The sequence below is a fragment of the Comamonas sp. CAH-2 genome, from assembly GCF_009668305.1.
Lineage (GTDB): Bacteria > Pseudomonadota > Gammaproteobacteria > Burkholderiales > Burkholderiaceae_C > Comamonas > Comamonas aquatica.
Map to the genome: position 1 here is coordinate 1 of NZ_VSWF01000009.1, position 57,671 is coordinate 57,671.

The window sequence follows — 57,671 nt, forward strand, 5'->3', positions numbered from 1 at the left end:
GGAATCGGCCGCCCCGGCCCCTGCGGCCCAGGCCACCAGCGCCGGCTTTCAGGACTGCCGACAGTTCTTTGCCGCCGGCCAGCCACCGGCCGTCGCGGCCCAGCCCAAGCTGCGCGACCTGTGCTACGACGCGTTTGCCATCCTGCACAACGGCAACACCCGCACCCCGATGTTCGTGGCCCAGCGCATGAACCGCTCCCTGGTGGACGATGCCGACGAAAAGCGCACCAACAAGTTCTTTGCCGACGCCCGCCTGCCCCGGGCCGAGCGCGCCGAGCTGAACGACTACAAGGGTTCCGGCTACTCGCGTGGCCACATGGCCCCGGCGGCCGACATGCCCACGGCCCAGGCCATGGCGCAAAGCTTTTCGCTGGCCAACATGGTGCCCCAGTCCGTCAAGCAAAACAGCGGCCCCTGGGCCCGGATTGAAAAGGACACGCGCCAGTACGCCAGCCGCGCCCAGGGCGATGTCTTCATCATCACCGGCCCGGTCTACGAGGGACAGCCCGACACCGTGGGCGACAACCACGTGGCCGTGCCCAGCTACCTGTACAAGCTGGTCTACGACGCCAGCACCAACCGCGCCTGGGCCCACTGGCAGGCCAACCGCGACGATGCCCGCGTGAGCAAGCCCATCAGCTACGCCGAGCTGGTGCAGCGCACGGGTATCGACTTCCTGCCCGGCGTGCACCCCCAGTGAACCGGGGCCGACCCCGCCGGCTTCAACTGTGCTTGGGAGTCAAAACCACCTCCAGCGCTGATGAAGCCTGCGCTGGCAGCTCTGCTTTTCGAGAACCTAAGGCCGTCAGCTCTGCCGAGGTCCCCAGAGGTTGGAAATCAAAACCAGCTCTAGCGCGCATGCAGCAAGCGCTGGTAGCTCTGCTTTTTTAAAAACCCATTAAGGCAACTGGTGCAGGCACCCACAGCACAACGGGTGCGGTCAGGTGCGGCACCGCCATGCTGGCGCAGCAGCTGGCGGGCAACGCCAGCCAGCCAGCGGGCGGCGGCCTGCAAAAAGGGCAGGCTGCCCATGGTCATCCGCCGGCCCTGCTGGTGCTTGCATGGATTGAGGGTGAAAACCACCTCCAGCCATGATGGATTCAGCGCTGCCAGCTCTGTTTTTTAAGAACCAGGAAGACAGCCGGCCCCAGCAGCTACAGCACGGCGGGTGCGGCCAAATCCGGCACCGCCACGCTGGTACAACAGCTAGCGGCAGCGCCAGCCAGCGCGTGCAGCGGTCTGCACAACGGGCAGACTGCCCGAGGTCATCAGCCGGCCCTGCTGGCGCCCGCATGGATTGAGGGTAAAAACCTTCGCCAGCGCTGATAGAGCCAGCGCTTGCAGCTCTGCTTTTTGAGAACCCAGGAAGACAGCCGAAGCAGGCGCGCCTACAGCGCCACAGGCGCGGTCAAATCCGGCACCGCCACGCTGGCGCAGCAGCTGGCGGGCAGCGCCAGCCAACGTGCGGCGGCGGCCTGCAAGGCGGGCAGGCTGCCCGTGGTCATCAACTGGATCTGTTCGGCCCCCGCCAGGGCTGCGGCCTCGCCAGGCTCGGCACGCAGGTGGCCGGCCTGGGCCAGCAGGCGGCGGGTCTGCCGCGCCACGGGGGCGCCGGTGTCGATCAACTGCACATCAGGGCCCAGCAGGGCGCGCAGCTCGTCCTTGATGAAGATGTAGTGGGTGCAACCCAGCACCAGGGTGTCCATCTCACCCGTTTTCAGGCCGAAATGCCCCAAAGCCTTGGTGTAGCGGGCGCACAGTGCTTCAATTTCGGAAGTCTCGCCATCCGCCGCAGCGGGGGCTTGCAGCGCGCTTTGCTCGATCGCACGCGCCAGCCCATCGCAGGCCTGCACCTGGAACTGCACCCCCTGGCCGTGCTCCTGCAGCAGCTTGTGAAAGCGCCGGCTTTCCACAGTGCCGCGCGTGGCCATCACCCCCACCTGGTGGGTCTGGCTGGACAGCGCCGCCGGCTTGATCGCCGGCTCCACGCCGATCAACGGCAGGTCCGGCATGGCCATGCGCAGCGACTCGACCGCCGCCGCCGTGGCGGTGTTGCAGGCAATCACCAGGGCCTTGATGCCATGGCGCTCGCGCAGGTACTGCGCGATGGCGTGCGTGCGCGCCTGCACAAAGGCATCGCCCCGCTCGCCGTAGGGGGCGTTGCCGCTGTCGGCCAGGTAGACAAAATGCTCGTGCGGCAACTCGTGGCGCAGCGCTTGCAGCACGCTGAGACCCCCGATCCCGCTGTCAAAAACGCCAATTGGCGCAGCAGCCACAGTCATGGAAAGTTCGGACACAAATCAGATGGGTGCCCAGTATGCACCCGCTGTGCCCGGCCGCGCCGCAGCGCGGGGCCACAAGCCCCTGCGGCCAGGCGGGCAGGGCCTGCACGCAGGCCCGTGGCTAGGGCATGGTCGCCAGGTAGGACGCCACGGCCCGGATGTCCTGGTCGCTCATGCCCTTGGTCACGAAGGCCATGTTCGGGTCCGAACGCACGCGGCTGCCTTCGCGGTAACGCGTCAGCGTCATCTGCACATAGCCGGTGTGCTGGCCGGCGATGCGCGGCAGGCGCTCGTTGCCACGCCCGTCGGTGCCATGGCAGTTGACGCAGATGCGTTCGAAGTAGGCCTTGCCCTGGGCCACCAGGGCCGCGTCCTTGGGTGGCCGCGCCGGCAGGGGCTCTTTTTCGTAGAACAGCACCATGCCCACCATCTCGTCGCGGCTCATGGCTTTCAGGATGCCTTCCATGAAGGTGTTCTTGCGCAGCCCCTGGGAGAACTGGCGGATCTGCTCGACCAGGTAGGCGGGGTTCTGCCCATCCAGATAAGGCACTTCCAGAATCGCCTTGCCGTTCTGGTCGGCGTGGCAATTCGCACACACCGCCGCCACCTTGCGGCCCAGCGTGTAGAGCTTGTGCCCCAGTTCCGGCTGGGCCTTGGCCTCCTGCAAACGGGCCTGCAACTCGTCCTGGGTGATGGACTTCGCGGGCTGCGCCTGCACCGCCGTTGCAACCACGGCACAGAGGCAGACGGCACGCAGGACAAGCTTGAGACAGACGTGCAGTGGGGCGAGAAAGCGCAAATGCATGGGTGGATCCACAGCGGGCATCGGGATGGGATGCGGCCCATTATCTGCACATCCCCGGGCGAAAACCGTCTGCGCCACAAGCTGCGCAAAGCTTGATTTCGGGGCTTGCCAACCCCCGCCCCAGGCGTTCTCGCCACCCAACCGGCGGTGCCAGCAATGCGCGTATGTCCCAATACGAAAGCATTCACATCTGGTTTCAACTAGCGTTTCGAACGGTCGTGCTTTTTAACCACTGCAGCCGCCCAGCACCCCTGGCGCAGCCTGCCGGTGCCACAGCCCACCCGCGCCGTGCGCACGGCACGACCTCCCCCCGCAACGCCAACCATCACGTGGCCCCGCCCTGCGACGGCCACCCCACGACCAGACCCAAGGGGCTGCAATGAAGCACATCGGTGTGACTCAGAAGCTATGGCTCGGTGTTGCCAGCATCGTGCTGGGCGCCATCCTCATCGTCGGCCATGCCGGCTACAACTCGGCCGCCCACCAGCGCCGCTTCAACCAGCAGGACAGCCTGCTGTCACAGCGCCTGGACCAGGCCTCGCAATGGAGCGCACTCTCCCAGGTCAACATCGTGCGCACCCAGGCGGCGCTGCTCAGCAGCGAGGCCCAGGATGCGGCCGACCTGGGCGCGCACATCGCCGCCACCCACCAGGCCATCGACGGCCTGCAGCAGGCCCTGCAGGCCAGCAGCCTGGACCGCCAGGACCAGAGCGCCTTGCAGCAGCTGGCCCAGTTGCGCCAGGCACTGCAGGCTGCGGGCGACCAGGCGCGGCAGCTGCAGGCCAGCGGCCAGCTGGACGCCGCACGCCAGGCCACGCGCAGCAGCTACCGCCAAGCGGCCGATGCCTACGCCCAGGCGCTGGCGGCCTATGTGCACCAACAGGCCCAGCGCCTGGCCGAGATGCGCGCCGACATGGGTGCCGCCCGCCAGGGCGTAGTCAAGGCGGCCGCGCTGAACATGGTGTTCCTGCTGCTGGGCGTGGCCGTGGGCGCCTACCTGCTGATTGGCAGCATCCGCCGCGCCCTGCGCGCCGCCAACCAGGTGGCCGAGCAGATTGCCGCCGGCGACCTGCGCACCCGCTTCGACCAGCCGCGCCACGATGAATTCGGGCAGCTGCTGCAATCGCTGGAGCGCATGAGCCACAGCCTCTCGGCGATGATCGACGACGTGCGCGACAGCGGCGATGCCATCACGGTGGCCAGCGGCGAAATCGCCTCGGGCAACCAGGACCTGTCGCAGCGCACCGAGGTCACGGCCAGCCACCTGCAGCAGGCCGCTGCCGCCATGATGCAGCTCACCCAGACCCTGCAGGCCACGGCCGCCAGCGCGCAGCAGGCTGCCGGACTGGCCCACCAGGCTTCGGGCGTGGCGCAGCGCGGCGGGGCCGTGGTCAGCGAGGTGGTGACCACCATGACCGACATCCACAGCCGCAGCCAGCAGATTGCCGACATCATCGGCGTGATCGATGGCATTGCCTTTCAGACCAACATCCTGGCGCTGAATGCGGCGGTGGAGGCCGCGCGCGCCGGCGAGCAGGGCCGCGGCTTTGCCGTGGTGGCCAGCGAAGTCCGCACCCTGGCCCAGCGCAGCGCGCACGCCGCCAAGGAAATCAAGCTGCTGATCCAGGACTCCGTCAGCCGCATGGCCGACGGCGCGCGCCTGGTGCAGGACGCGGGCAGCACCATGGACGAGGTGGTGCAATCCATCCAGCGCGTCACCCAGGTCATGCAGACCATCAACACCAACGCGGCCGAGCAGCGCGATGGCGTGGCCCAGGTGAACGAGGCCGTCGGCGCCCTGGACCAGATGACCCAGCAGAACGCCGCCCTGGTCGAAGAAAGTGCCGCCGCCGCGCACAGCCTGCGCGAGCAGTCCGAGCAGTTGCGCACCCTGGTGCAGCGTTTCAAGGTGCATCCGCACACGGCCGGTCAGGCCGTGCCGCAAACGCCGGCGGCGACACCGGCTGCACCAGCCGCACGGCCCCCGCAGACCGCCACGGGGCCGCACAGCCTGGGCCTGCACGCCGCCCCCCTGCCCCGGGTGGTGGCGCTAGCGGCCGCCCCGGCACAGCGGCACGCCGCCAGCGCGCTGCAGGACTAGGGCATGCCAGCGCCGAATCAGACGCCGCCGCCGCGCACCATGGACAGGATCTTGGCCGTGTTCAGCCCGCGTGCGGTGTCCTGCATCTGCGGCAGGTAGCGGGCCTGCAGCTGGCGGCCATCCTGCATCACGTGCTGGTAGGCGTCCTTGAGCATGTCGGTCGACAGCTGGCGCCCGCCCGCGTAGTACTGGTTGGCCACATGCCCCAGGGCATAGGTGCTGGCAAAGCTCATGCCGCTGCTGACCGCCTGCTTGCCCAGGCCCCCGAAGATGCCCTTGCCCGCCTTGCCCAGCAGGCCCCCCAGCAGCTTGCGCCCTGCCTCCTCCAGGTACTGCGAGGTCAGGCCCACGCCCAGCGCGGCCAGCAGGTCCTTGATGTGACCACGGTCCAGCTCGTAGCCATAGCTCTGGCCGATCTGGTAGACCAGACGCATCTGCAGCGGAATGATGGCCAGGGTGGACAGGTTCTCGGGCAGCAGCTCGATGGCGCCGTTCAGGATGGCGGCCTTGAGGATCTTGCTGTCCATCTCGGCGGCCGGCAGCGCGCCGGGGCGGCGTTGTGCCGCCGTGCTGGGCAGGGCGTCAACCGCCGCCGGATGCGGCACGCTGGCCCCGGCGGGCAGCTGGATGCCGGCCTCGGGGGCGGCGGCCTGCAACGGGGCATCGGCCACGGCACGGGCCTGGGCATCAAAGCCGGCACCAACGCCCGCCACAGCTGCGCCAGCAGCTACGGTTGCAGGAGCGATGGATACCGCCTGGGTCGCAGCGCCAGCGCCGGCCAGGCCCAAGGCCTGGCGCAGCTGGGCCAGAAATGCATCTTCCTTGGGGCTGGTGTGGCCGTCGGCGTCGCACACGCACACCGCCATTTCATAGGCCAGTTGCCGGGCCTCGCGGCTGGTCAGGCGCGCCGCGGCCGAGGCCAGGTCCACGCGGCGCAGCAGCACCTCCTGGTACAGGCCGGGCAGGTTGACGCCCTGTGCGCCCGCCAGGCCTTCGGCCACCTGGCGGATCTGCTCGCGCTCGCGCTCGTGTTTTTCGCCATCGGCAAATGAGGCCAGCAGGCACAAGGTCAAGGTGGCGCGGATTTCGTCGTGTGTCATGGTGCTCCCTGCAAGGATGGTGTCGGCAAAGGGGGTTGGAGTGCTGCCGCGGCCTGCGGGTTCCCCGGCTCGGGGTCATCAGTGGATGGGGGCGCCGGCCGCACCAGGCGCAGGCCCAGCACTTCCATGCCCAGGGCAGAACGCCGCAGCAGCACGGTGGCCGGCAGGGGCTGGGCGGGCCACTGCGCCAACTGCTCGGCGTCGATGCAGAACTCGAACAGCGGAAACCGGATGCCCTCGATCTTCAGCTGGTGGCGGCAGCTGTGCTTGGCGCTGCTGCGGTGGGGCTGCACCTGCGTGGCCTGCTGGCTGGGCATGCCCCACCACCGCGTGTACAGACTGGGCAGGGTGATGGCCAGGTCGATCCACAAGATGGCGGCACAGAACACCAGCACCAGCACGCCCATGGCCCAGCGCTTGACCGGTCCATAGGTCAGCCAGGGGCCAGACGGCGCCCAGGCGCCGCGTGCCCGCAGGCGCCGCAGCCACAGGCCATGCACCGGCAGCAGGGCCAGCGACAGATACAGTGCCCCGCGCATGGCATCGGCACTGGGCACAAAGCTGCGCCACAGCAGCAAAGGCACCAGCGCCCCCAGCATGACCAACAGCACCCAGCTGATCCAGATTTTTTTGGCCAACACCGTCCCGGGCGGCCACAACCACCGCTGCCAGCGGCCCGATGTCGACACCAACAGCCCTTACCTGGACGGCTGCGCCGGCGGGCTGAGCGGCAGCTTGTCCTGCATGCCGGTGATCGCGTCCTGGAAGCTCTTGAAATACTTGGCCCGCGTTCTTTCGGCAATTGCTGCCCACTCCGAGGGGGGCTGGCTCAGCGATGCCGCGGTGCGTGCCCCGGCCGACTGCGGATCGCGCGCGGCCTGCACGGCCTGCATGCCATGCAGGTTGATCCAGTGCGGATCGTAGTCGTAGGGGGTCTTGCGGTCCCAGGCCACAACGTTCGCGATCAGGTCCAAGGCCCGGTCCAGGTCCTGGAACAGATAGCGGTTGATCGGTGCGCCGTAGGTCTGGTTCAAGGCATCGACCGCCTGCCGGGTCGTGGGGTCGGTACTACGGTTGACATCGAAGCGTGCACGCAGCTGGCCGGCATAGAACCAGAACGCGGCCTCGTGGTAGAGCTTGGCCTTGAACAAGACCTGCGACATCGCGTACAGCACCGGGGGCTGGAAACGCTCGGGCGCGGCACGCACGCGCTCCAGCGCCGCCTGCTGCTGCTCCGCGCTGCCCTGGGTCAGGGTCTGCAGCATTTCCTGGGTCTGCCGCGTATCGATGTGGGCATACACCCCTTGCGGTACCAGCACCTGCCCGGCGGAAACGCCGGCGGGCAAAGGCTCCAGCGTGTGGGCCTGCGCCAGCACCGCCGCGCCCAACAAAAGCCCCACCCCGACCCTGATTGTGGTTGTCACTCCCATCCCCGTCTCCTTGTGCCATCCCTGCACAGGCCGGCTGGGCGCTGTCAGACAACGTCCCGACCCCTGTAGGCTCGCATCTTAGGGGCAGGCCTGCGCCAACGCACGGTATTTACCACTGATCACAATTGCCAGGCCCCTCGGCCCTGCCAGCGCTGCTGGATTCAGAGCATCTGGCGCAGACTGGACAAGGGCTCAATACCTATCAAGCGTGCTTCTCAAACACCAAGGTGCGGTTGTTGGCCGGCATGGCGTGGTCATCGCGCAACAGCAACCCCTGCTGCTGTGCCTGCGCTACCACGGCCTCCTGGTCACGCAGGCCGCTGGCCGCATCGCGTGCGCGCAGGCTGGCATCGAAGGCACGGTTGCTGTCGCTGGTGTAACGCCCGCCATAGTTGAACGGCCCGTACACCGCCAGCACCCCGCCGGGTGGCAGTTGCAGCCCCACCAGCGCCAGCAGCTGCTGCACCTGCGGCCAGCCCATGATGTGCAAGGTGTTGCTGGTGAAGACGGCGTCGAAGGGGCCGTCATCCGTCTGTGGCCAAGCGGTGGCACCGCCGATCTCCAGCACCAGCGGTGCGCGCAGGTTGGGTGCGGGCTCTGCGGCATGCCAGGCCTGGATGCTGGCGTGGTGCTGGGGCAGATCGCTGGTCTGCCACACCAGGTGCGGCAGGCGCGGCGCAAAGTACACGCTGTGCTGGCCGGTACCGCTGCCGATTTCCAGCACGTGGGTGCGGTCGGCCAAGGCGTGCTGCAGCACGGCCAGGATCGGCGCCTGGTTGTTGGCGCAGGAGGGTGCGAAGACTTGGCTCATACCGCGCATCTTGGCACGAAGCCCTCGGCATTGAGCGCTTCAGGTGTTTTCAGCCTCTGGCGCTGACTGGACAAGCGCTGACAGCTCTTGTTTTTAAAGCCGTGACAGCACCCGGCAGGGCCCGGGGCCAGCGCCCTGCGACCGGGCTGCCGGCCACGCCGGGGCCTGCCCAGTGCGCACTTCACTGCGCATAGTGCGCCAGCCGCTGGGCCAGGGAGCCGGCATGCAGCTCGAACAGGTGGTTGTCGTAGTCATGGAAGTACAGCGACAGGCCCTCGCCGTCGACACGCGGGCGTGCCGGGGGGATCTCGGTCCCCAGGGCCTGCAAGGCGGCGGCATAGGTGGGCACATCGGCCTCGGCCACCTCGAACGCCACATGGCGGTAGGAACGCGCCGTCGGCTCGCCCTCCATGAAGGCCAGCCACACGCCGCCCAGCAGCAGGAACTTTTCGCGCGACAGCGAGAAGTTGCGCCCCTGGCTGTCGTAGACCTCGGTCGCCCCCAGTCCCTCGACAAACAGGCGCGCCGTGCGCTCCACATCGCGCACGATGAACGTCAGGTGGCTGATGCCCAGAACCGCCATGCGCGCCTCACTGCCCGGAGCCCTGGCGCGACTGCGCCAGGGCAATCGCCGCCTGGATCGCCGCCCGTGCCTGGGGGCTGTTCTTCCAGCAGCTCGACCCCACGATCTCCGAAGCCTTGGCCGTGATGTCCAAGGCATTCGCCCTGCTCAGATGGGCCAGGGTCTGAAAACCCATCTGCTCCAGCCGTGCCACCACCGTGGGCCCTACGCCCTTGACGGCCAGCAAGGCCCGGCGTTCTTCCAGCGAAAAAGGCATTCCTCTCCCTCTCAAAAAAAGTCACGGGGCCGGCCGCCCTTGCCGTGGCGGTGCCCCTGGCGCACGGCGGTCCCCATCCCGTCGACATATCCCGCCATCTCCGGCCTGTGTTGACCTCCCTCAGGCGCGGCGTCCGAAGGCGGCCGCCTTGTCCAGCCACCGGGCTGTCCAGCTGGCTGGGGCATTGTGCACACGGCCAATGCAGGTGATGCGTACGGGCCGGATACCGCAAAACTCCAGGATGGTGCGCCGTATCTGGTTGTTGCCGGGGTTGCGGTAGAAGAGCCGAAAGTACCATGGCGGGGTGTCCATGGTGGTCAGGACATGGGCCGACTTGCCCGTCAGGTACTTGTCCCACCACACGGAATTGGCCCGGTATTTGAACGCGAAACCCGGCAGCAGCACCCGGTCAAAAAAGCCTTTCAGCAAGGCCGGCATACCGCCCCACCAGGTCGGATAGATGAACACCAGATGGTCGGCCTCCTTCAGCGCCTGCTGGGCCGCCAGCAAATCGGGCTCCAGCGCCTGGATCTGCCGGTAGCCCTCATGCAAGATGGGGTCGAACACCAGATCGCGCACATCGATGCGTTGGACGGCATGCCCGGCGTCGGTGGCGCCCTGGACATAGGCATCCGCCAGGCTGGCGCAAAAGCTCTGCGTGCCGGGGTGCCCCATGATGACAAGAATGCGTTTTTTCATGGACAGGTTAAGAGGACCAGGGACAGCCCCTGTGCGTGGCACACCGCGCCACCCAGGAGTGCTGGCGGATGCGGATTTCAGCGCAGGAACGAGGGTTTGGCGCAAGCGCGCCGGCACCGGACTATGGACCCGCCACGGCAAACCCCTCACAACAGGGCACCGGGCCGCAGTGCGGCCCTGGCCGGCTGGCCACGGTGCATGGCGACCCGTGCGGCCTGCATCATCGGCAAAACGCCCGTACAGCACAAGGCCCGCCCGCATGGCAACGCCAGGCACTGGCGCAGACACAGCGCCCTGCCCCATAAGCGCCTGTGGTGGCTGTCAACGGCTCACACGGTCCGCGTCAGTGCTCGCTTTCGCCACGCAGGAGCGACCCCACTGTCTCTGCCGATGGTGATCGGCAGACGCTGCGGCGACCCGGTGACCGCCTGGCACAGACCTGCACCGCCGCCACATGCTCGACCCACACAGCCCCAGCACCCGCCCATGAAAAAACCGCCCGAAGGCGGTTCGTAGGGAGCAAGCCAGACAGGCTTACTTGGCCGCGGCCACTTCGATACCCTTGAATTCGCCGGTCGCGATCTTTTCCTTCCAGATCGCGGGGCCGGTGATGTGGGCGCTGGTGCCGCCGGCATCCACGGCCACGGTCACGGGCATGTCGACCACGTCGAATTCATAGATGGCTTCCATGCCCAGGTCTTCAAAGCCGACCACCTTGGCCTGCTTGATGGCCTTGGACACCAGGTAGGCGGCGCCGCCCACAGCCATCAGGTAAGCGCTCTTGTGCTTCTTGATGGCCTCGATGGCGACGGGGCCACGCTCGGACTTGCCGATCATCGAGATCAGGCCGGTCTGCGACAGCATCATCTCGGTGAACTTGTCCATGCGGGTGGCCGTGGTGGGGCCGGCAGGGCCGACCACTTCGTCGCGCACGGGGTCCACGGGGCCAACGTAGTAGATCACGCGGTTGGTGAAGTCCACGGGCAGTTGCTCGCCCTTGGCCAGCATGTCCTGGATGCGCTTGTGGGCGGCATCACGGCCGGTCAGCATCTTGCCGTTGAGCAGCAGGGTGTCACCGGGCTTCCAGCTGGCGACCTCTTCCTTGGTCAGGGTGTTCAGGTCCACGCGCTTGGACTTGTTGTAGTCCGGCGCCCAGTCGATCTTGGGCCAGCTGTCCAGCGAAGGCGCGTCCAGGTACACGGGGCCGGAGCCGTCCATCACGAAGTGGGCGTGGCGGGTGGCGGCGCAGTTGGGGATCATGGCCACGGGCTTGGAAGCCGCGTGCGTGGGGTACATGTTGATCTTGACGTCCAGCACCGTGGTCAGGCCGCCCAGGCCTTGGGCACCAATGCCCAGGGCGTTGATCTTCTCGAACAGCTCCAGACGCAGCTTTTCCAAGTCATCCAGCTCTGCACCGCTGGCAGCCTTTTGCTGCAGCTCGTACATGTTCAAGTCTTCCATCAGGCTTTCCTTGGCCAGCAAGACAGCCTTTTCCGCCGTGCCGCCAATGCCGATGCCCAGCATGCCAGGGGGACACCAGCCTGCGCCCATTTCAGGAACCGTCTTCAACACCCAGTCCACGATGGAATCGCTGGGGTTCATCATGATCATCTTGGACTTGTTCTCGGAGCCGCCGCCCTTGGCCGCCACGGTCACGTCCACCTTGTCGCCGGGCACGATCTGCACATTGATCACGGCGGGGGTGTTGTCCTTGGTGTTCTTGCGCTTGAAATGCGGGTCGGCCACCACGGACGCGCGCAGCGTGTTGTCGGGGTGGTTGTAGCCACGGCGCACGCCTTCGTTGATGGCGTCTTCCAGGCCCATGGTGAAGCCTTCCCACTTGACGTCCATGCCCACCTTCAGGAACACGTTGACGATGCCGGTGTCCTGGCAGATGGGGCGCTGGCCGGTGGCACTCATCTTGGAGTTGGTCAGAATTTGCGCCATCGCATCCTTGGCCGCAGGGCTTTGCTCGCGCTCATAGGCGCGGGCCAGATGCTGGATGAAATCCGGTGTGTGGTAGTAGCTGATGTACTGCAGGGCACCTGCGATCGAGTCGATCAGGTCCTGCTGGCGGATGGAGGTCGTCATCGTGAAGCTTCTCTGTTGTGGGTGCGCAGGGGCTGCGCGCGGAAAACCTGCTGATTATCCCCGCTAAGCCCGCAGCCGGTGGGCCAAAGCCGACAAGTCTTATAGAGGACTTGGGGGGCGCCGCAGCTTACTGCAAGCCGCTGTCCAGGCGCTGACCACGGGGTTCTGCAGATTCTCAAAAACCATAGCTTCCTGCGCGCTTACAGATTGCGCCAAATGCCAATTTGGCTCTGCATTCACAGCCCGACACCCACCACTGTGGCCGCGCGGCATCCCGCAGCAAAGCACGCCAATGAGAATGGCTTTCATTGACTGGGTTAGCATGGTGGCCTGCTTTGAGGCTGGCTGCGCGCGCATGCCAGCGTGTTGTGCGGCCCCCGTAGCCAGATCGCCTCCAGCCAGCTGCGCCGCCTTGTTGATCTTCAAGGAGTCCCCCCATGACCAGCCCTTCGCACCCCAGCCCGGCCACCCGCCTGGAAAAAGACACCTTCGGCCCGATTGCCGTGCCGGCCGACAAGCTCTGGGGCGCACAGACCCAGCGTTCGCTGCAGAACTTCGACATCAGCGGCGAACAGCAGCCGCGCGAAATCATTGCCGCCCTGGTGCAGGTGAAAAAGGCATCGGCCACGGTGAACTGCACCCTGGGCCTGCTGGATGCCAAGAAATCCCAGGCCATCAACGCCGCGGCCGATGAGGTGCTGGCCGGCCAGCACCCGGGCGAATTCCCGCTGGTGGTGTGGCAGACCGGTTCGGGCACGCAGACCAATATGAACGTCAACGAGGTGCTGGCCAACCGCGCCAGCGAGCTGCTGGGCGGCGAGCGCGGCGAGTCGCGCCTGGTGCACCCGAACGACGACGTGAACAAAAGCCAGTCCAGCAACGACGTCTACCCCACGGCCATGCATGTGGCGGCGGTCACGGCCATCGAGCAGAAGCTGCTGCCGGCCATTGCCAAGCTGCGTGCCACGCTGCAGGCCAAGAGCGAGGCCTTGGCCGACATCGTCAAGATCGGCCGCACCCACCTGCAGGACGCCACGCCGCTGACGCTGGGCCAGGAGATCTCCGGCTGGGTGGCCCAGCTAGCCCACGGCGAAAAGCATGTGCGCGCCGCCCTGCCCCATCTGTATGAGCTGGCCCTGGGCGGCACCGCCGTGGGCACCGGCCTGAATGCGCCCAAGGGCTATGCCGAAGGCGTGGCGACCGAGCTGGCCCGGCTGACCGGCTACCCGTTCGTCACCTCGCCCAACAAGTTCGAATCGCTGGCATCGTGCGACGGCCTGGTGCACGCCCATGGCGCGCTCAAGACCCTGGCCGCCAGCCTGATGAAGATTGCCAACGATGTGCGCTGGCTAGCCAGCGGCCCACGCAGCGGCCTGGGCGAGCTGTCGATCCCCGAGAACGAGCCCGGCTCGTCCATCATGCCGGGCAAGGTCAACCCCACCCAGTCCGAAGCCATGACCATGCTGTGCGCTCAGGTGTTTGGCAACGACGTGGCCATCAACTTTGGCGGCGCCAGCGGCAACTTCGAGCTGAACGTGTTCCGCCCGCTGGTGGCGCACAACTTCCTGCAGAGCGTGCGCCTGCTGGCCGATGGCATGGTCAGCTTCAACGACCACTGCGCCGTGGGGATCGAGCCCAACCGCGCACGCATTGCCGAGCTGGTCGGCCGATCGCTGATGCTGGTGACTGCGCTCAACACCCACATCGGCTATGACAAGGCCGCCTACATCGCCAAGAAAGCGCACAAAGAGGGCACCAGCCTGCGCGATGCCGCGATTGCCAGCGGCCATGTGACGGCCGCGCAGTTCGACCAGTGGGTGGTGCCGGAGCACATGGTCGGCAACCTCTGAGCCCCGGTCCAACGCGGTCACGAAAAAGGCAGCCTGCGGGCTGCCTTTTCGATGGCCGGATCGCGGTGGCTCTGGCTCACTCGGGCAGGTTGCCCAAAGGCCGGCCCAGGTACTTTTGCGAGATGGCGTTCAGGCTGCCATCGGCCTTGGCGGTGCGCAGGATGACGTTCACTTGGTCCAGCAACTCCTTGTTGCCCTTGGCCACGCCGATGAAGCACGGCACATCGGTCAGCAGCAGCTTGTATTCGGTATCCAGCTTGGGGTTGCGCTGCATGGTCAGCCCGGCCACGGCGGCGCTGTGGGCCAGCACCTGGCTTTGCCCGGTGACGAAGGACGCAATCGTGGCCGTATCGTCCTCGAAACGCTTGACCTGCGTGCCGGCCGGCGCCAGCTTGGTCAGCGCATCGTCCTGCAGCGAGCCACGTGTCACGGCCACGCTCTTGCCGGCCAGATCGCTGAACTGGTGGATGGTCAGCCCCTTGGCGGCATAGATGCCGGAGAAGAACGGCGCATAGGAGATGCTGAAGTCCACGACCTTCTCGCGCTCGGGGTTCTTGCCCATGGAGGAGATGATCAGGTCCACCTTGCCGGCCTGCAGCGCCGGGATGCGGGCCGGCGATGTCACCGTGACGATGTTGAGCTTGACGCCCATCTGCTTAGCGATCAGCTCGGCCGTGGCCACGTCCGAGCCCTGGGGCTTGAGGCTGGCATCAATGAAGCCGTAGGGCGGGTAGTCGGTCTGGATGCCGACGTTGAGGGTCTTGCGCGCCTGGATCTCGGACAGCGGGGCCGCATGCGCGGCCGTGGCGAGGGCGCCCAAGCCCCAGGCGGCCATGGTGATCAAGGTGGTGCGGCGAGACGGGGAAAAATGCATGACAGGCTCCGGAGGTGAAAAGCGGCCCGGCGCTGCACGCTGGTGCAGCCGCACGGGACAGGGCGCCTCCATGCACAGACCATGCCTGAGCGCGCCACCGCCCTCCCTGCCACCAGCGAGGCATTAAAAAACCGCTGCGGCTTGCGCCCAGCGGTTTTGGGCATGGCGCGACAGCGCCGATCAGGCCGCCTTCAAGGCATCGCCCAGCTGCGCCACCACGCGTGTCCAATGGTTGATTTCTTGGTCGATGAATTGCGCATACGCCTTTTGGCTGTGGCTGCTGGCGATATCCACAACCAAGCCCTGCAGCTGCTTGACCACCTGCGGCTGCTGCAACGCCGTGTGCAGGTGCGCGTGCCAGGCGCTGGCAATCGGCTGCGCAACATTGGCGGACGCAAACAACCCAAACCAGCCTTCGTTGCTGACCTGCTGCAGCCCCACCTCGCGCAGCGTGGGCAGCTGCGGGTAATAGCTGCTGCGTGCCGCAGAGGCGACGGCCAGTGGCACCAGCTTCTTGGCTTCAATGAACGAACCAATCGCTCCGGCCGTCACAAACATGGCATCCACGCGGCCACCAGCCAAATCCTGCAAGGCAAACGGACTGCCGCGGTAAGGCACGTGCAAACCCTTCACCTGCACCGCGTCTGCCAGCAAATGGCCCAACAGGTGGGCGCCGGAGCCAAGGCCTGTGGAGGCATAGCTGAATGTGCCCTTGCGTTTCCACTGCTCCAGCGCTGCTTGCAAACTGGTGGGACCACCCGCAGGCACCAGGAGGACCGAGGCCGTATTGCCGATTTGCCCAATCGGCGTAAAGCCCTTGCGAGGGTCATAGGGCTGGGGCGTTTGCATCAGCGGTGACAGCACATTCGTCCCGATGTGGCCCAGCAGCAGCGTGTGGCCATCGTTCTTGGCCACGGACACGAACTTGGAGCCAATGGTGCCACCCGCGCCAGGCTTGTTTTCCACGATCACCTCCCGGTCCAGTTGCGCGCTGAATGCCTGTGCCAGCACACGCGCCACGCCATCGGTGGCCCCACCTGCAGGCCCGCCCACCACGATGGTGACATGCTTGCCATCCACCAGAAAGTCTTTGGCGGGTACGGGGGGAGCATTCTGCGCCCCGAGCCAGGGAGCCGCCGTACCGGCCGTGAGGGCAGCCGACCATTGCAGCCATTGGCGGCGATTGAACGTGGAAATTTCGGAATGCGACATGGGAAATGGACTTTCAAAGGTGGTGCCTGCACCAGGGCGCAGGCAGCCAGCGCCGGCCGCTGCGGCCCGCGTTGCTGCATCAAGGATGGGGATGGAATGAACAGCGCGCGGGCTTATTCGCTGACCTGGGTGCGCTGCATGTAGCGCCGCGCACTGGGGTCAAAGGCATCGCGGCGGTGCAAGGTCACCCGGTTGTCCCAGGCCACCAGGTCACCGACCTGCCACTGCTGTGCCCATGCAAACTGCGGCTGTGTGGCGTGTGCCCACAGCGCGTTGAGCAGGGCTTCACTTTCTGACAGAGCAAGCCCGCGGACATAAGCACCACGGCGACGCCCCAAATACAGGCTGTACTTGCCGGTGTCGGGGTTCAGGCGCGCCAGCGGGTGCACGGCGCCCACGGTCTCACGCGGGTCGGTGCTGTCCTTGAAACCCAGGCGCAACTGGCCAGCGCTGTTGCGGCTGGCATCGTGCACGCATGCATGCTGCACAGCCTGCGCCTTGAGGTCGGGGGGCAGCGTGTCAAACGCCGCATACATGTTGGCGAAATAGGTGTTACCGCCTTCTGCCGGAATTTCACGCGCCAGCAACAACGCGGCCTTGGGAGGCACGGGCTGGTAGGTCATGTCCGCGTGCCAGACCGACTCGCCATCGCCCAGGCCGCCCAAGGCCTTGCCGTCTTGCACGACGTTGGAGATCACCACGATCTCGCGCGGCAGTGCCTCGGTGCTGCCATGCAGGGGCTGCGCACCGATGGGGCGCTGGTCCAGCTGGCCAAAGTAGGCAGAAAAACGGATGTGATCCTGCACCGTCAGCTGCTGCTGCCCGCGAAAGCGGAGCACCAGATGCCGGTTCCACGCCTGCTGCAGGGCGTGGACGGTAGCGGGGTGCAGAGGCTGGCGCAGATCCAGCCCCACGATGTCGGCACCCAAAGCGGCGCCCGTCGGTTTCACTTCAAAGGCTTGGGGTTCGGCCGCGATCGGGGTGGGGGCCACCGCAGTGGCAAGGGATGAGGCAGTCATGGCAAACAGCTGGTGGATCAGTGAATGCCGTCATGCTAGAAATTTGCGCGCCCTCGGGGAACGAAGTTTTCTGCGCATCGATATGCGTTTTTTGAAGCAAGCCCATGACATGGACTGCCACGGTAGGCTCAAAAAACCGCTGCGGCTTGCGCCCAGCGGTGGGTAGGAGGTCGAGGCGGTGGTCCAGAGATTGGTCGCCCAGTGACCCGGCAGGCTCAGGCCTGCTTGCGGTAGCGGTACAGGCAGCGCCAGGCCAGCCAGGCACAGCCGCCATGCAGCAGCAGCAAGCCCAGCATCTGGAGCCGCGGCAGCCATGCGTGTCCACGTGCCAGCCACTGCGGCAGGATGCCGTAGTGCAGCAACACCGCCGTCACCAGGCCGCCGAGCACATAAATCAGCAGAGCGCCTTGCGCCCATGCTTCCTCGGTTTCCGCATGTTTTCGCCTGGAAAGTGCCAGCAGGCCTACGCAAGCCGCTATGGAAATCCAGGTCTGCACCAGGCTGAGCGACTGCAGCTGCGCGGTGATGCGGTGCCAGTTCGGCTCGGTGGCGAAGAGCCCGATCACCGCCAGCAGGCTGCCCGCGACCGTGCCCAGCCACAGGCAGGCCAGCCACCAGGGCCTGCGCGCTGCCGCTGCGGGGCTGTGGCCGCTGCCGCCCATCACCCGCTCAGATGTACTTGACCGCGACGATCTCGTAGCGGCGCTCGCCGCCCGGGGCCTGCACCACGGCCGTGTCGCCCTCTTCCTTACCGATCAGCGCGCGCGCGATGGGGCTGGAGATGTTGATCAGGCCCAGCTTGATGTCGGCCTCGTCCTCACCCACGATCTGGTAAGTCACGGCGGCGCCGCTGTCTTCGTCCTCCAGCTCCACCGTGGTGCCGAACACCACGCGGCCGCCGGCGTCCAGCGACGAGGGGTCGATGACCTGGGCCGCGGACAGCTTGCCCTCGACTTCCATGATGCGGCCTTCGATGAAGCCCTGGCGGTCCTTGGCGGACTCGTACTCGGCGTTTTCGCTCAGGTCACCCTGGGCGCGCGCTTCGGCGATCGCCTGGATGATGTTGGGACGCTCGACGGTCTTGAGACGGTGCAGCTCTTCCTTGAGCTTTTCTGCACCACGCTTGGTAATTGGAATGGTTGCCATGTCTAGTTTCTCCACATACGGCTGGGCGTACACGCGCACATCGGCACAGTCGCGCCACAGGGGCATGTCCAGAGTGCCACATCGACGTGGCTGTATGGATAGGACGCCCCAAAAGCAAACCGCCGCGCAGTGTGCCGCGCGGCGGTGTTCCTAGGTCAGGGGCTCATTATGCCGCGTTTGCAGCGGCATGCCCTCAGTAAAACCCGACGTGTTGTGACTTAGTGCGTCAGCAGGGCGTGCAGCTCTTGCACGGAATGCACGTCCAGGTTGCCGCGCATGGCCTTCATGCCTTCCACGGCCGCTTCCGCGCCGAAGATGGTGGTGAAGGTGGTCACACGGGCCAGCAGCGCGCTGGTACGGATCTGGCGCGAGTCGGCGATGGCGTTGCGACGCTCCTCCACCGTGTTGATGACCAGGGCGATTTCGCCGTTCTTGATCATGTCCACGATGTGGGGGCGACCTTCGGCCACCTTGTTGACGGTCTGCACCTCCACGCCGGCTTCGGCAATCGCCGCCGCGGTACCGCGGGTGGCGCACAGGGTGTAGCCCATGGCTGCCAGTTCCTTGGCCACGGCCACGGCACGCGCCTTGTCGTTGTTCTTCACCGACAGGAAGACCTTGCCTTCGGCAGGCAGGTGCACGCCGGCACCCATCTGGCTCTTCACAAAGGCTTCGCCAAAGGTCTTGCCCACGCCCATGACTTCACCGGTGGACTTCATCTCGGGGCCGAGGATGGTGTCCACACCGGGGAACTTCACGAACGGGAACACGGCTTCCTTGACGCTGAAGTAAGGCGGCGTGATTTCCTTGGTCACGCCCTGGCTGGCCAGGGTCTGGCCGGCCATGCAGCGCGCTGCCACCTTGGCCAGCTGCACGCCGGTGGCCTTGGAGACGAAGGGCACGGTGCGCGAGGCGCGGGGGTTCACTTCCAGCACGTAGATCACGTCCTGGCCGTCCTGCTCCTTGATGGCGAACTGCACGTTCATCAGGCCGACCACGTTCAGGCCCTGGGCCATGGCGGCGGTCTGGCGCTTGATTTCGGCGATGGTGTCGGCCTTGAGGTAGTAAGGCGGCAGCGAGCAGGCGGAGTCACCAGAGTGGACGCCGGCTTGCTCGATGTGCTCCATCACGCCGCCGATGTACACGGCGCCGGTGGCGTCGCGCACACAGTCCACGTCACACTCGATGGCGTTGGACAGGAAGTGGTCCAGCAGCACGGGCGAGTCGTTGGAGACCTTGACGGCTTCGCGCATGTAGCGCTCCAGGTCGCGCTGCTCGTGCACGATTTCCATGGCACGGCCCCCCAGCACATAGGAAGGACGCACCACCAGGGGGTAGCCCAGGCCAGCGGCCTTTTCCAGCGCTTCAGCTTCGGTACGCGCCGTGGCGTTCGGTGGCTGGCGCAGGCCCAGGTCGTTGAGCAGCTTCTGGAAGCGCTCGCGGTCCTCGGCGGCGTCGATCATGTCGGGTGTGGTGCCGATGATCTTCACGCCTTCGGCTTCCAGGCCCAGGGCCAGCTTCAGCGGCGTCTGTCCGCCGTACTGCACGATCACGCCGTCGGGCTGTTCGACATCGACGATTTCCAGCACGTCTTCCAGCGTCAGGGGCTCGAAGTACAGGCGGTCGGACGTGTCGTAGTCGGTGGACACGGTCTCGGGGTTGCAGTTGACCATGATGGTTTCGTAACCATCTTCGCGCATGGCCATGGCGGCGTGCACGCAGCAGTAGTCGAACTCAATGCCCTGGCCGATGCGGTTCGGGCCACCGCCCAGCACCATGATCTTCTTCTTGTCCGTGGGTGCGGCTTCGCACTCCTCGTCGTACGTGGAGTACATGTACGCCGTGTTGGAGGCGAATTCGGCCGCGCAGGTGTCCACGCGCTTGAACACGGGGCGCACCTTCAACGCCTTGCGCGCTTCGCGCACGGCCTTGTCGGTGGTGTGCAGCAGCTTGGCCAGGCGGCGGTCGGAGAAGCCCTTTTGCTTCAGCGTGCGCAGCGTGGCGGCGTCCAGCAGGGACAGGGCCTTGTCGCCATGGGCTTCGAAGTGCTGGTCCAGGTCCAGCTCGATCTTGACGATCTCTTCGATCTGCACCAGGAACCACTTGTCGATCTTGGTGATGGCGTGCACTTCGTCCAGCGACCAACCGGCCGCGAACGCGTCACCCACATACCAGATGCGGTCAGGACCGGGCTCGCCCAGTTCCTTTTCCAGGATTTCGCGGTCCTGGGTCTTTTCGTTCATGCCGTCCACGCCCACTTCCAGACCGCGCAGGGCCTTCTGGAAGGATTCCTGGAAGGTGCGGCCGATGGCCATCACTTCGCCCACGGACTTCATCTGCGTAGTCAGGCGGTTGTCGGCCGTGGGGAACTTCTCGAACGCGAAACGTGGGATCTTGGTGACCACGTAGTCGATGGTGGGCTCGAACGACGCGGGGGTGGCACCGCCCGTGATTTCGTTCTTCAGCTCGTCCAGCGTGAAGCCAACGGCCAGCTTGGCCGCGATCTTGGCAATCGGGAAGCCCGTGGCCTTGGAGGCCAGCGCCGAGGAACGCGAGACGCGGGGGTTCATCTCGATGACGATCATGCGACCGTCCTTGGGATTCACCGAGAACTGCACGTTGGAACCGCCCGTGTCCACACCGATCTCACGCAGCACCGCCAGCGAGGCGTTGCGCATGATCTGGTATTCCTTGTCAGTCAGCGTCTGGGCGGGTGCTACGGTGATGGAGTCACCGGTGTGTACGCCCATGGGGTCCAGATTCTCGATGGAGCAGACGATGATGCAGTTGTCCGCGGTGTCGCGCACCACTTCCATCTCGTACTCTTTCCAGCCCAGCAGCGATTCTTCGATCAGCAGCTCGTTGGTGGGCGAAGCCTCCAGACCACGCTTGCAGATGGTCTCGAATTCTTCGGCGTTGTAGGCAATGCCACCGCCCGTGCCACCCAGCGTGAAGCTGGGGCGGATCACGGTGGGGAAGCCGACGCGCTTTTGCACTTCCCAGGCCTCGTCCATGGAGTGGGCGATGCCGGAGCGCGCGGAGCCCAGACCGATCTTGGTCATGGCGTCCTTGAACTTCAGGCGGTCTTCGGCCTTGTCGATGGCTTCGGGCTTGGCGCCGATCAGCTCCACCTGGTACTTGTCCAGCACGCCGTGCTTCCACAGGTCCAGGGCGCAGTTCAGCGCTGTCTGGCCGCCCATGGTGGGCAGGATGGCGTCGGGGCGTTCCTTGGCGATGATCTTCTCGACCGTCTGCCAGGTGATGGGCTCGATGTAGGTGACGTCCGCCGTGGCAGGGTCGGTCATGATCGTGGCGGGGTTGCTGTTGATCAGGATGACCTTGTACCCCTCTTCGCGCAGCGCCTTGCAGGCCTGCACGCCGGAGTAGTCGAATTCACAGGCCTGGCCGATCACGATGGGACCGGCGCCGATGATCAGAATGCTTTTGAGGTCGGTGCGCTTAGGCATTGTTGTGGCTCTCCATCAGCGCGGTGAAGCGGTCGAACAGGTAGGCGATATCGTGGGGACCGGGCGAAGCCTCGGGGTGGCCCTGGAAACAGAAGGCGGGCACATCGGTGCGCTCCAGGCCCTGCAGCGTGCCGTCAAACAGGCTGACGTGCGTGGCGCGCAGGTTGGCCGGCAGCGTTTCCAGTTCCACCGCAAAGCCGTGGTTCTGGCTGGTGATGCTGACGCGGCCCGTATCCAGGTCCTTCACGGGGTGGTTGGCACCGTGGTGGCTGTTTTGCATCTTGAAGGTCTTGGCGCCGGAGGCCAGGGCCATGATCTGGTGACCCAGGCAGATGCCGAACAAAGGCTTCTTGGCGGCCATGATCTCTTGCGCCGCGGCGATGGCGTAGTCGCATGGCGCTGGGTCGCCAGGGCCGTTGGACAGGAACACGCCATCGGGGTTCAGCGCCAGCACGTCCTTGGCGGGCGTCTGGGCCGGCACCACGGTCAGCTTGCAGCCACGCTCGGCCAGCATGCGCAGGATGTTCTTCTTGACGCCAAAGTCGTAGGCCACGACGTGGAACTTGGGGTTCTCGAGCTGGCCATAGCCTTCGCCCAGCTTCCACTCGGTTTCCGACCAGTCGTAGCCGGCTGCCGTCGTCACCTCCTTGGCCAGATCCAGGCCCTTCATCGCGGGAGCGGCCTTGGCGGCGGCCAGGGCTTCGTCGATGCGCGCCTGGGTGACCGCTTCGCCTGCGGCCAGGCCCAGGATGGCACCATTTTGTGCGCCCTTGTCACGCAGCAGGCGGGTCAGCTTGCGGGTGTCGATGTTGGCAATCGCCACGGTCTGGTTGCGCACCAGGTACTGCGACAGGGTCTCGCCCATGCGGAAGTTGCTGGCCAGCAGGGGCAGGTTCTTGATGATCAAGCCTGCGGCATGGACTTGGTCGGCTTCGATGTCCTCGACATTGACGCCGTAGTTGCCAATGTGGGGATAGGTGAGCGTGACGATCTGTTGGCAGTAGCTGGGGTCGGTGAGGATTTCTTGGTAGCCCGTGATGGCGGTGTTGAACACCACCTCACCCACTGTGGTGCCTTGCGCACCAATCGAATTGCCAACAAAGACCGTGCCGTCTGCGAGCGCCAGGATGGCGGATGGGAAGCTTCCCTGAAGAGACAAAAGCACTGGATTCTCCGGTTCTAAGTACGGTTACGCCCAGCGCGCGCCACCCGACCTAGCGTCGTGCGGCATGTTGCTTATCTACAGTGATGACGAGGAAAGCGTCGCTAGGCGTATGGAAAGAATGCTGAAAAGCCTCTCATTATAGCCACTTCCTTTCGCAGCATTCTGACCACGCCAGGGATTCCCCTCTCCCAGCCCCTACAAGACCTGGCTTACCGCGCTGGCATGCAGGCAGATCGCGGCGGCCGCACCGACGTTCAGCGACTCCTCGCCCCCGGGCTGTGCAATCCGCACCGACTGGGCCGCGAGCGCCTCGACCGCAGGCCCCACGCCCTGGCCTTCATGCCCCATGGCCCAGGCGCAGGGCCAGGGCAGGTGCGCACGGTGGATCAGATCGCCGCGGTGGGAGCTGGTGACCAGCAGAGGCACCTGCAGTTGCGCCAGCGCATCGGCTTCCACCCCTTCCACCAGATGCAGCGCAAAGTGCGCGCCCATGCCGGCCCGCAGCACCTTCTGGCTCCAGAGCGCGGCCGTGCCCTTGAGCGCAATCACCTGCCGGAACCCGAAGGCCGAGGCACTGCGCAGGATGGAGCCGACATTGCCGGCATCCTGCACCCGATCCAACACCACGCTGGGCACACCGGATTGCACGGTCACACTGGGCGACCAAGGCAGGAGGTAGCCCATGCGGGCCGGTGACTCCAGACCGCTGATGTCCGCAAACAGGGTATCCGCGAGGACTACAACTTTGGAAGCGCATTGCGCCCATTCAACGGGCACCTGCGGCCAAAAAGACTCCGCAAACACCGCCACACTGGGTTTCAGGCCACGCGCCAGGGCCGCGCGACAGAGGTGGTCGCCCTCCAGCCACACCTGCCCTTGCCTGCGGTACACACCGCTTTCGCGCGACAGGCGGCGCAGGTCTTTGACGAAGGTGTTGTCACGCGAATGGATTTCTGTAAATTTCATGCCGTGGTGGCTGCGGTTTCACGCGCAGCGAATGTATGGATCACCTGCGCCACCGGGGCAAAGCTGCGCCGGTGGGCGGGTGTGGCGCCCAGGCCGCGCAGCGCCTGCAAATGCGCGGCAGTGCCATAGCCTTTGTGCGCGGCAAAACCGTAGCCAGGATACTCACGGTCAAAACCCTCGCACCAGCGGTCACGGTGGACCTTGGCCAGGATCGAGGCGGCCGAAATGGCCTGCACCAGGGCATCGCCCTTGACAATCGCCTCGGCCTGCACCTCCAGCACCGGCAGCCGGTTGCCATCGACTTGGACCAGTGCCGGCTTCAGGCGCAGGCCATGCACCGCCCGCTGCATCGCCAGCAAGGTGGCCTGCAGGATGTTGAGCCGGTCGATCTCTTCCACCGACGCTTCGGCAATGCAAAAGCACAAGGCCTTGGCGCGGATCTCGTCGAACAGCTTTTCGCGGCGCAAAGCCGTGAGCTTCTTCGAATCGGCCAGCCCGGCAATCGGGTGCAGGTCGTCCAGAATGACGGCCGCGGCCACCACCGGCCCCGCCAGGGGACCGCGCCCGGCTTCATCCACCCCCGCCACTAGGCCTGGCGCATGCCAGGGCAAGGAACCTTGCTCAGGCAGTGAGAACTTTTTGGATGGCATGGGCGGATAAGGTCGTCGTATCTTTGTGCAGGCTGCGGTGCAAGGCCGCAAACCGCTGCTCCACCACCTGCACCTTGGCGCGCGCATGTGCGCTGTCATCCAGCCACTGCGCCACGGCATGTGCCAAGGCCTGCGGCGAAGCCTGGTCCTGCAGCAGTTCGGGCACCACAAAGTCGGAGCACAGGATGTTGGGCAAGCCCACCCACGGCTGCAATTGCTTGCGCTGCATGAGACGGTAGCTGCACGGGTGCATGTTGTAGGAGATCACCATGGGCCGCTTGAACAACGCGGCCTCCAAGGTGGCCGTGCCACTGGCAATCAAGGTGCAGTCACAGGCCGCCAGCACATCGTGCGACTGGCCACGCACGATCTTGAGCCACGCAGCGACCCCCAGCTCCTGGCTCAGAGCCACCAGCCGGTCGTGCAGGGCCGGCACGGCCGGCAGCACCACCTGCAAATCAGGCCATTGCTGTCGCAGCAGGGCCGCTGCCTGCATGAAGGGCTTGGCGATGTATTGCACCTCGGCACGGCGGCTGCCCGGCAGCAACGCCAGGACCGGATGCTCCTGCACCAGCCCAAGGCGCGCACGCGCAGCGGCACGGTCGGGCTCCATCGGAATGACCTGTGCCAAGGGATGCCCGACGTAGGTGGCCGCAATCCCATGCTGCGCCAGCAAATCCGGCTCAAACGGAAACAGGCACAGCACATGGTCGGCCGCAGCCCGGATCTTGTGGACGCGCTCCGCACGCCAGGCCCAGATGGAAGGGCAGACAAAGTGCACCGTCTTGATGCCCGCCGCACGCAGGTCCTGCTCCAACCCCAGGTTGAAATCCGGCGCATCAATCCCCACAAACACGTCCGGGCGGTCCTGCAGCAAACGCGCACGCAGCTGCCGGCGGATGGACAGGATGTCCCACAGACGCATCAGCACCTCAAAGCTGTAGCCATGCACGGCCAGCCGCTCACTGGGCCACAACTCCTCAAAACCGCGCTGCTGCATGTGGGGCCCGCCAATGCCCAGGGCCTGCACCTGCGGCCACTGGCGCTGCAGACCATCCAAAAGCAAACCGGCGAGCAAGTCTCCTGACGTCTCGCCGGCCACCATGGCAACACGGGGTTGCTGTGTATCTTTGACAGACATGGCCTTAACGCGCAATTCCTCGTGTCGAAGCAGTCAAGAAAGACTGCATGAGCGCAATATCCTGGGCCGCCTCAGGCATCTCGATCACCAGTGCTGCAATCGCCTGGACCGCGTCTTCCAGGGTCAGGCCCTGGCGATACAACAGGCGGTGCATTTGCTTGACCGCCTTCAGCCGTTCGGGCGTAAAGCCACGGCGACGCAAACCTTCGATGTTGAAGCCGCGCACCGCCAGGGGGTTGCCTTCGATCATCATGAAGGGCGGGACATCCTGGGCCACACGGCTGGCAAAGCCCGCCATGGCGTGGGCGCCGATCTTCACGAACTGGTGCACACCGGTCAGCCCCCCCAGAATCACCCAGTCACCCACATGCACATGACCCGCCAAGGTGGCGTTGTTGGCCAGGATGGTGTGACTGCCCACCGCGCAATCGTGCGCGATATGGACATAGGCCATGATCCAGTTGTCGTTCCCCACGCGGGTGACGCCTGCATCCTGGCTGGTGCCGGTGTTGAAGGTACAGAACTCGCGGATGGTGTTGCGATCGCCAATCACCAGCTCGGTCGGCTCGCCCGCGTACTTCTTGTCCTGCGGCTGCGCGCCCAACGATGCGAACTGGAAAATCTGGTTATCTTCACCGATGGTGGTGTGCCCCTCGATCACGCAATGCGGGCCAATGCGCGTACCGGCCCCCACCTTCACATGGGCGCCGATGACGCTGTAGGCCCCCACAGTCACAGAAGGGTGCAGCAAAGCGCCCTCATGCACGATCGCGGTGGGATGGATGTTCTCGCTCATCAGGCCTGCTTTTCAGGGCCCACGTAACGCATGGTGCACATCAGCTCTGCCTCGCAGGCGACTTCTTCGCCCACGCGCGCCACACCCTTGAACTTCCAGATGCCACCACGGACACGGTCGATGGAAGCTTCCAGGATCAGTTGATCCCCGGGCTCCACGGGACGCTTGAAACGGGCCGAATCAATCCCCACGAAGTAGTAGATATTGTTTTCGTCGGGCACCTGGCCCATGGCATCAAACGCCAACAAGCCTGCGGCCTGGGCCAGCGCTTCCAGCATCAGCACACCCGGCATCACGGGACGGCCTGGGAAGTGCCCCATGAAATAAGGCTCGTTGAAAGTAACGTTTTTGATCGCGCGGATGCGCTTGTTACTCTCAAGTTCAACCACCCGATCCACCAGCAAGAAAGGGTAGCGGTGGGGGAGTTGCTTGAGAATTGCGTGAATATCCATTATGAATTTCCGTTATTGCTGTTTGGCGCCTTCAAGCGCGCTCTCCAGCTTTTTGATGCGCTCTCTCAGCACATGCAGTTGCTTTAAAGACGCAGCGTTCTTTTCCCACTGCTCGTTTGTCTGCAATGGAAAGATTCCAGTGTACAAGCCTGGTTGGCGAATGGAGCGGGTCACCATGGACGTGGGCGAAATACTGGTTCCGTCCGCAATCGTCAAATGCCCCAAGATGTTGGCCGCGCCACCGATCGAACATCCCTGCCCGATGCGTGCACTTCCAGCCACTCCGGCATTGCCGGCGATCACCGAGTGCGCACCCACGTGCACGTTGTGGGCGATCTGGACCAGATTATCGAGCTTGACGCCATCTTCGATGACCGTATCGTCCAAAGCGCCCCGATCAATACAGGTATTGGCGCCGATTTCAACATCGTTACCGATGCGCACCTTGCCCAGTTGCTCGATCTTGATCCACTGCCCGGCCTCATTGGCAAAACCGAAACCATCGGCACCGATGACCACACCGGGGTGCAACAAGCAACGTTCACCAATCTCACAGCCATCACTCACGGTGATGCGCGAACGCAGCACCGTCGCGGCACCGATACGCACACCTGCCCCGACCACACACAGCGCCCCGATATAGGCATCTGGGGCGATTTCTGCGGTCGGATCAACCACCGCCGAAGGATGCACACCCACCGGCCGCACGCCCTGCTGCTGCATCTTCCAGAACTGGGTCAGCTTGGCAAAGTACACATACGGATTGGCCGCCACGATACACGCACCACGCTTTGCTGCAAGCTCACGCATGGCAGGCGCCACAACGACACAGGCCGCCCTGGAGGCGGCCATTTGCGTTGCATACCGAGGATTGCTGAGGAAGCTGATGGAATCTGCTTGCGCTGTTTCCAGGGGTGAAATCCGGGAAATCACGATGTCCCGACCTCCTCCCACCAACTCCCCCCCCAAGGCATCAACGATCTGTCCCAGCTGAACCATCACCTTGATGTCCAAGAAGATTACTTGCCGGAATTGTTCAAGGCCTTGATCACCTTGTCTGTGATGTCGTGCTTAGGGTTCACGTACACGGCTTCTTGCAGGATCACATCGTACTTTTCAGCCTCAGCAACCTGCTGCACCACGCGATTGGCCTGCTCCAGCACGCGCGCCAACTCTTCGTTCTTGCGGGCGTTCAGATCTTCTTGAAACTCGCGGTTCTTGCGCTGGAAGTCACGATCGCGTTCCACCAGCTCACGCTGCTTGGAAACACGCTGGCTTTCCGACAACGTGGGAGCATCGCGCTCAAACGCTTCCGATGCTGTCTTCAAGGCCTTGCCAGTGGCAACGAGTTCACGCTCCCGTTTGGAGAATTCCTGCTCCAGCTTGCCCTGCGCAGCCTTGGCAGAATTGGCCTCGCGGAAGATGCGATCCGTATTCACAAAACCTGCCTTGAAGTCTTGTGCGTAAGCAGTCAGTGCCAGGCTACCCAGCAAGGCAGAAACTGCCAGTGTGCGATACATGTTTTTCATCAGAAAGACGTTCCAATTTGAAATTGAAGCTTTTGCAACTCATCACCCGGTTGCTTGCGGATAGGGTTGGCCCACGCCAGTCGCAATGGACCCAATGGTGAAATCCAGCTCAAACCGATACCCACAGAAGCGCGCATGTCGCTGAATCGAATGGGGTCATTTTCACCGTAAACATTACCCACATCAACAAAGGTGAACCAACGCAGGGTCTTGTCATTGCCCGCGCCTGGGAATGGTGCGATCAACTCGAAGTTCATCACAGCTTTTTTGGCCCCGCCCAGGTAAGAGTAGTTACCAGACGCATAGGCGGTAGGGGTGCCATCAGGCCCCACAAAGGTGCTTGAACGGGGACCGAGGCTGCCCTGCTCAAAGCCACGCACAGAGCCCAAGCCGCCTGCGTAGAAGTTCTTGAAGATGGGGAAATCTTTGCCGCCCAGCCCCTTACCCCAGCCCAACTCAGCATTCGCTGCGAAAGTGATAGCCTTGGTCACCGGGATGTATTGCTGGAACTGGTAATTGGCCTTGACGTAATTCAGATCACCAGCCGCCGACCACTCGGCGTTGAAGCGCTGATAGCGACCGGAATTCGGTGCCAAAGCGCTGTCACGCGAGTCACGCCCCCAACCCAAAGTCAGCGGAATGGCCGTATTGCTCTTGCCCGTATAGGGCTCGTACTGCGATGGCATGTAAACACCACGCTTGATCGAGGTCTGCTCGAAGCCAAGACCAAAGTAGACCGTATCCTGCTCGCTGAAAGGCACGCCAAAACGCACAGACGCGCCCTTGGACACGATCTTGTACATATCGTCGGTATTCACCTCGCGCCCATCGTAAACATACGAATAGGGACGGGAAGTACGGTAGTAGGCATCAACGGTGCGCGAAATACCGTCCTGAGTGAAATATGGATCGGTCGTGCTCACCACCAGCGTACGGTTGTACTTGCTGGTATTCACATCCAAGCCCAGATAGTTGCCCGAGCCAAACGCATTTTCTTGCTTGATACCGAAGGTCAGAGAGACTTTTTCCGCGCTCGAGAAACCCGCACCCAGCGTGACCGCCCCGGTCGGCTTCTCTTTCACGCTGACGACCAGATCCACCTGGTCAGGGGCTCCTGGCACTTCCTGGGTATCCACCCCGACTTCCGTGAAAAAGCCCAAACGGTCTACGCGATCACGCGAAAGCTTGATCTTGTCGCCGTCGTACCACGAGGACTCAAACTGGCGGAATTCGCGGCGAATCACTTCGTCGCGGGTGCGATCGTTGCCAGACACCTGAATGCGTCGCACATACGCACGGCGCGACGGTTCTGCACGCAGCACAAAAGCGACACGATTGTGTTCACGATCGATTTCAGGCACTGCTTCGACACGCGCAAACGCGAAGCCAAACTTGCTGAAGTGGTCCGAGAAAGCCTTGGTGGTTTCTGTTACCAAATCGGCATTGTAAGGCTGACCCGGGCGAATTTTCACCAAGGCCTTGAACTCGTCCTCGCGCTCAAGGTAGTTGCCTTCCAGTTGCACGCCAGAGACCACGAATTTTTCACCTTCGTGGATGTTGACCACCAAGGAGATTTTTTGCTTGTCGGGCGAAATCGCCACCTGCGTAGACTCAATCCGGAAATCGAGGTAACCGCGCTGCAGGTAATAGGAACGCAAGGTTTCCAGGTCCGCATTTAGCTTGCTGCGCGCATAGCGGTCAGACTTGGTATACCAGCTCAGCCAGCCGCCCGTGTCCTGGTCGAACTGCTTCTTGAGGGTGGATTCGCTGAACGCTTGGTTGCCGACGATGCGAATGTCGTTGATCTTCGCGGCCTCGCCTTCGGTCACCGAGAACGTCAGGTTGACCCGGTTGCGCTCAATCGGTGTGACGGTGGTCACGACCTCCGCACCATACAGGCTGCGGTTGATGTACTGGCGCTTGAGCTCCTGCTCGGCGCGATCGGCCAGGGCCTTATCGAAAGGACGACCTTCTGCCAGGCCCACATCCCGCATCGCCTTCTGCAACGCTTCCTTGTCGAACTCTTTGGTACCGACAAAGTCCACGCCGGCAATCGTGGGGCGCTCTTCCACCACCACCACCAAGACGTTGCCATTGGCTTCCAAGCGGACGTCTTTAAAAAGCCCCAAGGCAAACAGCGAGCGAATCGCAGCGGCCCCCTTGTCGTCGTTGTATTCATCGCCAACACGCAAAGGCATGGAGGCGAACACGGTACCTGCTTCGACACGCTGCAGGCCTTCGACGCGGATGTCCTGGACCTTGAACGGCTCGAGAGCCCAAGCCCCTTGGGCCAAACAGAGCAGCGCAGCAACCGCCGTGGCAGTGCGCGCGCCAAATCGATTAAACGGGAGTTTCATGTGAGAAGCAGGCGCCAGCATTGAAAAGGAGCGGTGATTTAGCCCCAAATGCGGCTGATATCGTTAAATAAAGCAATGGACATCATCACAAGCAACAGGCTAATGCCCACCCGCTGAAGACGCTCCATCCATACATCGTTGACGGGATGCCCTGTGACACCTTCCCAAAGATAATACATCAGGTGCCCGCCATCCAGAACAGGAAGCGGCAACAGATTCAGCACACCCAGGCTCACGCTGATGAGCGCAAGGAACAAGACATACTGAATCCAGCCCAGGCTGGCCGATTTGCCGGCGTAATCGGCAATGGTCAGAGGCCCGCTGAGATTTTTCAACGATGCCTCGCCCACCAGCATCTTGCCCATCATTTGCAAGCTGAGGACCGAGACATCCCAAGTCCTTACCACGCCAGCAACCACACCATCTAAGGCGCCTTTGCGCACCGTCACCATTGCGGGCATGCCACCGATATAGGCACCAATGCGACCAATCTGACCTTGCTCGGTCGTTGCCAGCTCGGGCACGACCTCCAGCGTCTGTAAACGGGACTGACGCTCCACCACCCAGGCCTGCGCCACAGGCGGGTTCTGCGCGGCGTTGCGAATCAGGCTGCGCAACTGTGCCCCATCCACCACAGGCTGGCCATTGACCGTCTGCACCACGTCGCCCGCCTGCAGACCCGCCCGGGCGGCCGGCATATTGGCCATGACCGCCCCGACCACCGGCGGCGTCCAGGGCGCAGTAATCCCGATCGCTGTCAGCATGCTTTGATCCAGCGCTGCACTGCCCAGATCGGCCAGCTTGAGTACACCCTCACCCTGCCGGCCGCTGCGCGTATCGCGCCAGAAAAGCCGAATGTCCTGGGCATTCAAGGCCGCCTGTGTCAATTGCCAGCGCAAATCCTCGAACGATTCCACCGCCTGTGCAGGAGCCTGACCCAGTTGCACCGACTGGATCCACTCCCCTCCCTGCAGACCCGCGGCACGCGCCAGTGACCCGGCCTCCGGCGCGGAGACGATCGCCTTGGGCTGCTCCACACCGACCCAGTTCACCACGCTGTAGAGCGCCACAGCCAACAACAGGTTGGCCAGCGGCCCTGCGGCCACAATCGCCGCCCTCTTGCGCAAAGGCTGGCGATTGAACGCCTGGTGCAACTGCTCAGCGGGGACCGCACCCTCACGCTCGTCCAACATGCGCACATAACCGCCCAGCGGCAGGACGGCGATCACAAACTCGGTGTCCGAGCCAGGGCGCTTCCACCGCAGGAGCGGTTTGCCCATGCCGATGGAAAAGCGCAGCACCTTGACGCCACAGGCCACGGCCACACGGTAGTGGCCGTACTCATGGATGGCGATCAGCAGCCCCAGAGCAACGATGAAGGCAACCAAGGTCAGCATGCAGTCTTTATCCTCCGTAGCAGTCGCACACGATCACGCCGCAAAACGCTCCAGCACGCCTGCAGCCACGCTGCGCGCCTCATCATTCAATGCCAGCAGATCCCCCACGTTTCGGGGCTGCGAGGGCGTCAAAGTTCCCAAGGTTTCCAGGTTCACGGCATGAATACGATCAAAACGCAGCTGCCCGGCCAGGAAAGCCGCCACGGCCACCTCGTTGGCTGCATTGAGCACGGCCGTGGTGCCCTCCGGCGCGTTGAGCGCCTGCCACGACAAATGCAGGCCGGGAAAACGGTGCGCATCCGCCTCCTCAAAGGTCAAGCCTGCCAATGCCGTGAAGTCCAGGGGCGCCACGCCACTTTCGATGCGCTCCGGCCAGGCCAGACCACAGGCAATCGGCACCCGCATGTCCGGCGTGCCCAGTTGCGCCAGGATAGATGCATCCTTGAACTGCACCATGGAGTGGATGATCTGCTGCGGGTGAATGACCACCTTGATCTTTTCGGGGACCACATCAAACAGCCAGCGGGCTTCAATCACCTCCAGGGCCTTATTCATCATGGTGGCCGAGTCCACCGAGATCTTGCGCCCCATGGAGAAATTGGGATGGTTGCAAGCCTGTGCTGGCGTGATCTCGGCCAGTGTGGCGGGATCGCGCTGGCGGAAGGGCCCACCGGATGCGGTGAGCAACAGGCTGTCAATGCGTGTGGACCAGGTGCTGCGATCTTCGGGCAGGCACTGGAAGATCGCCGAGTGCTCACTGTCGATCGGCAGCAGCGTGCATGCGTTCTGCTGCACGGTGTCCATGAACAGGGCGCCCCCGACCACCAGCGCTTCCTTGTTCGCCAGCAGCAGGCGCTTGCCCGATTGAGCGGCCGCCAGGCAGGGCGACAGACCCGCAGCCCCCACGATCGCCCCCATGACCACATCGACTTCGGGGTGAGATGCTATCTGTTCCAGAGCATCCTGCTCTTGCAGCACCTGCGTTGAAAGGCCATTGGACTTCAAATCCTGCGCCAGCTGCCCCGCATGCGGGGCACTGGCCATCACGGCATAGCGCGGCCGGAATTCGGCGCACTGGGCCAGCATCAGCTCCACCTGCGTCGAGGCACTGAGCGCAAACACTTCGTACTGCTGCGGGTGGCGGCGCACCACATCCAGCGTATTCGTACCAATCGAGCCCGTGGAGCCCAGCACCGTCAAACGTTGTTTCATCACTGCACCAAAGAAGTCAGCATCATGGCCAGAGGCAGGGTCGGCAGCAGCGCATCAATGCGGTCCAGCACCCCACCATGCCCTGGCAGCAGTTGGCTGCTATCTTTGACCCCAGCGCTGCGCTTGATCAAAGACTCCACCAGATCCCCCACCACACTCATGGCCGCCATGAACAGGGCCGCTAGCAACAGCAGCCACCAGCCGCGGTCAAACACGCGGCTGTAAAAACTCAGCGCCTGCACCTGGTTGGCACGGTCCAGCACCACCCAGACAAAGGCCAGCGCCACCACGCCCAGAGCACCGCCCCAGGCGCCCTCCCAGCTCTTGCCGGGACTGATGGCAGGCGCCAGCTTCACCTTCGTGAAGCGCAGCCCCAGCGCCCGGCCGGCAAAATAGGCAAACACATCCGCCACCCAGACCAGCACCAGGATGGAAAGCAGAAAATTCACACCCATCTGGCGCGCCTGCACCATGGCCAGTCCCGCCACCCACAGGGCCAGAACGCCGGCACACCAGCGCACGATCAAAGGAATCTTCGCCCAGCCCGGCACGCCAGCCTTCACCAGGCAGGCGCTGCCCAGCACCCAGGCCGTGCCGGCCAGCAGCCACAGCACAGGGTGCGGCTGCGCCAACCACCCCATCTGCCAGGTCGCCACGCACAGCAACGCCGCCACCACGGCCGTCGCCACCGCCCCCAGCGGCTGCAAGCCATTCAGGCGCCCCCACTCCCAGCCCCCAGTCGTTACGAGCACCAGCACCAGCAGGTTGAACGGCCACACATTCGGGTGAAACAGGGCCGGCAACAAAATGGCCAGCAAGAGGATGGCAGTGATGACTCGCTGCTTGAGCATGGGACGGTCTCCCTTCAGACAGTCAATCGCTGCTCGGATGACTGATTTATTTGTTCAGAAGTTTGGCCGAAGCGACGCTCCCGGCGTGCATATTCGGCGATCGCGGCATCCAGTTCCGCCGCGTCAAAATCGGGCCACAGGGCAGGGCTGAAATACAGCTCCGAGTATGCGGCCTGCCACAGCAGGAAATTGCTGATGCGGTATTCGCCCCCGGTGCGGATCAGCAAGTCCGGGTCTGGCATATGGGCCATGGCCAGGGCAGCACCCAGACTGCTTTCGGTGATGGCGATGCCTTGCGCAGCCAAGCCGGCGGCGGCCTGGGCGATGTCCCAGCGCCCGCCATAGTTGAAGCAGACATTCAGCACCAGACGGTCATTGCTGGCCGTCAAGGCTTCTGCCTGCAGGAAGCCCGCCACCACCTTGTCCGACAAGCTGCTGCGCTCGCCGACAAAATGCAGCTGCACCCCTTCCTGGTGCAGGCTGGGCACCTCGCGCGCCAGGGCCCCGGCCAGGAGGTTCATCAGGCCCGAAACCTCCTCCGCAGGACGGTTCCAGTTCTCGGAAGAAAAGGCAAACACCGTCAGCACCCGCACGCCACGCTCAATGCAGTGGCGCACGCAGCGGCGCAGCGACTCCAGCCCCTGCTTGTGCCCGGCCAGACGCGGCAAAAACCGTTTCTTGGCCCAACGGCCATTGCCGTCCATCACGACCGCCACATGGCGCGGCACTGCAGAAGAAAAGGTCATGGGCAGTCCTGGCTGTGTCCGGTTCTCACACCGCCAGGATGTCTTGTTCCTTGGCCGCGACCAGGGCATCGACCTCGGCAATGTGCTTGTCGGTCATCTTCTGGATGTCGGCTTCCGAGCGCTTCTGATCGTCTTCGGAAGCCTCCTTGTCCTTGACCAGACGCTTGACCGCTTCGTTCGCATCGCGACGCAGGTTGCGCACCGCCACCTTCGAGGCTTCGCCTTCGTTGCGCGCCAGCTTGGTCATTTCCTTGCGGCGCTCTTCGCTCATCGGAGGCATGGGCACGCGGATCAGGTCGCCCATCGATGCGGGATTCAGGCCCAGGTCGCTTTCACGGATGGCCTTTTCCACCTTGGCCGCCATGTTCTTTTCCCAGGGCTGCACACTCAGGGTGCGCGCATCCAGCAGGGACACGTTGGCCACCTGCGACAGCGGCACCATGGAGCCGTAGTACTCCACCTGGATCACATCCAGCAGCTGCGGGCTGGGACGCCCGGTACGGATACGCCCCAAGTTGTTCTTCAAAGCCTCGAGGGACTGGCCCATCTTGGTTTCGGCGTTCTTCTTGATTTCAGCAATCGTCATATTCATCACCTCTGAAAGCAAATGGCCTTCCATTGTTTACACAAGGAAGGCCTCTACTCGCTGTTAATGGATCAAGCGTGTACCAATGTGCCCTCATCCTCGCCCATGACCACGCGCAGCAAGGCGCCCGGCTTGACGATGGAGAATACGCGGATGGGCAGCTTCTGGTCACGACACAGCGCAAAAGCCGTGGCATCCATGATGCCAAGGTTACGGCCAATCGCCTCGTCGAATGCCAGCTTGGTGTAGCGGGTGGCCGTGGGATCCTTCATCGGATCTGCGGTGTAGACACCATCCACCTTGGTGGCCTTGAGCACCACTTCCGCACCGATTTCCGCGCCACGCAGGGCGGCAGCCGTATCGGTCGTGAAGAAAGGATTGCCCGTCCCTGCGGCAAACACCACCACCTTGCCTTCTTCCAGGTACTGCAGCGCCTTGGGGCGCACATAAGGCTCCACCACCTGCTCGATGCCGATGGCCGACATCACGCGCGCGGTCAAGCCCTGCTTGTCCATGGCATCGGCCAGCGCCAGTGCATTCATCACTGTGGCCAGCATGCCCATGTAATCCGCCGTGGCGCGGTCCATACCCACTGACCCGCCCGCCACGCCGCGGAAAATATTGCCCCCGCCGATCACCACCGCCACCTGCACACCCACCTTGGTCACTTCGACAATCTCGGCCACCATGCGTTCGATGGTGGCGCGGTTGATGCCGAACTGGTCGTCCCCCATGAGTGCTTCGCCAGACAACTTCAGCAGGATGCGTTTGTGGGCTGGTTGGACTTGTGTCATGGGTAACTCCGGTGTTGTAAATGGTTATGGGTTGGAAATCGGTCGAGAGCAGTCAGCGCCAGAGGGGGATCAGGCGCCCTTGGCAGCAGCCATCTGGGCAGCCACTTCAGCAGCGAAGTCGTCAGCCTTCTTCTCGATGCCTTCGCCCACCACGTACAGGGTGAAGCCCTTCACAGTAGTGTTCGCAGCCTTCAGCATCTGTGCCACGGTCTGCTTGCCGTCGGCAGCCTTCACGAACACCTGGTCGGCCAGCGACACTTCCTTCAGGTACTTCTGCACCGAGCCTTCGACCATCTTGGCGACGATCTCGGCAGGCTTGCCAGATTCGGCAGCCTTGCCTTCGGCCACAGCGCGTTCCTTCTCGATCAGCTCGGCAGGCACGTCGGCGGAGGTCAGTGCCACAGGCTTCATGGCGGCCACATGCATCGCCACATCCTTGGCAGCAGCAGCATCGCCTTCGAATTCCACGATCACGCCGATGCGCGAGCCGTGCACGTACGAAGCCAGGTTGCCTTCGAAACGCTTGAAGCGGCGGAAGGACATGTTTTCACCGATCTTGCCGATCAGGCCCTTGCGCACGTCTTCCAGAGTGGGGCCGAAGCCGTCTTGCTCATAAGCCACGGCGCCCAGGGCTTCCACGTTGGCGGGATTGTGCTTGGCCACCAGTTGGGCCGCCGCCGCAGCCATCGCCAGGAAGCTGTCGTTCTTGGACACGAAGTCGGTTTCGCTGTTCACTTCGATCAGGGCACCCACGTTGCCGTCGATGAAGGAGGTCACCACGCCTTCAGCCGTCACGCGCGAAGCGGCCTTGCCAGCCTTGGTGCCCAGCTTCACGCGCAGCAACTCTTCGGCCTTGGCCATGTCGCCATCGGCTTCGGTCAGGGCCTTCTTGCATTCCATCATGGGCGCGTCGGTCTTCGCGCGCAGTTCAGCCACCATGCTTGCGGTAATTGCAGCCATCTTGTTTCTCCGTATTCAGTTCAAATCGTTACAGGATTTCAGCTTAAAAAAAGGGGGCTACCGTGAGCCCCGCTTTCTTATCGCGACGAGTCGCGCAGCCAGCTCTTAGGCAGCGGATTCGTCCACTTCCACGAACTCGTCAGAGCCTTCGCCGGCAGCAACCTTGGCCACGTCGTTCAGACGGGCTTCGCGGCCTTCCAGGATGGCGTCAGCGATAGCGCGGGCGTACAGAGCCACAGCCTTGGCCGAGTCATCGTTACCGGGGATCACGTAGTCCACGCCTTCGGGATTGTGGTTGGAGTCCACCACACCGATCAATGGAATACCCAGCTTCTTGGCTTCGGAAATAGCGATCTTGTGGAAGCCCACGTCGATCACGAAGATGGCGTCAGGCAGGGTGTTCATGTCTTGAATACCGCCGATGTCCTTCTCCAGCTTTTCCAGTTCGCGAGCGAACATCAGCTGCTCTTTCTTGGACAGGGACTCCAGACCCGCTTCTTGCTGAGCCTTCATGTCCTTCAGACGCTTGATCGACGTCTTCACGGTCTTGAAGTTGGTCAGCATACCGCCCAACCAACGCTGATCCACGTAAGGCACGCCTGCGCGCTGGGCTTGCTCAGCCACCAGCTCACGGGCTTGGCGCTTGGTACCGACCATCAGGATGGTGCCGCCATTGGATGCCAGTTGCTTGGCAAACTTCTGGGCGTCCTGCAGCATGGGCAGGGACTTTTCCAGGTTGATGATGTGGATCTTGTTGCGGTGACCGAAGATGAACGGAGCCATCTTAGGGTTCCAGAAACGAGTCTGGTGACCGAAGTGGACACCAGCTTCCAGCATTTCGCGCATGGTAACGGACATGTTTTTTCTCCAAAAGGTTGGGTCTTAAATGCAGCTCGATTTTGCAAACCTCCAGGTTTGGCAACACCTTAAGAGAGCTGATTTGCGATTCACTTTGACAGCCCCGCCCAGCGTTTTACCGGACAGTCAACTGCAAAGCCGAAAAATTTTAGCACAAGCCAGACCGCCCTCCAGCGCTGCGCTGTGGATTCACCCTTTTGCACCCCATCCGCCACCCACATATTTCACCCAACCACCCCGCCCGCAGCCCCACTGACCCACACTTGATATTTCTTTGCGAAGTGGGTGCTTGACGACTGCAATTGCGCGTCAAAATCGCGGGTTCACGAATTGCGCCCGACACGCCATGAATATCGCCATCGTGGGAGCCGGTATCACCGGCATCTCCACGGCCTTGGAACTCGCCCGCGACGGGCACCAAGTCACCGTCTATGAACAAATGAACGCCACCGCCGAGGAGGCCAGTTTTGCCCCGGGCGGCTGGCTGTCACCGTGCGTGGCGCCCAGCCTGTCGGCACCCGGCGTGGGCATGCCGCTGAAACAGCTGCAAAAGGGCAGCGGTCTGCTGCAGGCCTCGACCTTTCTGGGCAGCAACACCTGGCGCTGGATGCGCCAGTGGAAAAAGCACGAAAAACAAGCCCTCAAACAGGGCACCCATCCCCTGTTCTCCGCCTTGCAGGCCCTGTCCAGCTACAGCCAAGACCTGCGCTGGCAAGACTGCGAGGATCCGGAATCGATTGCCGAGCAACGCCCCGGGGCACTGATCCTGCTGCGCAACCCGCAGGAACTGGAGTTCTGGCAGCAGCGCCTGCCACTGTTGCAGGAACAGGGGATTGCCTGCCAACTGCTGAGCCCGCAGCAGGCCCTGGGCATCGAACCCAGCCTGGGTCAGGACATCGCCTGGCTGAGCGCACTGCACTTCCCCCAAGGCGAGTCCATCAACCCCCGGCTGTGGACCCACCTGCTGCGCATGCAGGCCCAACACCTGGGCACGCACATCCACACCGGCGTGCCCATCCAGCGCATCAGCACCCAGCCACTGGGGGTGCAAACCGCCCAGCAGTTGCACCTGCACGATGCCATCGTGCTGTGCACCGGCGCGCACCAGCAACTCAGCAGCCAGGCCCTGGGCCTGCAACTACCCCTGATGACCAACTGGGGCTACAGCGTGACCGCCCCCGTGCGCGACGCCCTGCAGGCCCCGCGCGGCAGCGTCATGGACTGGGCGCAGCAGGCCACCATCACCCGGATGGGGCAACGCGTGCGCATCACCGCCGGACTGGAACTGAACAGCACCGCCAGCACCCCGCACCACACCGCTACACTGCAACGCATGTACCGTCTGCTCAACGACTGGTTCCCCGGTGGCGCACACCTCTCCTCCCCGCAGGTACAGGTGTGGCGGGGCGTGCGCGGTCACCTGCCCGACGGGCTGCCCGCCGTGGGTGCCAGTGGGCATCCCGGGGTGTGGCTCAACCTGGCGCACGGCAGCCACGGCGCCAGCCTGGCGGCAGGCTGCGCCCGAGCCCTGGCCGACATGCTGGCCGGCCGCCCCACCGCCATCGACATGCAGGCCTTCAGCCCCCTGCGGTTTTAGGAGACACCATGCTGCAGCGCATTCACTGGCACGCCACCACATCACGGCCCCTCTGGAATGCGCAAGCCAGCCGCAGCATCGAGCAGGCCGCGCTGACCCAACCCCAACACCCCAGCCTGATGCAGCGCGCCGGCCAGGCCATCGCCGACCTGACCCGCACCGTGGCGCCGCAGGCGCGCCAGGCCTGGGTGCTGTGCGGGCCGGGCAACAACGGTGGCGACGGACTGGTGGCAGCCAGCCATCTGGCGCGGCGCGGCTTGAAAGTCGGCGTGCACTGGCTGGGCAACCCAGACGCGTGCAGCGACGACACCCATGCCGCCTGGCAGCAGGCCCGACAAACGCCGGTGGAGTGGCTGTCGCCCCACGCCACTCCGTCGCTGACCACCGAAGATGTGGTCATCGACGCGCTACTGGGACTGGGCCAGCGCGCCCGCAGTGATGCCGATGCCACGCCGCTGCAGCAGTTGCTGCAGCGCAGTTACACCAGCGCCGGGCATTCGATCGCCGTCGATCTGCCCACGGGCCTGGACACCGACCACGGCACCTGGCTCCCCGGCTACACGCCCCCCGAGACCTGGCAGCCCAGCAGCCGCCACACCCTGAGCCTGCTGACCCTGAAACCCGGGCTGTTCACCGCCCACGGGCGCGACGCCTGCGGCGACATCTGGTGGGACGACCTGGAGTGCACCGACTGGTTGCAGCAACAGCCCCCCAGCGCCTGGCTCAGCGGCCCGGCATCCCAACCCAGGCGCCGGCACGACAGCCACAAAGGCAGCTTTGGCGATGTGCTGGTGATCGGCGGCGCCCCGGGCATGGTTGGCGCCGCCATCCTGGCCGCCAGCGCCGCCCTGCACCACGGCGCAGGCCGCACCCTGCTGCACCTGTTGAACACCCCGGAATTCAGCGTCTACCCGCCACTGCCCGACCTGATGCTGCCGGATGCGGACAGCGCCCGCGGCCACCTGGCCCACGCCACCGTGGTGTGCGGCTGCGGCGGTGGGCAGGCCGTGCACGCGTGGCTGCCCGCCGTGCTGGAACAGGCGCCGCGCCTGGTGCTGGATGCCGATGCGCTGAATGCCCTGGCCCGTGACGAGCCCCTGCTCCACGCTGTGCAGGCCCGCCGTGCACGCGGCCACGCCACCATCCTGACCCCCCACCCGCTGGAGGCCGCACGCCTGCTGCGCCAGAGCACCGCCGAGGTGCAAGCCCAACGCCTGACCGCGGCACAGACGCTGGCCGACAACCTGCAGTGCACGGTGCTGCTCAAAGGCTCGGGCAGCATCATCGCCAGCCCAGACGAGACCCCGCACATCAACCCCACGGGCAATCCGCGCCTGGCCATCGGCGGCACCGGCGATGTGCTGGCCGGCATCCTGGCCGCGCGCTGGCAGGCCGACCTGCCCGCCCACGCCGTCGCCAGCCAGGCCGCGTGGGAGCATGGCGCCCTGGCCGACCAATGGCCGGCCCAGCGCGCCCTGATCGCTTCCGCGCTGGCCCAGGCGCAATTACAAAGTCTTTGAATAAAAAAAAAGAGCTGCTCGCGCTTACTAGACAAGCGTTTCAAATAGAAAACCATTCGAAACCCTTGCCAGATCTGCGCGAGCAGCTCCTGGATTCAAGGCAACCCAACTAATCATGCCAGGCGACAGCCGCGCAACCCACAGGGCCCCGCCCCGGGTTGCGGCAGCCTGCCTCAGCGGCGGCGCCGTCCGGACTTGCCCGCCGGCTTGTCCTCGGCGTGCGGCTTGCCGCGCACGGCACCAAAGCCAGCGGCCGCCGGATCCTGCCAGGACTTGCCGGACGCCGGCTTGGCCTTGACACCACCAGCACCGGCGCCACCATAGCCGCGCCCCTTGTCCTTGCGGGCACGGGGTGCCGGCTCTTCGTGCGTGCGATCACCCTCGCCCCGCGGAGCAAACGCCGCGCGCTTGCCGCCCCGGTTGCGCGTGTTCAGCGCCTCCTGCTCGTCCTGCACGATGCGGAAGTCGATCTTGCGGCCATCCAGGTCCACGCGGCTGACCTGCACCTGCAGGCGCGTGCCAATCGTGTAGCTCACCCCGGTGCGCTCGCCGCGCAACTCCTGGCGCTGCTCATCGAACTTGAAGTAGTCCCCCCCCAGCTCGGTGATGTGCACCAGGCCTTCGACATACATCGCATCCAGGGTCACGAAGATGCCAAACGAGGTCACCGCCGTCACCGCGCCCGCAAATTCCTCACCCAGGTAATCGCGCATGTACTTGCACTTCAGCCAGGCCTCCACGTCGCGGCTGGCTTCGTCGGCACGGCGTTCGTTGGCGCTGCAATGCAGGCCTGCGGCTTCCCAGGCCTGCAGCTCGGCCATCACGGCACGGCTGCGCGGCTGGATCTGCGGCTCCCCCACCCGGCTGGCCAGGCGCTTGGCCAGCTTGGCCTGGGCCTCGCCGGGCTCGGGCAACTTGGGCAGCTTGTACTTGGCGTCATTCAGGATGGACTTGATGACGCGGTGCACCAGCAGGTCCGGATAGCGGCGGATGGGGCTAGTGAAGTGGGTGTAGGCACTGAACGCCAGACCAAAGTGCCCGCCGTTGTCCGGCATGTACATGGCCTGCATCATGGTGCGCAGCAGCATGGTGTGGATCTGCTGGGCATCGGGCCGATCCTTGGTGGCATCGGCAATCGCCTGGAATTCCGCCGGGCTGGGCGTATCCGACACCGACAGGTTCACACCCACCGCCCTCAGGTAACCGCGCAGCAAATCAATTTTCTCGGCCGACGGCTTGTCGTGCACGCGGAACAAGGCCGTGCGCCCATTCTGTTCAATGAAGTCGGCCGCACAAACGTTGGCCGCCAGCATGCACTCTTCGATCAGACGGTGCGCATCGTTGCGCGTGCGGGGCACGATCTTCTCGATGCGACCGTTCTCATCGCACACGATTTGCGTCTCCACCGTGTCGAAGTCGACCGCGCCGCGCGTCTTGCGCGCCTCCAGCAAGGCGCGGAAGACGCCGTGCAGGTTCAACAGGTCCGGCACGCGCGCCTTACGCTGCGTCGCCTCGGGCCCACGGGTGTTCGACAGGATGGCCGCCACCTCGGTGTAGGTGAAGCGGGCATGGCTGTGCATGACCCCGGGGTAGAACTGGTAGGCATGCACCTCGCCCTTGGCCGTGACCAGCATGTCGCAGACCATGCACAGACGATCCACATCGGGGTTCAGCGAGCACAGGCCGTTGGACAGCTTCTCGGGCAGCATGGGAATCACGCGGCGCGGGAAATAGACACTGGTGGCGCGGTCGTAGGCATCGATGTCGATGGGATTGCCGTTTTGCACATAGTGGCTCACATCGGCAATCGCCACCAGCAGGCGCCACCCCTTGGCGCGCCCAACCTTGGCCGGCTCGCAATACACGGCATCGTCGAAGTCGCGGGCATCCTCGCCATCGATGGTGCACAGCGGCACATCGCGCAGGTCCACACGGCCCTTGCGGTCCTTGGCCATGACCTTTTCCGGCAGCGCCTTGGCGGCCGCCAGACAGGCCTCCGAAAACACATGCGGCACGCCATATTTGCGCACCGCGATCTCGATTTCCATGCCGGGGTCGTCGACCTCGCCCAGCACTTCCACGATGCGCCCCACGGGCTGGCCAAACAGCGCCGGCGCCTCGGTCAACTCCACCACCACCACCTGGCCCGTCTTGGCCTGGCTGGTGGCCCCCTGCGGCACCAGCACATCCTGGCCATAGCGCTTGTCTTCCGGGGCCACCAGCCACACGCCGCTTTCCTGCAACAGGCGACCGATCAAGGTCTTGGTGGGGCGGTCGATGATCTCAACGATATGCCCCTCGGGGCGGCCACGCCGATCCTGACGCACGATGGTCACACGCACATGGTCCTTGTGCAGCACCGCCCGCATCTCGTTGGCGGGGATGAAGATGTCCGCCTCACCGTCGTCACGGATGATGAAACCGTGCCCATCGCGATGCCCCTGCACCGTGCCTTCAATCTCTTTGAGCGAATTGCGTGAATTGGTGCGTTGGTCCATTTTTTTGCTATACAATCTAAATCTTTCCTGAAAGCCCAGGTGGCGGAATTGGTAGACGCACTAGTTTCAGGTACTAGCGGGTAACTCCGTGGAGGTTCGAGTCCTCTCCTGGGCACCAAGTTTAACGACAACTGCATGCAGCGTCGGAAAACAAAAAGTTCACAAACTACCAAGTGAGCGTTTTGTTTGGAAGTAGAATTTGAAATTCAGAAAAATTGAAATCTAGCGTTAACCCTTAAAAGTTGACGATGGAAATCAGCCCAGGTGGCGGAATTGGTAGACGCACTAGTTTCAGGTACTAGCGGGTAACTCCGTGGAGGTTCGAGTCCTCTCCTGGGCACCAAAATTTGCGATGCATGTCTGTTCGGCATGCGTCAACAAAAGCAGATTGTTGAGTGCTACCTCACTTCATTAAAAACAACTGTCTTTTGCCCAGGTGGCGGAATTGGTAGACGCACTAGTTTCAGGTACTAGCGGGTAACTCCGTGGAGGTTCGAGTCCTCTCCTGGGCACCAAAAATTTGCGGCATGTCGATGCCAACAAAATCACACTGTCGGGTGCTACCACACCTACAAACAAACAGTTGATTTTGCCCAGGTGGCGGAATTGGTAGACGCACTAGTTTCAGGTACTAGCGGGTAACTCCGTGGAGGTTCGAGTCCTCTCCTGGGCACCAGACACAACCAGCCATCGCTTTATCGCGATGGCTTTTTTGTTGGCTCCTACGACTCTTCGCCATAAAAAAAGCCGCTGAATCCAGCGGCTTTTTTGCATCGATTGGGGTGGCGCCTGCCCACCCCTTCACACCATCACTTGCGCATCAGCGGTTTGAGCACGTTGTGCAAACGGCGTGCTGCGGCATCCGAGTGGGCGGCAGCCAGCACCGTGGCCACGTCCTGCGACCAGGTTTGGTCCGGCGTGGCAGCATTGCGGCGCGTGAGCAGCTGCAGTTGCAGCATGCGGCGTGCAGACAGGTGCTCGGCAGGCGTTGGCACATCGGCCGCGATCTCCAGGCGCAGCAAGGCTTCGCCCGCATCCCCTGTCGCAGGGGCGGCCACAGCCTGCACCCAGGCATTGCGCACCTGCGCTGTCACCTTGCCGCCCAACTCCTGGGCCGACGGCAAACGCTCGGCATCACGATGCACCCAGGCATCCACCAAGTGAGACACGGCTTCGCCATGGGCTTGCGCGGCCAGTTTGCGCAAGGCGAATTGCGCCCCCTCCAGTGCTTCACGCTGGGCACGAAAAGCCGCATCTCCCAGGCGCGGACCACGCTCTGCCCGCTGCGGACGCGCATCCTTGCGCGCCGAAGCACGCAGGTCGCGCACCGGCGCAACGGCTTCTTTCTTCGCGCCCGGACGGTCATCACCGCGCACCGCCACCACAGGGCGATCCTGCTTGACCACCGCCGACGGCGATGCATCTGTATGGGAGGCTGCCTCGGTCACCGCAACGTCGGTCTCTGCAGATGGCTGTGCATGCAACACCGCTTCCAAAGCCGCCATGGCACCCCGGATCTGCGAGGCATCACCTGAGGTATTCGCTGCCTGCAAGGCTTTGGCGGCTTCCAACACAGCACGATCGTGAGGAGGCAGATGCTCCAGAGAAGGCGCACGGCTGCGCTCAGCACCCTTGCGGTCGAAAGCCTCATCCAGGGGCTTGCGGAAGGTGTCCCACAACTTTTGCTCATGCTTGCGATCCAGAGGTACGGCCTGCGCCTCGGCCTGCCAGCGCTGCTGCAAGGCCTTGACGGCGTCGATGCGCAGGCTGGGTGCATCAGCCAGCACCTGTGCCTCGGCAATCATGGCATGGCGGCGATCGATGCTGGCCTTTTGTGCGGCATGCAGCGGCGCTTCAGCCTGGGCCATGGCCTGCTTCCAAGCTGTCTGCAACTCGGCAAACTGCTTTTCACCCACGTGGCCACCATCGCGCCAGCGTTCTGCAAACTGGCGCAAAGCGCGGGTGGCCTGCTTCCAGTCCTGGGTCTGGGCGTGTGCCGCCGCCCACGCCTTGACTTCATCGATCAGCGCTAGGCGCGCAGCCTTGTGTTGTCCGGCTTCCGCGCGCACACGCTCCAACCAGGCTTCCACCTGCTTGTAGGCACTGTTGCACGCATCGTCAAACTTTTTCCACAGCGCATGGTTGGGCGCAGCGCCTTGGTCGGCCTGCTTCCACTGCTCGCGCAACTGGCGCAAAGCCTCCTGAAGCTTGCGTCCGCCCAGGGCCTGACCTTCGGGACGGGCCAGCAGGCCCTCCGCCTTGGCCACCAGTTCTTCACGCACACGGTCGACCTGCTGAGGCTGCCAGCCTTGCGTGTCGCCCGCAGCCAGCAACTGCTCGTGCACTTGCTGGGCCGTGGCTGCATCCAGCCAGCGCCCTTGTTGCTTGAGCAAGGCCCGCACCTCGGCAATCGCCGCTGCTTTGTCCTGCGCCGCCGCCAGCGCCTGCAACGCGGGCTGCACGGCCTGCACGGCCGTCTGTTGCTTGTGCATGGCATCGACCTTGGCAGGCTTGCTGGCCACGGCCTTCGCGGGCGCGGCCGCGACCAGCTCGGAAGGCAGGCCGCGGGCCACGCGGATTTCATCGGCCCACATGGGCACAGGCGGCAAAGGTGCCTGCTCATCGGCTGCCGCAGCCTGCGTCAGGGTGAGCGCCGACTCGAAAGCTTCCCACACCACCAGCAGCTGGGTTTGCGAGTTTTGCAGTTGTGGCGGGAAACGGTCATTCACGCTGGGCCAGCTGGCGTCACCCGTCAGCTCGGACGCCTGGGCCTGCCAGTTGGCCACATCCGCACGCAGCCCTTCCTGGGCGGCCGCCGCGTCGTGCCACGACTTGGTGGACAACACCTCGATGCGCTGCGCCAGCAGCACCGCAGCCTCACGCTGCACCTGCACACGGTGCTGCAGGTCTTCGATGGTCTTGACCCGCTCGGCCAATTGCTGCTTCAAGCCGGCCAAGGGCTCGCGCGACAAGGGGGCTCCAGCCCTGGCCGCATCCCGCTGCCAGGCCACCGCCTCCGCCACATTCAACGGCGCCGCGGCCAGCAAGTCCTGGGCCTTTTGCGCCCATTCCACGGCAATCACTTCCTGGCTCTTGACACGGCGGATATCGTCGATGCGCTCGCGCACCAGGCGTGCCACGCTCTTGTCCCGCACACTCAGTTCCTTGAAGACTTCTTGCAATTGCTCCTCAGACGGCTGCGTACCCAGCCATTCGCGGATGCGCGCAGCGCGATCACCCGAGGTCGCGGCAGAAAACGCACCGCCGGTCAATGCATCGAGCGGATGAGCCTCTGCTTGCTTGGCTGGGGAGGGATTCATTTCAGGTGCGTCAGACATGTGGCTGCGGATAAATTAGGAATCATGAAATAGGAAAACAGCCCTTCATCCCAAAGGTATGAAGGGCTTTGTGTCTTGCTCGCAAGCTGCACTCCCAGCTTGCGCGCTGGTTAGCGTGTATTTTCGCCGCTAATTGCAAAGACCCAAAGTATCACTGGACAGAAATGTTCAATAACACCGAAGGGGTCGCCGGGTTGGCAGCCTTGGTTTCCGCGTTGCCCAGAAACACGCGGCCAGGATCCACCCCCTGGGCCAACAAGTAATCGCGCACATTCTGGGCTCGCGCGGTGACCAGATCCGGCCAGGCGGTGGCGGGAATCACCATGTCCCGCAGGATCAGGGCCTGCATCTCCTCGGCGGGCAAGTCCTTGGCCAAGCCCAGCATGTTGCGTGGACGGTCCTTGACCGTGTTGCGATAGGCCTGCTTGAGGGCCGCCAGCTTCTGCTTGTCGCTGCGCTCGGGTGGCGCCTCGTCATCGGATTCGGCTTTGGGGCCATTCATCAACTGCTCCAGCTGGGCACGCTTCCAACCCTCCGCTTCCGTGGCGCCATTGGCCTGGCCAACCAGGGTGAGCTTGAGTTGCGGCTTGCTGTTCATGGCCTTGGCCAATTGCTGCAATTGGGTCTGGGCCTGAGCGTTAAGGCTGGAGTGCCCCGGCTCGAACGCGATATCGCTCTTGTCGTCCTCGGACGCAAACGCTCCCGTCAGCAAGCTGAATGGGGCAGTCACTGCCTTGCGAATGATGTTGCCGATGATCTTGAAGACCACAGGAGCGATGCGGAACTGCGGGTCGTTGAGTGAACCACTGATCGGCAGGTTCAAGTCAATCACGCCGTGGCTGTCGGCCAGCAGCGCCACCGCGAGACGCACGGGCAAGGACGTCGGCGCCCCCTCGACCGGGTCCGTGAAGGTGAGTTGGTTCAGCACCAGTTGGTTGGACGCCGTGAGCTGCCCGTCGGGCTGCACCTGGTAGCGCACATCCATGCTGAACTTGCCCTTCTCGATCCCGTGCCCCACATATTTAATAGCGTAAGGCGTGAGTGGCGACAGATCCAGCCCCTGCACCTGGGCACGCACATCCATGCTCAAGGGCTGGGCCAGGGGATTGATCAGTCCATCGATGTGCAACTGCGCCGTACCTTGCGCAATCCCGTCCAAAGTCAGCTTGGCCAAGGCAGGCGCCTCGCCCGGGGCGACCGGTTGCGAGGAGAAGGCCTCCAGACTGCCTTGCAGGGCGGTCAAGTCGGCCGTGTAGTTCGGGCGGATGAAGAAGTCCGAAAACTTGATTACCCCGCCCTGCAAGGTGATCGGCCCCATGTCGATGCGCGCCGACGGCGCTGCGGGCGCGGCACTGGCGGCTGGAGCCTGCTCCGCAGGAGCTGGCGCAGCCGCACCAGCGGTGTCGACGCCCTCGGGCTGCGCCGTCTTCACCAGGTTCTGCAAATTCAGCCGCCCTTCAGGCAACACCACCACCCGTGCAAAGAAATCCTGCAACTCGGTGCTGTGCACCTGGATGTGCGGTGGTTGCGCCGGCTGCAGGTTCACATGCACTCCCTGCAGGCGCAGTTGCTTCCAGCGCAGCAGGTCTTCGGCGGCCAGAGCGGTCGCCGCATGCGGCCCCTGGACAGCATGAGCCGCCTGCGCATCCCCCAGCAGGCTTTGGACGTGCACATCCGTCACCCGCCCCTGGCCCTGGAGCTGCATTTGCGGCCCCTTGGGGCGTTGGGCGAACTGCACCGTGCCATCAAAACTGGCCAGGGCACGCACCAGGCGCACATTCAGATGCGGTGCCATGTACGGCTCAAACGCCTGCAAGGGCAAGGCGTTGACCTGCACCCGCCCCTTGGTCATCAGCGGATCCAGCTGTACATCGCCCTCGTAGGACAAGGATCCCGGCTTGCCCCAGCCGCCGCGCCCCGTGCGCTCAGCCATACGGGCCGACAGCTTGGCCTGGGCCGTGCCCTTGACGCTGTCCAGGTTCTGCATGCGCAACTGCACGTCCGACAAACGGATCGCCAGCGGCATGTCACCCAGCGAGGCATCCGTCAGCTCCACCTGCCCGGCAGCCAGCTCCATGTCCTGCACCAGCACCTGCCAGGGCTTGCCGGCCGGGGATGTGACCGTCTCGCGCCCCTTGGCCGGCGCCCCGGCCACGGGCTGCAGCCATTGCTCATACATCCAGCGGCCCTGGGCATTGCGCTGCACCCGGGCCCGTGGCGCCTCCAGCCCGACGTGCTCCACCAGGACTTGCTGCCGGGCCGTATCCAGTTGCAGGTTGCGCAGTTGCAAGCCAGTCCACGCCACTTCCGGGGCGGCCGCACGCCCCAGCGCCACCGACTCCACGGCCAGTGTCGGCACCGTGGCCTGGACCTGGCCAGACTGCCAAGTCACGTCGGCCGTCAGCGAGGCAAGGCCTCCCACCGGCAGCTTGATCCATTGCCGGGCATAGGCCTGGACGGCCTGGGCATCGAACTTGTCCACCACCACCGAGGCCTGGCCCTGGTCGATGCCCCCCTTGCCGCTGCTGCGCAGGCTGCCGCGTGCGGCGCGGTCTTCCCCCTGCAGCTGCGCCGCCAGCGTCCACTGGGCGTCGGTCCCCATGGGCCATGCCAGATCCCGGGCTTGCAGCTGCAGCTGGTCGACGCGCAAGGCGGCCCCGACCTGCCCCATCTCATCGCGCCAGCTGGCCCAACCACCTTCCACATCCAATCGGTCGATGAGCAGCTTCCACTCTGCGCTAGCAGCTATGCTTTGTGCAGCATCCGTCGCCGCCACAGACGGCGCCGCTGAGGGTGCGGGTGCGGGTGCGGGTGCGGGTGCGGGTGCGGGCAAGAATTCCCCATTCGCCCGGCGATGCACATGCCCGAAAGGCTGCTGCAGGCTGACCGCCGCCACACGCATCTGCTGCTGCAAGGGGCGCGTATCGCCCAGTTCGACCTTGAGCTGCGACCACCCCGCCAATGGCTGGCCCGCACGGTCCTGCAGTTGCAGGTTGGACACCTGCAGCGTGCTGCCTTGCAATTGCACCGTCGGTTGCTCGACCTGTTCGAAGGCCACCAGCAGCTCGGCATCCAGCTGCCCCTGCTGCAGCTGGAGCGGCACACTGGCCGGCAGGTAAGGCGCATAGGGCGCCAGATCAAACTGCTGAATCTGCAGCTTGGCCTGCGCGCGGTGCGCTTCGTCGAAGGGCGTAGCCACCGCCTGCGTGGCCAGCTCGCTGCCATTCAACCGCATGGACAACTGGGGCTGCACCTTCACCTCGCGCTGCGAAGGCAGCGTGCTGATGAAGGGCAGTTGCATCTGCAGCGCTTCAATCTTGTGCTGCACCCCGGCGACCTGGTCATCCAGCTCCACGCGGCCATCTCGGATCTGGATGTTGTAGAGCGCCAGGCGTGCCAGCCCCGCCTCGGGGTCCTTGGGCTCGGGGTTCTGCTGGAGCTTTTCCAGCACATCGGCAAAGTCCCAGTGGCCGGGGGCATCCTGGCGCACGCGCACGATGGGCTGGTCCAGCTCCAGCGCATCCAGCACCGGCGCCCAGCGCAACAGGCTGGTGGCGGAGGCATTGATATAGAGACGCTCTATAGAAAGTGCGGGCGCCTGACCCGGCAAGCCTGCCACTTCCAGCCCCCGCACCGCCACGGCCAGCGACCAGGGCGACACCTCGACGCTGCGCACAGTGACGTTGCGCCCCAAGGCTTCAGTGGCCTTGTCCTGCACCTGCCGTGCAATCACACCGGGCAAGGCCAGCCAGAGCCCGCCCCAAACCAAGACCACGGCGCCAGCGGCCACCGCCAGCTTGCGCCCCACCCCCATCCCCGGCCGTGCTTGTTGTGTATTTGTCATTGTTGAACCTGCTCCGTACATAGGTGATGCCCCGCTTGAACCTTAACGCGCGCGCCGGCGCCCCGGTGAAGCCCACCAAAAAATTAACACTGATCCAAGCAGGGATACGTCATCAATTGTCATATCCAGCGCCATTCTCAAATATTTCAACTATCGAACAGATTGATGAATTTAAAAATCAAATAAGCACACCCCCAGTTTGATAGCGCCCAAGGCATTGACAAACGCCGCAAACCCAGCTTTTACAGGCAGTTACGGCTTGTAGCCCGCATTCCGCATCGCCAAATAAGATCAAAAAGTAATAAAAAACTACTTTTAAAGTATTGACTGGTAATTTGGAGCAAATTTAGAATCCGCCCTCTTCAAATCGCAAGATTGTCAATCGTTGTTACTTCAATCCCCGCCTGGGGATGTTCATGCCCTCGAGGCGCTGAGTAAGCGCATGAAACAGTAGCTATCGGATCTCAGGCTGGCGCGCAGGAACGCCCCCTACGGGCACTCCACCCCAGCCTCCAGAAAGGAAACGCCATGTCCAAGCCGGGAAACTGGGTGGGCGCCGTACGCACCTTTGCGTCGGATGTCACCGAAGGCTTTTTAGAAATCATTCACAACAGCTTCGCCTTGATCGGCCTGGCCGTTGCTTTTGCTGTGGTGGCCCTCGTGGCCAAGCCCGAGTTGCGCACCCAGGGTGAAGCCCAGCTGCGCGACTGGCTGCAAGAGCGCCATGTGGCCGTGGTCGGCTACACGCCCGAGCCGGAAGCCATTGAGCGCACCACGGCGGCCAACCCCAAGGAGCTGCCCAAGGAGCAGGCCGCAGTCGCCTACTGGATCAGCAAGAAGTACAAGGTCGCGGCCGAGCCGATTGCCGCCATCGTGGCCGAGGCTTTCGAGCTGGGCACGCAGCAACGGATCGACCCGACCCTGATCCTGGCGATCATGGCGGTGGAGTCCAGCTTCAACCCGTTTGCCCAGAGCTCGGTCGGCGCGCAAGGCCTGATGCAGGTGATGACCAAGGTGCACACCGACAAGTACGAGAACTTCGGCGGCAACCATGCGGCATTTGACCCGCTGAGCAATCTGCGCGTGGGCGTGGCCATCCTCAAGGACTACATCCGCATCACCGGCTCCGTGGAAGGGGCGCTGAAGTACTACGTCGGCGCCGCCAACCTGAACTCCGACGGAGGCTACGCCTCCAAGGTGATGGCCGAGCACCGCCGCCTGCGCCAGGTGGCCGGCAGCACCACCCCGACCACATCCACACGCCCGGCCCTGGTGGCCAAGCGCCTGATCACCCCCGAAGCCGCCCAGGCCACGGAGGCCGTGGCCGCCAGCAACGTGCACGACGACGGCACCCTGGCGCGCAGCTCCAACCTGTAATCCCCGCCTGGATCGCGCCCGCAGCGCAAGCACCCGCAATGGCCCAGCGCCGACGCGGTGCTTGCGCTGTGTTGTTTTCCGGGGCCGGTGGCCTGGGCTACACTTGCAGGGTACGCAACTGGCGATAGGTGCGCGCCCGCCTTCCGGGCTCCGCACTGACGTGGAATCGCTGTACAGGGCGGCTTGCCGACCCTGTGCCAACCACCGGGGAGCGTACCGCCCAGACTGATCGGGCGTCTTTAGCCGTTCGCCTGGGCAGCCCTTTTCAAGGGAATACAAGTTCACAGGACTGCCAAACCATGTTCCAACGCACCAATACCGTCGAGATCGTCGACCCCGAAGTTTTTGCGGCCATCCAGGCTGAAAACCACCGCCAGGAAGAGCACATCGAGCTGATCGCCAGCGAGAACTACTGCTCGCCCGCCGTGATGGAAGCCCAGGGCTCCCAGCTGACCAACAAGTACGCCGAAGGCTACCCCGGCAAGCGCTACTACGGCGGCTGCGAAAACGTGGACGTGGTGGAACAGCTGGCCATCGACCGCATCAAGCAGCTCTTCGGCGCGGAAGCCGCCAACGTGCAGCCCAACTCCGGCTCGCAGGCCAACCAGGCCGTGCTGATGGCCTTTGCCAAGCCCGGCGACACCATCATGGGCATGAGCCTGGCCGAAGGCGGCCACCTGACCCACGGCATGCCTCTGAACATGTCCGGCAAGTGGTTCAACGTGGTGTCCTACGGCCTGAACGCCGAAGAAGCCATCGACTACGACAAGATGGAAGCGCTGGCGCGTGAGCACAAGCCCCGCATCATCGTCGCTGGCGCCTCGGCCTACGCCCTGCGCATCGACTTTGAGCGTTTTGCCAAGATCGCCAAGGAAGTCGGCGCCATCCTGTGGGTGGACATGGCCCACTACGCTGGCCTGATTGCCGCCGGCGTGTACCCCAACCCTGTGCCCCACGCCGACGTGGTCACCACCACCACCCACAAGAGCCTGCGTGGCCCCCGCGGTGGCGTGATCCTGATGAAGGCCGAACACGAAAAGGCGCTGAACAGCGCCATCTTCCCCGGCCTGCAAGGTGGCCCGCTGATGCACGTGATCGCCGGCAAGGCCGTGGCCTTCAAGGAAGCCCTGACCCCCGAGTTCAAGGCCTACCAAGCGCAAGTCGTGAAGAACGCCCAAGTCGTGGCCGAGACCCTGACCGCCCGCGGTCTGCGCATCGTCTCCGGCCGCACCGAGAGCCACGTCATGCTGGTGGACCTGCGTGCCAAGGGCATCACCGGCAAGGCCGCAGAAGCTGCCCTGGGTGCAGCCCACATCACCATCAACAAGAACTCCATCCCCAACGACCCCGAAAAGCCCATGGTGACGAGCGGTATCCGCGTCGGTACCCCCGCCATGACGACGCGTGGTTTCAAGGAAGAGGAAGCCCGCATCACCGCCAACCTGGTGGCCGACGTGCTGGACAACCCCAACGACGAAGCCAACCTGGCGCGCGTGCGTGCCGAAGTGGCCAAGCTGACCGCCCGCTTCCCCGTCTACCAGTAATCCGGCGACCGCATGAAGTGCCCGTTCTGCAGCCACCCTGATTCCGCCGTGGTGGAAACACGTGTGGCCGAGGAAGGGGCCTTCATCCGCCGCCGCCGCCAGTGCCTGAGCTGCGGCAAACGCTTCACCACCTACGAACGCCCCGACGTGAGCTTTCCCACCGTGGTGAAGAAAGACGGCCGGCGCATCGACTACAACCGCGACAAGCTGCAGGCCTCGTTTGCCCTGGCCTTGCGCAAGCGGCCGGTGGCCTCCGCCCAGGTGGATGCGGCCATCGAGCACGTGGAAGAGCAGTTGCTGACCGCCGGCGTGCGCGAAGTGCCCTCCAGCCGCATCGGCGAGCTGGTGATGCACGAGCTGCGCAAGCTGGACAAGGTGGCCTACATCCGCTTTGCCAGCGTCTACCGCAGCTTCGAGGACATTGACGATTTCAAGCTGCTGGTGGACGAAGTGCGCACCTGAAGCCCACGCCACCCCATGAAAAAAGGCCGCTGCATGCGGCCTTTTTTATCTTCAGCGGATTGAAAAAGAGAGCTGCTGGCGCGCCAGGATTCAGCACTTCAGGCCATTAAGACCTTGAACCACTGATTTATCCAGCGCCAAGAGCTATCTTTTTTACGGCCCTCAGGGCGCTGCCGCAGGAATCGGCGGCACTGTCCACTGCACATCGCCGCATTGCGCGCGGTGGCGCAGCGCGTGGTCCATGACCACCAGCGCCAGCAGCGCCTCGGCAATCGGTGCGGCGCGGATGCCCACGCAGGGGTCGTGCCGGCCCTTGGTGCTGACTTCCGTGCTGTGGCCGTGCACATCGATCGACTCGCGCGGCGACAGGATGGAGCTGGTCGGCTTGATGCCGATGCTCACCTCCAGGTCCTGGCCGGTGCTGATGCCGCCGACGATGCCGCCGGCGTGGTTGCTGCGGAAACCCTCGGGGCTGAGCGAATCGCCGTGCGTGGTGCCGCGCTGGGCGACGCTACCAAAGCCGGCACCGATCTCCACCGCCTTGACGGCATTCAGCCCCATCATGGCGTAGGCGATGTCGGCATCCAGCCGGTCGTACAGCGGCTGGCCCAGGCCCACGGGCATGCCCGTGGCCTGCACGCGGATGCGGGCGCCGCAGCTGTCGCCGGACTTGCGCAGCGCATCCATGTAGTCCTCGAACGCCTGCACATCGGCCACGGGCGCAAAGAAGGGGTTGTGCGGCACATGCTCCCAGCTTTCGAAGCCGATGGGCAGCTCCCCGATCTGGGTCATGCAGGCGCGGAATTCGGTGCCGAATTTCTGCTTCAGCCACTTCTTGGCCACCGCACCGGCCGCCACGGTGGGGGCCGTCAGGCGGGCCGACGAGCGTCCGCCACCGCGCGGATCGCGCACGCCGTACTTGTACCAGTAGGCATAGTCCGCATGCCCGGGGCGAAAGCTCTGCGCAATGTTGGCGTAGTCCTTGCTTCGCTGGTCGGTGTTGCGGATCAGCAAGCCAATCGGAGTGCCTGTCGTCACGCCCTCGTAGACGCCCGAGAGGATTTCCACCTGGTCGGGTTCCTGGCGCTGCGTCACATGGCGGCTGGTGCCGGGACGGCGACGGTCCAGGTCCGCCTGGATGTCCTGCGCGGTCAAGGGCAGCCCTGGGGGGCAGCCATCGATGACGCAGCCGATCGCTGGGCCGTGCGACTCGCCAAAATTGGTGACGGTGAAAAGTGTTCCGAAGGTATTGCCGCTCATAGTGCGCTGAATTATGCATGCGCAACCCGTCACGCCTTGGCGTGGCTTCCGCAGCTTGTTACTATTTGAGAAATTTTTCAAGGAAGCCGCTTGATGACCATCTTGACACCAGCCACCCCCACCGCGGACTGGTTACAAGCGCTACACAGCAGCAACAGTGCCTGGCTCGTCACCGACGAGCAGTTGCGCGTGGCCCATGTCAACGAAGGTTTTACGCGTTTGCTGGGTTACAGCCTGCAAGACATGCAGGACGGATGGCCGCTGGAAAAGCTGCTGGGACAGGACACGGAGCTGGCGCCCCACATCCGCGACGAGCTGGAGCAGCACGGCGTCTACACCGGCGAGCTGCTGCTGCGCTGCAAAGACGGCAGCCCCCTGTGGGTCGCGGCCACGGTCAATACCCTCAACCGCCAGCCCTTCCCCAAGGTCGGCACCACGGCCGAGGTCATCGTGCTGACCGACATCGGCTTCACCAAACGCTTCGAAGCCCTGCAGCGCCAGATGCTGGAAGACGTGGTCATGGAAAAGCCCCTGGCCAACCTGCTGCACGACATGTGCGGCACCCTGGAGCAGATGATTCCCCAGGTCAAGGTCTGCGTCATGGACGTCGATGCCAGTGGCCTGCTGAACCCGCTGGCCGCGCCCAGCATCGCGCCCCAGGTGCTGGAGCTGATGAAATGCGTGCGCTCCGGCCCCGACCACGGTGCCAGCGCCTCGGCCGCCTACCTCGGCCATGAAGTGATCGTCCACACGATCACCGAGGACGCGCACTGGAGCGCCGTCGCCACCCTGTTCACCAGCGCCGGCCTGCGGGCCTGCTGGTCCAGCCCGATCAAGAACCACGAAGGCCGGGTCGTCGGCACGCTGGACTTCTATTTCGACACCCCGCGCAGCCCGAACGAGCTGCACCGCCAGCTGGTGCTGGCCTGCCTGCACCTGTGCGCCGTGGCCATGGAGCGCGACGCCAGCAAGCACCGCATCCGCCAGCTGGCCTATTACGACACGCTCACACGGCTGCCCAACCGCACCATGTTCAACGAGTGCGCGGAGCAGGCCCTGCACGCCATGCGCGGCCACCAGGGCCTGGTGTTCTTTCTGGACCTGGACCGCTTCAAGCTGTGGAACGACAGCCTGGGCCACGCCGCCGGCGATGCCTTGCTGCGCGAAATTGCCGACCGCCTGGGCAGTTGCACACGCCCCGAAGACGTGGTCGGGCGCCTGTCCAGCGATGAATTCGCGGTCCTGATGCCGCACTGCGCCCCCGACCAGATGCCCTTTCTGGCGCAGCGCATGCTGGATGCCATCGCCGAGCCCTTCAGCATCAACGGCGTGATGACCACGCCCAATGCCTGCGTCGGCGTGTGCACCTACCCCGAGGACGGCACCGACATCGAAACCCTGCTGCGCCATGCCGACCAGGCCATGTATGCCGCCAAGGGCCAGGGCAGCCAGCGCTGGGAGCGCTACCGCCCCGAGATGGGCAAGATCAGCCAGGAGCGCGCCGACATGGAGCGCGAGCTGCGCACCACCCTGGCCGCCGGCGGCCTGCAGCTGCACTACCAGCCCCAGATCTGCAGCAGCGGGCAACACCGGCTGTACGGCGTGGAAGCGCTGGCCCGCTGGCAGCACCCCGAATGGGGCTGGGTGCCGCCGCCGCGCTTCATCGCCGTGGCCGAGGACTCCGGCCTGATCCACACCCTGACCAGTTGGCTGATTGATGCGGCCTGTACCCAACTGGCCACCTGGCGTGCCCAGGGCGTGCCCATGCCGCACGTGTCGGTCAACCTGTCCACCAACAACTTCCACCTCCCCGACTTCGCCATGCAGGTGCAGCAGACCCTGCTGCGCCATGGTCTGACCGGCCAGGACCTGATGCTGGAGATCACCGAAAGCGTGATGCTGGACAGCAGCCCCGCCACGCTCAACAACCTGCAGACGCTGCACGCCATGGGCATGCGCCTGTCCATGGACGATTTCGGCACCGGCTACTCCAGCCTGAGCTATCTGCACCGCCTGCCGATTTCCGAGCTCAAGCTCGACAAGAG

The 57,671-nt window shown here is 64.2% G+C and carries 47 protein-coding genes, 4 tRNA genes and 1 riboswitch (1 of these 52 running past the window's edge); of the genes, 13 read left to right on the plus strand and 38 right to left on the minus strand.

Going from position 1 to position 57,671, the window contains the following annotated elements; translation table 11 throughout:
* The coding region (locus FYM52_RS07565) for a DNA/RNA non-specific endonuclease (protein ID WP_154163649.1) at positions 1-700 on the plus strand (700 nt) is incomplete at its 5' end.
* Between the two features lie 149 nt (positions 701-849).
* Here FYM52_RS07565 and FYM52_RS07570 read toward each other — a convergent pair.
* The 3 genes from FYM52_RS07570 to FYM52_RS07580 form a co-directional block, all read right to left on the minus strand.
* On the minus strand, positions 850-1,083 hold the full coding sequence (locus FYM52_RS07570; RefSeq protein ID WP_154163650.1) for a hypothetical protein: 234 nt from the start codon (positions 1,081-1,083) through the stop codon (positions 850-852).
* Between the two features lie 305 nt (positions 1,084-1,388).
* Positions 1,389-2,282: a glutamate racemase gene (murI, locus tag FYM52_RS07575; RefSeq protein WP_154163651.1), complete on the minus strand. Its 894-nt coding sequence runs from the start codon at positions 2,280-2,282 to the stop codon at positions 1,389-1,391.
* A gap of 121 nt (positions 2,283-2,403) precedes the next feature.
* Positions 2,404-3,087, minus strand: coding sequence for a c-type cytochrome (locus FYM52_RS07580; RefSeq protein ID WP_154163652.1), 684 nt, complete (start codon positions 3,085-3,087; stop codon positions 2,404-2,406).
* Between the two features lie 379 nt (positions 3,088-3,466).
* Between FYM52_RS07580 and FYM52_RS07585 the strand changes: the two genes are divergently transcribed.
* Positions 3,467-5,188, plus strand: coding sequence for a methyl-accepting chemotaxis protein (locus FYM52_RS07585; RefSeq protein WP_154163653.1), 1,722 nt, complete (start codon positions 3,467-3,469; stop codon positions 5,186-5,188).
* Between the two features lie 17 nt (positions 5,189-5,205).
* On the opposite strand, the gene FYM52_RS07590 is transcribed toward FYM52_RS07585, so the two are convergent.
* From FYM52_RS07590 to FYM52_RS07625, 8 genes are all read right to left on the minus strand, one after another.
* Entirely contained in the window at positions 5,206-6,288 is a 1,083-nt protein-coding gene (locus FYM52_RS07590) for a TerB family tellurite resistance protein (protein WP_154163654.1), read from the minus strand.
* Entirely contained in the window at positions 6,285-6,926 is a 642-nt protein-coding gene (locus FYM52_RS07595; RefSeq protein ID WP_154163655.1) for a hypothetical protein, read from the minus strand. Before FYM52_RS07595 ends, FYM52_RS07590 begins: the two co-directional genes overlap by 4 nt.
* Positions 6,927-6,986: 60 nt before the next feature.
* Complete coding sequence (locus tag FYM52_RS07600; RefSeq protein WP_370513812.1) at positions 6,987-7,718, minus strand: hypothetical protein; 732 nt, start codon at positions 7,716-7,718, stop codon at positions 6,987-6,989.
* Positions 7,719-7,920: 202 nt separating this feature from the next.
* On the minus strand, positions 7,921-8,529 hold the full coding sequence (locus tag FYM52_RS07605; protein WP_154163657.1) for a DUF938 domain-containing protein: 609 nt from the start codon (positions 8,527-8,529) through the stop codon (positions 7,921-7,923).
* Between the two features lie 181 nt (positions 8,530-8,710).
* Positions 8,711-9,112, minus strand: coding sequence for a FosX/FosE/FosI family fosfomycin resistance hydrolase (gene fosX / locus FYM52_RS07610; RefSeq protein ID WP_154163658.1), 402 nt, complete (start codon positions 9,110-9,112; stop codon positions 8,711-8,713).
* A gap of 7 nt (positions 9,113-9,119) precedes the next feature.
* Positions 9,120-9,368, minus strand: coding sequence for a Pathogenicity locus (locus tag FYM52_RS07615; RefSeq protein ID WP_042412167.1), 249 nt, complete (start codon positions 9,366-9,368; stop codon positions 9,120-9,122).
* Positions 9,369-9,488: 120 nt separating this feature from the next.
* Positions 9,489-10,067 carry an NAD(P)H-dependent oxidoreductase gene (locus FYM52_RS07620; RefSeq protein WP_154163659.1) on the minus strand — a complete coding sequence of 193 codons (579 nt, stop codon included), beginning with the start codon at positions 10,065-10,067 and terminating at the stop codon, positions 9,489-9,491.
* A gap of 534 nt (positions 10,068-10,601) precedes the next feature.
* On the minus strand, positions 10,602-12,158 hold the full coding sequence (locus FYM52_RS07625; RefSeq protein WP_154163660.1) for a fumarate hydratase: 1,557 nt from the start codon (positions 12,156-12,158) through the stop codon (positions 10,602-10,604).
* 437 nt (positions 12,159-12,595) lie between these two features.
* Here FYM52_RS07625 and fumC point away from each other — a divergent pair, with 437 nt between their 5' ends.
* Positions 12,596-14,008: a class II fumarate hydratase gene (gene fumC / locus FYM52_RS07630; protein WP_154163661.1), complete on the plus strand. Its 1,413-nt coding sequence runs from the start codon at positions 12,596-12,598 to the stop codon at positions 14,006-14,008.
* Between the two features lie 76 nt (positions 14,009-14,084).
* Here the strand turns inward: fumC and FYM52_RS07635 are convergent, their stop codons facing one another.
* The 23 genes from FYM52_RS07635 to rpsB all read right to left on the minus strand — a co-directional run bounded on the left by FYM52_RS07635 (position 14,085) and on the right by rpsB (position 38,186).
* Positions 14,085-14,882, minus strand: a complete 798-nt coding sequence (locus FYM52_RS07635; RefSeq protein ID WP_154163662.1) for a transporter substrate-binding domain-containing protein — start codon at positions 14,880-14,882, stop codon at positions 14,085-14,087.
* Between the two features lie 180 nt (positions 14,883-15,062).
* Entirely contained in the window at positions 15,063-16,094 is a 1,032-nt protein-coding gene (locus FYM52_RS07640) for a tripartite tricarboxylate transporter substrate binding protein (RefSeq protein ID WP_154163663.1), read from the minus strand.
* A 113-nt stretch (positions 16,095-16,207) separates the two neighbouring features.
* On the minus strand, positions 16,208-17,113 hold the full coding sequence (locus FYM52_RS07645) for a TauD/TfdA family dioxygenase (RefSeq protein ID WP_154163664.1): 906 nt from the start codon (positions 17,111-17,113) through the stop codon (positions 16,208-16,210).
* A gap of 215 nt (positions 17,114-17,328) precedes the next feature.
* Positions 17,329-17,775 carry a hypothetical protein gene (locus FYM52_RS07650; RefSeq protein ID WP_154163665.1) on the minus strand — a complete coding sequence of 149 codons (447 nt, stop codon included), beginning with the start codon at positions 17,773-17,775 and terminating at the stop codon, positions 17,329-17,331.
* Positions 17,776-17,782: 7 nt separating this feature from the next.
* A complete protein-coding gene (gene greA / locus FYM52_RS07655; protein WP_042412503.1) occupies positions 17,783-18,259 on the minus strand; it encodes a transcription elongation factor GreA in 477 nt (158 codons plus the stop codon).
* Between the two features lie 218 nt (positions 18,260-18,477).
* Positions 18,478-21,726, minus strand: coding sequence for a carbamoyl-phosphate synthase large subunit (gene carB, locus FYM52_RS07660; protein WP_154163666.1), 3,249 nt, complete (start codon positions 21,724-21,726; stop codon positions 18,478-18,480).
* Positions 21,719-22,891: a glutamine-hydrolyzing carbamoyl-phosphate synthase small subunit gene (gene carA, locus FYM52_RS07665; protein ID WP_162524676.1), complete on the minus strand. Its 1,173-nt coding sequence runs from the start codon at positions 22,889-22,891 to the stop codon at positions 21,719-21,721. The genes carB and carA overlap by 8 nt, the downstream gene beginning before the upstream one ends.
* A gap of 195 nt (positions 22,892-23,086) precedes the next feature.
* Positions 23,087-23,857 carry an RNA methyltransferase gene (locus FYM52_RS07670; protein WP_154163668.1) on the minus strand — a complete coding sequence of 257 codons (771 nt, stop codon included), beginning with the start codon at positions 23,855-23,857 and terminating at the stop codon, positions 23,087-23,089.
* Positions 23,854-24,507: a ribonuclease HII gene (gene rnhB, locus FYM52_RS07675; RefSeq protein WP_043382295.1), complete on the minus strand. Its 654-nt coding sequence runs from the start codon at positions 24,505-24,507 to the stop codon at positions 23,854-23,856. The genes FYM52_RS07670 and rnhB overlap by 4 nt, the downstream gene beginning before the upstream one ends.
* Positions 24,479-25,648: a lipid-A-disaccharide synthase gene (lpxB, locus tag FYM52_RS07680; RefSeq protein WP_154163669.1), complete on the minus strand. Its 1,170-nt coding sequence runs from the start codon at positions 25,646-25,648 to the stop codon at positions 24,479-24,481. The genes rnhB and lpxB overlap by 29 nt, the downstream gene beginning before the upstream one ends.
* Positions 25,649-25,652: 4 nt before the next feature.
* The gene (gene lpxA / locus FYM52_RS07685; protein WP_154163670.1) at positions 25,653-26,444 is read right to left on the minus strand and encodes an acyl-ACP--UDP-N-acetylglucosamine O-acyltransferase; all 792 of its coding nucleotides are present in this window, start codon (positions 26,442-26,444) and stop codon (positions 25,653-25,655) included.
* The gene (gene fabZ / locus FYM52_RS07690) at positions 26,444-26,899 is read right to left on the minus strand and encodes a 3-hydroxyacyl-ACP dehydratase FabZ (protein WP_042412211.1); all 456 of its coding nucleotides are present in this window, start codon (positions 26,897-26,899) and stop codon (positions 26,444-26,446) included. The genes lpxA and fabZ overlap by 1 nt, the downstream gene beginning before the upstream one ends.
* Before the next feature lie 9 nt (positions 26,900-26,908).
* Complete coding sequence (gene lpxD, locus FYM52_RS07695) at positions 26,909-27,898, minus strand: UDP-3-O-(3-hydroxymyristoyl)glucosamine N-acyltransferase (RefSeq protein ID WP_162524678.1); 990 nt, start codon at positions 27,896-27,898, stop codon at positions 26,909-26,911.
* Between the two features lie 17 nt (positions 27,899-27,915).
* Positions 27,916-28,425: an OmpH family outer membrane protein gene (locus FYM52_RS07700; RefSeq protein ID WP_042412214.1), complete on the minus strand. Its 510-nt coding sequence runs from the start codon at positions 28,423-28,425 to the stop codon at positions 27,916-27,918.
* Positions 28,425-30,782, minus strand: coding sequence for an outer membrane protein assembly factor BamA (bamA, locus tag FYM52_RS07705; RefSeq protein WP_042412216.1), 2,358 nt, complete (start codon positions 30,780-30,782; stop codon positions 28,425-28,427). Before bamA ends, FYM52_RS07700 begins: the two co-directional genes overlap by 1 nt.
* A 38-nt stretch (positions 30,783-30,820) precedes the next feature.
* A complete protein-coding gene (gene rseP, locus FYM52_RS07710; RefSeq protein ID WP_154163672.1) occupies positions 30,821-32,179 on the minus strand; it encodes an RIP metalloprotease RseP in 1,359 nt (452 codons plus the stop codon).
* 33 nt (positions 32,180-32,212) lie between these two features.
* Entirely contained in the window at positions 32,213-33,391 is a 1,179-nt protein-coding gene (gene ispC, locus FYM52_RS07715; protein WP_154163673.1) for a 1-deoxy-D-xylulose-5-phosphate reductoisomerase, read from the minus strand.
* Positions 33,391-34,242 carry a CDP-archaeol synthase gene (locus FYM52_RS07720; protein WP_154163674.1) on the minus strand — a complete coding sequence of 284 codons (852 nt, stop codon included), beginning with the start codon at positions 34,240-34,242 and terminating at the stop codon, positions 33,391-33,393. The genes ispC and FYM52_RS07720 overlap by 1 nt, the downstream gene beginning before the upstream one ends.
* Before the next feature lie 14 nt (positions 34,243-34,256).
* The gene (gene uppS, locus FYM52_RS07725; RefSeq protein ID WP_154163675.1) at positions 34,257-34,988 is read right to left on the minus strand and encodes a polyprenyl diphosphate synthase; all 732 of its coding nucleotides are present in this window, start codon (positions 34,986-34,988) and stop codon (positions 34,257-34,259) included.
* Positions 34,989-35,013: 25 nt separating this feature from the next.
* Entirely contained in the window at positions 35,014-35,574 is a 561-nt protein-coding gene (gene frr, locus FYM52_RS07730) for a ribosome recycling factor (protein WP_042412225.1), read from the minus strand.
* A 71-nt stretch (positions 35,575-35,645) separates the two neighbouring features.
* On the minus strand, positions 35,646-36,368 hold the full coding sequence (gene pyrH / locus FYM52_RS07735; RefSeq protein WP_042412227.1) for a UMP kinase: 723 nt from the start codon (positions 36,366-36,368) through the stop codon (positions 35,646-35,648).
* A 69-nt stretch (positions 36,369-36,437) separates the two neighbouring features.
* Positions 36,438-37,328: a translation elongation factor Ts gene (tsf, locus tag FYM52_RS07740; protein WP_042412229.1), complete on the minus strand. Its 891-nt coding sequence runs from the start codon at positions 37,326-37,328 to the stop codon at positions 36,438-36,440.
* A 105-nt stretch (positions 37,329-37,433) separates the two neighbouring features.
* A complete protein-coding gene (gene rpsB, locus FYM52_RS07745; protein ID WP_042412231.1) occupies positions 37,434-38,186 on the minus strand; it encodes a 30S ribosomal protein S2 in 753 nt (250 codons plus the stop codon).
* Positions 38,187-38,532: 346 nt separating this feature from the next.
* Here rpsB and FYM52_RS07750 point away from each other — a divergent pair, with 346 nt between their 5' ends.
* Together FYM52_RS07750 and FYM52_RS07755 are read left to right on the plus strand one after the other, a co-directional pair.
* Positions 38,533-39,783 (plus strand): FAD-binding oxidoreductase, encoded by a 1,251-nt coding sequence (locus tag FYM52_RS07750; protein ID WP_154163676.1) that lies wholly within the window; start codon positions 38,533-38,535, stop codon positions 39,781-39,783.
* Positions 39,784-39,791: 8 nt separating this feature from the next.
* The gene (locus FYM52_RS07755; protein ID WP_154163677.1) at positions 39,792-41,303 is read left to right on the plus strand and encodes an NAD(P)H-hydrate dehydratase; all 1,512 of its coding nucleotides are present in this window, start codon (positions 39,792-39,794) and stop codon (positions 41,301-41,303) included.
* 173 nt (positions 41,304-41,476) lie between these two features.
* Here FYM52_RS07755 and rnr read toward each other — a convergent pair whose 3' ends face one another.
* Positions 41,477-43,801: a ribonuclease R gene (rnr, locus tag FYM52_RS07760; protein WP_154163678.1), complete on the minus strand. Its 2,325-nt coding sequence runs from the start codon at positions 43,799-43,801 to the stop codon at positions 41,477-41,479.
* Between the two features lie 33 nt (positions 43,802-43,834).
* On the opposite strand from rnr, the gene FYM52_RS07765 reads away from it, so the two are divergent.
* From FYM52_RS07765 to FYM52_RS07780, 4 genes are all read left to right on the plus strand, one after another.
* Positions 43,835-43,919: transfer RNA gene (locus FYM52_RS07765), tRNA-Leu, on the plus strand.
* Between the two features lie 140 nt (positions 43,920-44,059).
* Positions 44,060-44,144, plus strand: a tRNA-Leu gene (locus FYM52_RS07770).
* A gap of 87 nt (positions 44,145-44,231) precedes the next feature.
* Positions 44,232-44,316, plus strand: a tRNA-Leu gene (locus FYM52_RS07775).
* A 76-nt stretch (positions 44,317-44,392) separates the two neighbouring features.
* Positions 44,393-44,477, plus strand: a tRNA-Leu gene (locus FYM52_RS07780).
* Positions 44,478-44,610: 133 nt separating this feature from the next.
* Here FYM52_RS07780 and FYM52_RS07785 read toward each other — a convergent pair.
* Positions 44,611-47,139 (minus strand): DUF349 domain-containing protein, encoded by a 2,529-nt coding sequence (locus FYM52_RS07785; RefSeq protein ID WP_154163679.1) that lies wholly within the window; start codon positions 47,137-47,139, stop codon positions 44,611-44,613.
* Positions 47,140-47,290: 151 nt separating this feature from the next.
* The gene (locus FYM52_RS07790; RefSeq protein ID WP_162524677.1) at positions 47,291-50,983 is read right to left on the minus strand and encodes a DUF748 domain-containing protein; all 3,693 of its coding nucleotides are present in this window, start codon (positions 50,981-50,983) and stop codon (positions 47,291-47,293) included.
* Between the two features lie 528 nt (positions 50,984-51,511).
* Here FYM52_RS07790 and FYM52_RS07795 point away from each other — a divergent pair.
* From FYM52_RS07795 to nrdR, 3 genes are all read left to right on the plus strand, one after another.
* Positions 51,512-52,360, plus strand: a complete 849-nt coding sequence (locus FYM52_RS07795) for a lytic transglycosylase domain-containing protein (protein WP_045266486.1) — start codon at positions 51,512-51,514, stop codon at positions 52,358-52,360.
* 104 nt (positions 52,361-52,464) lie between these two features.
* Positions 52,465-52,624, plus strand: a riboswitch (ZMP/ZTP riboswitch).
* Positions 52,625-52,659: 35 nt separating this feature from the next.
* Positions 52,660-53,904: a serine hydroxymethyltransferase gene (gene glyA / locus FYM52_RS07800; protein ID WP_042412245.1), complete on the plus strand. Its 1,245-nt coding sequence runs from the start codon at positions 52,660-52,662 to the stop codon at positions 53,902-53,904.
* A 12-nt stretch (positions 53,905-53,916) separates the two neighbouring features.
* Positions 53,917-54,366: a transcriptional regulator NrdR gene (gene nrdR, locus FYM52_RS07805; protein WP_042412247.1), complete on the plus strand. Its 450-nt coding sequence runs from the start codon at positions 53,917-53,919 to the stop codon at positions 54,364-54,366.
* A gap of 162 nt (positions 54,367-54,528) precedes the next feature.
* Here the strand turns inward: nrdR and aroC are convergent, their stop codons facing one another.
* Positions 54,529-55,626 carry a chorismate synthase gene (gene aroC, locus FYM52_RS07810; protein WP_042412249.1) on the minus strand — a complete coding sequence of 366 codons (1,098 nt, stop codon included), beginning with the start codon at positions 55,624-55,626 and terminating at the stop codon, positions 54,529-54,531.
* A gap of 93 nt (positions 55,627-55,719) precedes the next feature.
* On the opposite strand from aroC, the gene FYM52_RS07815 reads away from it, so the two are divergent.
* A protein-coding gene (locus FYM52_RS07815; RefSeq protein ID WP_154163681.1) for an EAL domain-containing protein crosses the window boundary here: on the plus strand, positions 55,720-57,671 show its 5' portion. 262 nt of this gene lie beyond the right edge of the window; only the first 1,952 of its 2,214 coding nucleotides appear in the window; its start codon is at positions 55,720-55,722; its stop codon lies beyond the right edge, outside the window.

Excerpts from the sequence above, each read along its gene's own strand:
- murI (WP_154163651.1), bottom strand. The coding sequence starts at position 2,282 with ATGACTGTGGCTGCTGCGCCAATTGGCGTTTTTGACAGCGGGATCGGG.
- FYM52_RS07580 (WP_154163652.1), bottom strand. The coding sequence starts at position 3,087 with ATGCATTTGCGCTTTCTCGCCCCACTGCACGTCTGTCTCAAGCTTGTC.
- FYM52_RS07585 (WP_154163653.1), top strand. The coding sequence starts at position 3,467 with ATGAAGCACATCGGTGTGACTCAGAAGCTATGGCTCGGTGTTGCCAGC.
- FYM52_RS07590 (WP_154163654.1), bottom strand. The coding sequence starts at position 6,288 with ATGACACACGACGAAATCCGCGCCACCTTGACCTTGTGCCTGCTGGCC.
- FYM52_RS07600 (WP_370513812.1), bottom strand. The coding sequence starts at position 7,718 with ATGGGAGTGACAACCACAATCAGGGTCGGGGTGGGGCTTTTGTTGGGC.
- FYM52_RS07605 (WP_154163657.1), bottom strand. The coding sequence starts at position 8,529 with ATGAGCCAAGTCTTCGCACCCTCCTGCGCCAACAACCAGGCGCCGATC.
- fosX (WP_154163658.1), bottom strand. The coding sequence starts at position 9,112 with ATGGCGGTTCTGGGCATCAGCCACCTGACGTTCATCGTGCGCGATGTG.
- FYM52_RS07615 (WP_042412167.1), bottom strand. The coding sequence starts at position 9,368 with ATGCCTTTTTCGCTGGAAGAACGCCGGGCCTTGCTGGCCGTCAAGGGC.
- FYM52_RS07620 (WP_154163659.1), bottom strand. The coding sequence starts at position 10,067 with ATGAAAAAACGCATTCTTGTCATCATGGGGCACCCCGGCACGCAGAGC.
- FYM52_RS07625 (WP_154163660.1), bottom strand. The coding sequence starts at position 12,158 with ATGACGACCTCCATCCGCCAGCAGGACCTGATCGACTCGATCGCAGGT.
- fumC (WP_154163661.1), top strand. The coding sequence starts at position 12,596 with ATGACCAGCCCTTCGCACCCCAGCCCGGCCACCCGCCTGGAAAAAGAC.
- FYM52_RS07635 (WP_154163662.1), bottom strand. The coding sequence starts at position 14,882 with ATGCATTTTTCCCCGTCTCGCCGCACCACCTTGATCACCATGGCCGCC.
- FYM52_RS07640 (WP_154163663.1), bottom strand. The coding sequence starts at position 16,094 with ATGTCGCATTCCGAAATTTCCACGTTCAATCGCCGCCAATGGCTGCAA.
- FYM52_RS07645 (WP_154163664.1), bottom strand. The coding sequence starts at position 17,113 with ATGACTGCCTCATCCCTTGCCACTGCGGTGGCCCCCACCCCGATCGCG.
- FYM52_RS07650 (WP_154163665.1), bottom strand. The coding sequence starts at position 17,775 with ATGGGCGGCAGCGGCCACAGCCCCGCAGCGGCAGCGCGCAGGCCCTGG.
- greA (WP_042412503.1), bottom strand. The coding sequence starts at position 18,259 with ATGGCAACCATTCCAATTACCAAGCGTGGTGCAGAAAAGCTCAAGGAA.
- carB (WP_154163666.1), bottom strand. The coding sequence starts at position 21,726 with ATGCCTAAGCGCACCGACCTCAAAAGCATTCTGATCATCGGCGCCGGT.
- FYM52_RS07670 (WP_154163668.1), bottom strand. The coding sequence starts at position 23,857 with ATGAAATTTACAGAAATCCATTCGCGTGACAACACCTTCGTCAAAGAC.
- rnhB (WP_043382295.1), bottom strand. The coding sequence starts at position 24,507 with ATGCCATCCAAAAAGTTCTCACTGCCTGAGCAAGGTTCCTTGCCCTGG.
- lpxB (WP_154163669.1), bottom strand. The coding sequence starts at position 25,648 with ATGTCTGTCAAAGATACACAGCAACCCCGTGTTGCCATGGTGGCCGGC.
- lpxA (WP_154163670.1), bottom strand. The coding sequence starts at position 26,444 with ATGAGCGAGAACATCCATCCCACCGCGATCGTGCATGAGGGCGCTTTG.
- FYM52_RS07700 (WP_042412214.1), bottom strand. The coding sequence starts at position 28,425 with ATGAAAAACATGTATCGCACACTGGCAGTTTCTGCCTTGCTGGGTAGC.
- bamA (WP_042412216.1), bottom strand. The coding sequence starts at position 30,782 with ATGAAACTCCCGTTTAATCGATTTGGCGCGCGCACTGCCACGGCGGTT.
- rseP (WP_154163672.1), bottom strand. The coding sequence starts at position 32,179 with ATGCTGACCTTGGTTGCCTTCATCGTTGCTCTGGGGCTGCTGATCGCC.
- ispC (WP_154163673.1), bottom strand. The coding sequence starts at position 33,391 with ATGAAACAACGTTTGACGGTGCTGGGCTCCACGGGCTCGATTGGTACG.
- FYM52_RS07720 (WP_154163674.1), bottom strand. The coding sequence starts at position 34,242 with ATGCTCAAGCAGCGAGTCATCACTGCCATCCTCTTGCTGGCCATTTTG.
- uppS (WP_154163675.1), bottom strand. The coding sequence starts at position 34,988 with ATGACCTTTTCTTCTGCAGTGCCGCGCCATGTGGCGGTCGTGATGGAC.
- frr (WP_042412225.1), bottom strand. The coding sequence starts at position 35,574 with ATGACGATTGCTGAAATCAAGAAGAACGCCGAAACCAAGATGGGCCAG.
- pyrH (WP_042412227.1), bottom strand. The coding sequence starts at position 36,368 with ATGACACAAGTCCAACCAGCCCACAAACGCATCCTGCTGAAGTTGTCT.
- tsf (WP_042412229.1), bottom strand. The coding sequence starts at position 37,328 with ATGGCTGCAATTACCGCAAGCATGGTGGCTGAACTGCGCGCGAAGACC.
- rpsB (WP_042412231.1), bottom strand. The coding sequence starts at position 38,186 with ATGTCCGTTACCATGCGCGAAATGCTGGAAGCTGGTGTCCACTTCGGT.
- FYM52_RS07750 (WP_154163676.1), top strand. The coding sequence starts at position 38,533 with ATGAATATCGCCATCGTGGGAGCCGGTATCACCGGCATCTCCACGGCC.
- FYM52_RS07755 (WP_154163677.1), top strand. The coding sequence starts at position 39,792 with ATGCTGCAGCGCATTCACTGGCACGCCACCACATCACGGCCCCTCTGG.
- rnr (WP_154163678.1), bottom strand. The coding sequence starts at position 43,801 with ATGGACCAACGCACCAATTCACGCAATTCGCTCAAAGAGATTGAAGGC.
- FYM52_RS07785 (WP_154163679.1), bottom strand. The coding sequence starts at position 47,139 with ATGTCTGACGCACCTGAAATGAATCCCTCCCCAGCCAAGCAAGCAGAG.
- FYM52_RS07790 (WP_162524677.1), bottom strand. The coding sequence starts at position 50,983 with ATGACAAATACACAACAAGCACGGCCGGGGATGGGGGTGGGGCGCAAG.
- FYM52_RS07795 (WP_045266486.1), top strand. The coding sequence starts at position 51,512 with ATGTCCAAGCCGGGAAACTGGGTGGGCGCCGTACGCACCTTTGCGTCG.
- glyA (WP_042412245.1), top strand. The coding sequence starts at position 52,660 with ATGTTCCAACGCACCAATACCGTCGAGATCGTCGACCCCGAAGTTTTT.
- nrdR (WP_042412247.1), top strand. The coding sequence starts at position 53,917 with ATGAAGTGCCCGTTCTGCAGCCACCCTGATTCCGCCGTGGTGGAAACA.
- aroC (WP_042412249.1), bottom strand. The coding sequence starts at position 55,626 with ATGAGCGGCAATACCTTCGGAACACTTTTCACCGTCACCAATTTTGGC.